General features: G+C 30.2%; 48 protein-coding genes, 5 tRNA genes and 1 rRNA gene (1 of these 54 running past the window's edge). 14 read left to right on the forward strand and 40 right to left on the reverse strand.

The window, feature by feature from the left end; all coding sequences use genetic code 11:
- The 4 genes from htrA to CLOTH_RS07335 all read right to left on the reverse strand — a co-directional run.
- Positions 1-92, reverse strand: partial view of a serine protease HtrA gene (gene htrA / locus CLOTH_RS07320; protein WP_079412642.1) — the 5' portion only. Its footprint begins 994 nt before the window's first position; only the first 92 of its 1,086 coding nucleotides appear in the window; it begins with the start codon at positions 90-92; its stop codon lies off the left edge, out of view.
- A gap of 16 nt (positions 93-108) precedes the next feature.
- Positions 109-903: an MBL fold metallo-hydrolase gene (locus CLOTH_RS07325; RefSeq protein ID WP_079412644.1), complete on the reverse strand. Its 795-nt coding sequence runs from the start codon at positions 901-903 to the stop codon at positions 109-111.
- Positions 904-982: 79 nt separating this feature from the next.
- On the reverse strand, positions 983-2,338 hold the full coding sequence (locus tag CLOTH_RS07330; RefSeq protein WP_079412646.1) for a peptidoglycan DD-metalloendopeptidase family protein: 1,356 nt from the start codon (positions 2,336-2,338) through the stop codon (positions 983-985).
- A 64-nt stretch (positions 2,339-2,402) separates the two neighbouring features.
- Positions 2,403-3,863, reverse strand: a complete 1,461-nt coding sequence (locus CLOTH_RS07335; RefSeq protein ID WP_079412648.1) for a M1 family metallopeptidase — start codon at positions 3,861-3,863, stop codon at positions 2,403-2,405.
- A gap of 86 nt (positions 3,864-3,949) precedes the next feature.
- Between CLOTH_RS07335 and CLOTH_RS07340 the strand changes: the two genes are divergently transcribed.
- Positions 3,950-4,993 carry a DnaD domain protein gene (locus tag CLOTH_RS07340; protein ID WP_079412650.1) on the forward strand — a complete coding sequence of 348 codons (1,044 nt, stop codon included), beginning with the start codon at positions 3,950-3,952 and terminating at the stop codon, positions 4,991-4,993.
- 8 nt (positions 4,994-5,001) lie between these two features.
- A complete protein-coding gene (locus CLOTH_RS07345; RefSeq protein WP_079412652.1) occupies positions 5,002-5,991 on the forward strand; it encodes an ATP-binding protein in 990 nt (329 codons plus the stop codon).
- 61 nt (positions 5,992-6,052) lie between these two features.
- Here CLOTH_RS07345 and CLOTH_RS07350 read toward each other — a convergent pair.
- The 36 genes from CLOTH_RS07350 to rpmH all read right to left on the reverse strand — a co-directional run bounded on the left by CLOTH_RS07350 (position 6,053) and on the right by rpmH (position 32,143).
- Positions 6,053-6,128 (reverse strand) — tRNA-Thr (locus tag CLOTH_RS07350).
- Between the two features lie 10 nt (positions 6,129-6,138).
- Positions 6,139-6,215 (reverse strand) — tRNA-Asp (locus tag CLOTH_RS07355).
- 5 nt (positions 6,216-6,220) lie between these two features.
- Positions 6,221-6,296 (reverse strand) — tRNA-Val (locus CLOTH_RS07360).
- A gap of 5 nt (positions 6,297-6,301) precedes the next feature.
- Positions 6,302-6,376: transfer RNA gene (locus tag CLOTH_RS07365), tRNA-Glu, on the reverse strand.
- An 11-nt stretch (positions 6,377-6,387) separates the two neighbouring features.
- Positions 6,388-6,463: transfer RNA gene (locus CLOTH_RS07370), tRNA-Lys, on the reverse strand.
- A 70-nt stretch (positions 6,464-6,533) separates the two neighbouring features.
- On the reverse strand, positions 6,534-7,817 hold the full coding sequence (locus CLOTH_RS07375; RefSeq protein WP_079412654.1) for an adenylosuccinate synthase: 1,284 nt from the start codon (positions 7,815-7,817) through the stop codon (positions 6,534-6,536).
- A 113-nt stretch (positions 7,818-7,930) separates the two neighbouring features.
- Positions 7,931-8,140 carry a DUF1858 domain-containing protein gene (locus CLOTH_RS07380; RefSeq protein WP_079412656.1) on the reverse strand — a complete coding sequence of 70 codons (210 nt, stop codon included), beginning with the start codon at positions 8,138-8,140 and terminating at the stop codon, positions 7,931-7,933.
- 108 nt (positions 8,141-8,248) lie between these two features.
- Positions 8,249-9,445, reverse strand: coding sequence for an HD-GYP domain-containing protein (locus tag CLOTH_RS07385; protein ID WP_158080486.1), 1,197 nt, complete (start codon positions 9,443-9,445; stop codon positions 8,249-8,251).
- A 138-nt stretch (positions 9,446-9,583) separates the two neighbouring features.
- Positions 9,584-10,072 carry a ferritin family protein gene (locus tag CLOTH_RS07390; RefSeq protein WP_079412660.1) on the reverse strand — a complete coding sequence of 163 codons (489 nt, stop codon included), beginning with the start codon at positions 10,070-10,072 and terminating at the stop codon, positions 9,584-9,586.
- A 25-nt stretch (positions 10,073-10,097) separates the two neighbouring features.
- A complete protein-coding gene (gene dnaB, locus CLOTH_RS07395; protein ID WP_079412662.1) occupies positions 10,098-11,429 on the reverse strand; it encodes a replicative DNA helicase in 1,332 nt (443 codons plus the stop codon).
- A gap of 19 nt (positions 11,430-11,448) precedes the next feature.
- Positions 11,449-11,898, reverse strand: coding sequence for a 50S ribosomal protein L9 (rplI, locus tag CLOTH_RS07400; RefSeq protein WP_079412664.1), 450 nt, complete (start codon positions 11,896-11,898; stop codon positions 11,449-11,451).
- A gap of 2 nt (positions 11,899-11,900) precedes the next feature.
- Positions 11,901-13,898, reverse strand: coding sequence for a DHH family phosphoesterase (locus CLOTH_RS07405; protein ID WP_079412666.1), 1,998 nt, complete (start codon positions 13,896-13,898; stop codon positions 11,901-11,903).
- 14 nt (positions 13,899-13,912) lie between these two features.
- Positions 13,913-14,845 (reverse strand): YybS family protein, encoded by a 933-nt coding sequence (locus CLOTH_RS07410; RefSeq protein WP_079412669.1) that lies wholly within the window; start codon positions 14,843-14,845, stop codon positions 13,913-13,915.
- Between the two features lie 5 nt (positions 14,846-14,850).
- Entirely contained in the window at positions 14,851-15,171 is a 321-nt protein-coding gene (locus CLOTH_RS07415; RefSeq protein WP_079412671.1) for a MazG-like family protein, read from the reverse strand.
- Positions 15,172-15,258: 87 nt separating this feature from the next.
- The gene (gene rpsR / locus CLOTH_RS07420; protein WP_079412673.1) at positions 15,259-15,486 is read right to left on the reverse strand and encodes a 30S ribosomal protein S18; all 228 of its coding nucleotides are present in this window, start codon (positions 15,484-15,486) and stop codon (positions 15,259-15,261) included.
- A gap of 18 nt (positions 15,487-15,504) precedes the next feature.
- On the reverse strand, positions 15,505-15,933 hold the full coding sequence (locus CLOTH_RS07425) for a single-stranded DNA-binding protein (RefSeq protein WP_079412675.1): 429 nt from the start codon (positions 15,931-15,933) through the stop codon (positions 15,505-15,507).
- Positions 15,934-15,951: 18 nt separating this feature from the next.
- On the reverse strand, positions 15,952-16,236 hold the full coding sequence (gene rpsF, locus CLOTH_RS07430; RefSeq protein WP_079412677.1) for a 30S ribosomal protein S6: 285 nt from the start codon (positions 16,234-16,236) through the stop codon (positions 15,952-15,954).
- 263 nt (positions 16,237-16,499) lie between these two features.
- Complete coding sequence (locus CLOTH_RS07435) at positions 16,500-17,684, reverse strand: aminotransferase-like domain-containing protein (protein ID WP_079412679.1); 1,185 nt, start codon at positions 17,682-17,684, stop codon at positions 16,500-16,502.
- A gap of 107 nt (positions 17,685-17,791) precedes the next feature.
- Positions 17,792-17,989, reverse strand: a complete 198-nt coding sequence (locus tag CLOTH_RS07440; RefSeq protein WP_079412681.1) for a DUF951 domain-containing protein — start codon at positions 17,987-17,989, stop codon at positions 17,792-17,794.
- Between the two features lie 11 nt (positions 17,990-18,000).
- Positions 18,001-18,264 (reverse strand): DUF3343 domain-containing protein, encoded by a 264-nt coding sequence (locus tag CLOTH_RS07445; RefSeq protein WP_079412683.1) that lies wholly within the window; start codon positions 18,262-18,264, stop codon positions 18,001-18,003.
- Positions 18,265-18,309: 45 nt separating this feature from the next.
- On the reverse strand, positions 18,310-18,894 hold the full coding sequence (yedF, locus tag CLOTH_RS07450) for a sulfurtransferase-like selenium metabolism protein YedF (protein ID WP_079412685.1): 585 nt from the start codon (positions 18,892-18,894) through the stop codon (positions 18,310-18,312).
- A gap of 25 nt (positions 18,895-18,919) precedes the next feature.
- Positions 18,920-19,510, reverse strand: a complete 591-nt coding sequence (locus tag CLOTH_RS07455) for a CvpA family protein (protein ID WP_079412687.1) — start codon at positions 19,508-19,510, stop codon at positions 18,920-18,922.
- 9 nt (positions 19,511-19,519) lie between these two features.
- A complete protein-coding gene (locus CLOTH_RS07460) occupies positions 19,520-20,572 on the reverse strand; it encodes a DUF5711 family protein (RefSeq protein WP_079412690.1) in 1,053 nt (350 codons plus the stop codon).
- A gap of 47 nt (positions 20,573-20,619) precedes the next feature.
- Positions 20,620-21,921, reverse strand: a complete 1,302-nt coding sequence (locus tag CLOTH_RS07465; protein ID WP_079412692.1) for a tetratricopeptide repeat protein — start codon at positions 21,919-21,921, stop codon at positions 20,620-20,622.
- 103 nt (positions 21,922-22,024) lie between these two features.
- Positions 22,025-23,170 carry an aminotransferase class V-fold PLP-dependent enzyme gene (locus tag CLOTH_RS07470; protein WP_079412694.1) on the reverse strand — a complete coding sequence of 382 codons (1,146 nt, stop codon included), beginning with the start codon at positions 23,168-23,170 and terminating at the stop codon, positions 22,025-22,027.
- A gap of 15 nt (positions 23,171-23,185) precedes the next feature.
- Positions 23,186-24,049: a ParB/RepB/Spo0J family partition protein gene (locus CLOTH_RS07475; protein WP_079412696.1), complete on the reverse strand. Its 864-nt coding sequence runs from the start codon at positions 24,047-24,049 to the stop codon at positions 23,186-23,188.
- The gene (locus CLOTH_RS07480) at positions 24,050-24,823 is read right to left on the reverse strand and encodes a ParA family protein (RefSeq protein WP_079412698.1); all 774 of its coding nucleotides are present in this window, start codon (positions 24,821-24,823) and stop codon (positions 24,050-24,052) included.
- Between the two features lie 65 nt (positions 24,824-24,888).
- On the reverse strand, positions 24,889-25,674 hold the full coding sequence (gene noc, locus CLOTH_RS07485) for a nucleoid occlusion protein (protein WP_079412700.1): 786 nt from the start codon (positions 25,672-25,674) through the stop codon (positions 24,889-24,891).
- Positions 25,675-25,846: 172 nt separating this feature from the next.
- A complete protein-coding gene (gene rsmG, locus CLOTH_RS07490; RefSeq protein WP_079412702.1) occupies positions 25,847-26,566 on the reverse strand; it encodes a 16S rRNA (guanine(527)-N(7))-methyltransferase RsmG in 720 nt (239 codons plus the stop codon).
- A complete protein-coding gene (mnmG, locus tag CLOTH_RS07495; RefSeq protein WP_079412704.1) occupies positions 26,559-28,451 on the reverse strand; it encodes a tRNA uridine-5-carboxymethylaminomethyl(34) synthesis enzyme MnmG in 1,893 nt (630 codons plus the stop codon). Before mnmG ends, rsmG begins: the two co-directional genes overlap by 8 nt.
- A 41-nt stretch (positions 28,452-28,492) precedes the next feature.
- Positions 28,493-29,875, reverse strand: a complete 1,383-nt coding sequence (gene mnmE, locus CLOTH_RS07500) for a tRNA uridine-5-carboxymethylaminomethyl(34) synthesis GTPase MnmE (RefSeq protein ID WP_079412706.1) — start codon at positions 29,873-29,875, stop codon at positions 28,493-28,495.
- A gap of 121 nt (positions 29,876-29,996) precedes the next feature.
- Positions 29,997-30,617, reverse strand: coding sequence for an RNA-binding cell elongation regulator Jag/EloR (gene jag / locus CLOTH_RS07505; RefSeq protein WP_079412708.1), 621 nt, complete (start codon positions 30,615-30,617; stop codon positions 29,997-29,999).
- Between the two features lie 4 nt (positions 30,618-30,621).
- A complete protein-coding gene (locus CLOTH_RS07510; RefSeq protein ID WP_079412710.1) occupies positions 30,622-31,305 on the reverse strand; it encodes a YidC/Oxa1 family membrane protein insertase in 684 nt (227 codons plus the stop codon).
- 55 nt (positions 31,306-31,360) lie between these two features.
- The gene (yidD, locus tag CLOTH_RS07515) at positions 31,361-31,582 is read right to left on the reverse strand and encodes a membrane protein insertion efficiency factor YidD (RefSeq protein ID WP_079412712.1); all 222 of its coding nucleotides are present in this window, start codon (positions 31,580-31,582) and stop codon (positions 31,361-31,363) included.
- An 11-nt stretch (positions 31,583-31,593) separates the two neighbouring features.
- Positions 31,594-31,935, reverse strand: a complete 342-nt coding sequence (gene rnpA, locus CLOTH_RS07520; RefSeq protein ID WP_079412714.1) for a ribonuclease P protein component — start codon at positions 31,933-31,935, stop codon at positions 31,594-31,596.
- Between the two features lie 73 nt (positions 31,936-32,008).
- The gene (rpmH, locus tag CLOTH_RS07525) at positions 32,009-32,143 is read right to left on the reverse strand and encodes a 50S ribosomal protein L34 (protein WP_066072151.1); all 135 of its coding nucleotides are present in this window, start codon (positions 32,141-32,143) and stop codon (positions 32,009-32,011) included.
- 617 nt (positions 32,144-32,760) lie between these two features.
- Here rpmH and dnaA point away from each other — a divergent pair.
- The 12 genes from dnaA to CLOTH_RS07585 all read left to right on the forward strand — a co-directional run.
- Complete coding sequence (gene dnaA, locus CLOTH_RS07530; protein ID WP_079412715.1) at positions 32,761-34,077, forward strand: chromosomal replication initiator protein DnaA; 1,317 nt, start codon at positions 32,761-32,763, stop codon at positions 34,075-34,077.
- 237 nt (positions 34,078-34,314) lie between these two features.
- Positions 34,315-35,427, forward strand: coding sequence for a DNA polymerase III subunit beta (gene dnaN, locus CLOTH_RS07535; RefSeq protein ID WP_079412717.1), 1,113 nt, complete (start codon positions 34,315-34,317; stop codon positions 35,425-35,427).
- Positions 35,428-35,506: 79 nt separating this feature from the next.
- Positions 35,507-35,713: an RNA-binding S4 domain-containing protein gene (locus CLOTH_RS07540; RefSeq protein ID WP_079412719.1), complete on the forward strand. Its 207-nt coding sequence runs from the start codon at positions 35,507-35,509 to the stop codon at positions 35,711-35,713.
- 15 nt (positions 35,714-35,728) lie between these two features.
- Positions 35,729-36,826: a DNA replication/repair protein RecF gene (gene recF / locus CLOTH_RS07545; protein WP_079412721.1), complete on the forward strand. Its 1,098-nt coding sequence runs from the start codon at positions 35,729-35,731 to the stop codon at positions 36,824-36,826.
- Between the two features lie 33 nt (positions 36,827-36,859).
- Entirely contained in the window at positions 36,860-38,761 is a 1,902-nt protein-coding gene (gyrB, locus tag CLOTH_RS07550; RefSeq protein WP_079412723.1) for a DNA topoisomerase (ATP-hydrolyzing) subunit B, read from the forward strand.
- A 47-nt stretch (positions 38,762-38,808) separates the two neighbouring features.
- Positions 38,809-41,232: a DNA gyrase subunit A gene (gyrA, locus tag CLOTH_RS07555; RefSeq protein ID WP_079412738.1), complete on the forward strand. Its 2,424-nt coding sequence runs from the start codon at positions 38,809-38,811 to the stop codon at positions 41,230-41,232.
- 90 nt (positions 41,233-41,322) lie between these two features.
- A complete protein-coding gene (locus tag CLOTH_RS07560) occupies positions 41,323-41,589 on the forward strand; it encodes a YtxH domain-containing protein (RefSeq protein WP_158080487.1) in 267 nt (88 codons plus the stop codon).
- Positions 41,590-41,591: 2 nt separating this feature from the next.
- On the forward strand, positions 41,592-41,903 hold the full coding sequence (locus tag CLOTH_RS07565; RefSeq protein WP_079412727.1) for a hypothetical protein: 312 nt from the start codon (positions 41,592-41,594) through the stop codon (positions 41,901-41,903).
- Positions 41,884-42,201, forward strand: coding sequence for an STAS domain-containing protein (locus tag CLOTH_RS07570; protein WP_079412729.1), 318 nt, complete (start codon positions 41,884-41,886; stop codon positions 42,199-42,201). The genes CLOTH_RS07565 and CLOTH_RS07570 overlap by 20 nt, the downstream gene beginning before the upstream one ends.
- 11 nt (positions 42,202-42,212) lie before the next feature.
- Positions 42,213-42,644 carry an ATP-binding protein gene (locus tag CLOTH_RS07575; protein WP_079412740.1) on the forward strand — a complete coding sequence of 144 codons (432 nt, stop codon included), beginning with the start codon at positions 42,213-42,215 and terminating at the stop codon, positions 42,642-42,644.
- Entirely contained in the window at positions 42,644-43,426 is a 783-nt protein-coding gene (locus CLOTH_RS07580) for a SigB/SigF/SigG family RNA polymerase sigma factor (RefSeq protein WP_079412731.1), read from the forward strand. The genes CLOTH_RS07575 and CLOTH_RS07580 overlap by 1 nt, the downstream gene beginning before the upstream one ends.
- A 136-nt stretch (positions 43,427-43,562) precedes the next feature.
- Positions 43,563-43,867 (forward strand): 16S ribosomal RNA (locus tag CLOTH_RS07585); the annotation flags it as partial.

The following is a 43,867-nucleotide window of genomic DNA, read 5'->3' on the forward strand; positions in this document are numbered from 1 at the left end:
ATTAAAAGATTTGGAGCTAAATACAATGTAAGCATACTTCCTATTATAGCCCCGATAATACCCATGAAAAAACTACTATATCCTCTTTTCATAAAAATTCCTCCTAACCTATACTATGCATAAATTTGAAGCTTCATTTCTATCTAGGACCTTAAGTTCTACATGTTTTCTTATATCTATATTCTTGCTCTTTAGTATTCCTTTTACTGTTTCGAATGCAAGTTCTGGAAAATTATTCTCTCTACTTAAATGAGCTAAAAATATTTTTTGTGTTCCTTTCTCTACTAACTCTAATGCGAATTTACCTGCATCTTCATTAGATAAATGTCCATTTTTAGATAATACTCTCCTTTTTAGATAATATGGATATGGTCCCATCTTAAGCATTTCAACATCATGATTTGATTCTAAAACAACTAATTTAGAGTTATATATATTTTTTCTAATATTATCACATATATAACCTAAATCTGTAGCTATACTTATTTTTGTTTTTTCATCATCAAAGCTAAACGCTACTGGATCTACTGCGTCATGATGTATTGAAAAAGGAGTTATCTGAATATCATTTAATGAAAACTTAGTATTATTCTTGAATATGACTATGTTTTTTTCCTTAACATCTCCTATTTTATCTTTCATAGCTTGAAACGTTTTTTCATTTGCGTATATTGGTATATCATATTTTCTCGATAGTATTCCTGCTCCTTTTATGTGATCACTATGCTCATGAGTTATTAGTATTCCAGATACATTTTCTAAATTAACATCAAATTTCTCTAAATTTTCTTTTATTTTTTTTCCACTTAATCCAGCATCTACTAAAACTCCTGTATTTTTATATCCTACATAATGACAATTTCCCGAGCTTCCACTAGCAACTGATATATACTTAAAGTTCATATATTTTCCTTCTTTCTTTTATTATAAAACAAAAGACCCTAATTAAAGAATATAAAGGGTCTTGTTTATAAAATATATTTTAGTATCTGACATGTTTTAGAGGATTTACAGGAGTTCCATTTTTTCTTACCTCAAAATGTAAATGTGGTCCTGTTGATCTACCTGTGTTACCTATAGTTGCAATAACTTGTCCTCTAGAAACTCTTTGTCCAACTCTAACATTTATAGTATTGCAATGTGCATAATATGTTGTATATCCATTTTCATGATTTATTATTACTAACTTACCATAAGATCCTTGAACTCCAGCAAATGTTACTACTCCACCATCCGCTGCAGCTATAGGAGTTCCTATAGGCCCTGCAACATCTATACCTTCATGCATTCTACCCCATCTTGGTCCAAATCTTGAAGTAAGCCTTCCCCTTGTTGGATTTATGAATGCTCCAAAAGCCATAGTTGATGGTCTTTGCTTTGTTCCTGTTAGTATTATTTGATCCTGAGGTTTATCTATAATCTTTTCACTTAGTATATTCTTAGTTTCTACTACTCCGTTTACTTTAATAATTTCAGCTTCTACTTTTCTTCTACCTTCTTTACCAACTACCTTTACTTTCTTTTCTCCTTTGAAAAGAGCGTTAGTTTCTTCTTGAGTAACTTTGTAAGGTAATCTCTCCTCGTAAGATGCTATTTCTACAGTTTTAAAGCTTATGTACGGCTTCAATGTAGATATAGTAATTTCCTGTCCTATTTTAAGTCTTTCTACATTTATATCTGGATTTGCCTTTTCTATGTCCTCTACGCTTATATTAAGCTTTCTAGATATAGTCCAAGCACTATCTCCTTCTTGTACTTCGTACGTCTCTACACTATCACTACCTAGCAATATATAGTTATACGCTGATTCTATATTTTTTATATCTGTAATTTTTGTTTCAACTTGTACTATCTCAACTTCCTCTAAGAAAGAAGCTTCTTTTACGTCTTCACCTTCTATAGTTTCCATATAATAGTCTTTAATTTTATTTATGACAGTTTCAGCTTCACTTTCATTTTTTAGAAATGCTACGTGCTTTCCATTTACACTAATAGCAGCTGCGTGTGCTTTAAGGTCAATTTTACTATCAAGTCTTTCTTTTATCATTCCGATAGATGTTATTTTATCTTTTGGTACTCTAACTGAATTAAATGTTATATCTTGATCTATCGTTATATCGTTCTTAAATTCTTCAGATATAGAATCTTTTATTTCTTTAATTAAATCGTACACAACTCTTTTATTTTGAACTATTCCTATTTTTTCTCCATCTATCTTCACTTCATAGGATATTCCTGTTGAATATATAGCTGCTCCTGTAAATATAGTTATAAATAAAACTAGAATATATATTAAGTTTTTCTTCTTTAGTTCCTTTATACTTTTTATATTAATCATAAGTTTGTTCCTCCCTTAAAGACTCACCTTTGTATTATAACAAATAATTCTTGTTATTTTCAAGTTAAATATTGGTATTGGTTATGTTCTTCCTACTTATTCCATGATTTTTCCAGATTTCGAAAAAGTCCTCTGACGTTACATTTTTATATTTATTTTTTTCGTAATAGTCTCTTAAAGTATTGAAAAATACTTCATCTCCCACTTCTTTTCTAAGAGTATCAATAAGTAGTGCTCCTTTACTATAAACATGTAAACTGTATTCAAGAGAGTTATTAAATTCAAGTGTACTTTTGAATATATTTTTCATACTTTTGCCGTATGTTCTTAATTTTATTTCGTCTAACAATTTTTGTTTTGTTTCGTGTCCATATTTCTTTTCGAAATATAGTAAAGTTGAATATTCTGTCAATGCTTCATCTAGCCAAGGTTCAGTTATTTCATTATTTCCTACAACTGAATACCACCACTGATGAGCTGTTTCATGAGCTATCACATACTCTAAAAAAAACATTTCACTTTCATTGTATAATGTTTTGTCTATCATAACTAGATTTGGATACTCCATACCCCCTATGAAAAAGTCACAAGCAACTACCGAATATGTTTCATACGGATATTCTCCAAATAATTCATTAAATATTTTTAGTGAATCTACTGCCATCATTAATGATTCTTTACCCATTTTATTAAAATAGTAGCTATAAACAGTTGTATTCCCTACTTTTTGCTCTAGAATATTAAATTTATCACTAGCTATAATAGCAAAACTTCTAACCTTATCAGCTTTTATATTGTATTCTTTAATATCAGATTTTATGATTTTGTCTTTTATTAATCCAGTTGTTGCTATTTCATATTTTGAAGGAATCTGTATATTTACTTCAAAGTTACTTACATCACTATAGAATGGATCTCCTATTGCTTCATAGCTTTTAATATTCCAGCCATTGTTATCATACACACAAGCTATAGGATAAAAATTTGTTATATTAAGTGTATTCTCTCCATACCCGAATCTTCCTAAAGAGTTTGGAAGCTTTACTTCATACTCAAGTATAATAGTAGTTTCTTCTAAGGGGTTTAGCTTATACCCTAAGTCTATTTCTAATATATCTTTCTTAGATCCCATTATTTTGTGTTTTAAATTATAGTTTTTCCCTAATATTCTATTAATATTTATGTATCCTTCATCAAATCCATTTGGATAAGCATATTTAAACTCTTCCTTCTCGAATGGAGCATACTTTTCTTTTGAAAAAGCATTTGGATATATGTGAAAATATATTTTATCTATGCTTTTATCTGAGTTGTTAACATATGTAACTTTTTGATTTGCTATTATAGTTTTTTCTTCATCATTTAGTTTAAGATTTATTACATAGTTATTAAGTTTTTTTGTTTCTTCCAATTTAATTGTTCCTATATTAGAATTAAATACATTGAAAGAAAGTAATATTAATGAAATCAAACATAATACTGATAATGAAATTATCATCTTTTTCTTATTAAGTAATATTATCAAACCTATATCCCCCTTTATTATTTAATACTATTTTTTACAGAACTTATACTTTCATCATTGTGATATAATGATATTGAGGTGATTTTATGTTCTTTAGAGAAATAAATGAAATAGACTTAGGTGAAACACCTATTGATAATATATTTATAGATATATTTATGCCAATGGCAAATGGAGCATACGTAAAAGTTTATATTTTGGGATATAGATATACTTTAGATCCTTCTTCTAACTGTAGTGTAACAAATCAAACGCTAGCTAAAAATTTAAACATACCTCTTATAGATGTATTAGCTGCATGGGATTTCTGGGAGGAAAAAGGTCTAATAAAAAAACATATAGATCCTTCAAAAGATGATTGGAATTATTCTGTTGAATTTCTAAATCTTAAGAGATTATACGTAGAAAATATGTTCAAAGATAGTGAGCCTAAAAAAAATAAGGCTACTGCAGATGAGCTATTTTCTATTAATGAAAATCCTAACATCAGTAAAATGTTTAATAGATTAAATGAAATAATAAGTAGACCCTTAGTTCCTAACGAAAAAATACAAATACTAGATATAATGGAGAAATATAATATGTCTTCTGATATGATTATTACAGCATACTCGTACGCAAAGGAAAAAAAGGGTGTCAAAAGCGTAAAGTTTGTTGAAGGTATAATCAGGAACTGGTATGATGCAAAAATATACACTCCAAAAGACCTTGAAGAATACTTTGCTAGACGCTCTGAGAGGTTTGGACTTTATAAAATGGTATTTAAGGAACTAGGATTTTCTAGAGAGCCATCCGTTGAAGAAAAAAGGGTCATGAGTTCTTGGATAGATGAGCTAAAATTTGATGATGAAATTATACTCAAAGCTTGTTCTAAATCAAAAAATACTTCAACTCCATCAATTGCATTTATAGATGGAATTTTGAAAAGTTGGTATAGAAAAGGCTTTAAATCACTAAGTGATATTGAGAGTGAAGCTTTAGAAAGAAATAAAAATATCCCTAAACAAGAAGTAAGTAAAAATGTTCAAGTAAAGACTAAGTTTCATAATTTTGAACAAAGAACTTCTAATTATACACCTGAGGAACTAGAAAAAATAATTTTAGAAAATCAGAAGAAGAAATTTAAGTAGGTGATTAAATGAATACGGATATACTAAAACAAATTCTTTTAGACTATGAAAAGCTTCGTGATAAGCATAAAATAGAATTAGATAGAAGAAAAAAGGAAGTATATGATAAAATTCCAAAAATAAAAGAGATAGATGATGAAATCTTTAAAATAGGTTTAAAACTTGCTAAATCTGTACTTCAATTTCCAGATGAAAGAGATCTTGTAGTAGAAAATTGTAAAACTCAAATGAATACACTAAGCAAACATAAAAGTGAGCTTATGGAAGCTAATGGTTATCCTATCAATTATTTAGATATTGAGTATGTATGCAATAATTGCAAAGATACAGCTTTCCTAGATGATGGAAGTAAGTGTGCTTGTCTTAATCAAAAGCTTATAACTTTAGCATATAAAACTTCTAATCTCTCTAAGGTTTTAGAAAAGGAAAATTTTAATACATTTAATGAAGATTTATTCTCAGACCAAAAAACACCTGGAGAGGATGTATCCCCTAGAGAAAACATATGGAATATATACTCTATATGCGAAAGCTTTATACTTAATTTTGATAAAGATAATGGAGAGAATCTTCTCTTTTATGGAACTACTGGTCTTGGTAAAACTTTTATGTGTAACTGTATAGCAAAAGAACTTTTAGATAAAGGCAAGATAGTTATATACCAAACTGCATTTAGAATACTTGAAATAATAGAAGAATACAAGTTTAGAAAAGAAAATAGTCCTTTAAGCAGAGAAAATTACAAACTTTTGTTTGATTGTGACCTTCTAGTTATAGATGATTTAGGTACAGAAGTTACTAACTCATTTACTAATAGCGAGATATTCAATATTGTTAATACAAGGCTTATACAAGGAAAGAAAACAATAATTTCAACAAATCTATCTCCTATGGAGATTGCAAATACGTATACTGATAGAATTTTTTCTAGGATATTTTCTAGTTTTAGAATTCTAAAATTCTATGGACAAGATTTAAGGTGGGAAAAAAGAGCTTAAGTTTAAACTTAGGCTCTTTTTATGCAGAAAAAACCTTAAGACTAAAGTCTTAAGGTTTGATTGGAGCTGGTGATGGGACTCGAACCCGCAACCTGCTGATTACAAGTCAGCTGCTCTGCCAATTGAGCTACACCAGCATATTAAATTTGGCGACCTGGAAGGGACTCGAACCCTCGACCTCCAGCGTGACAGGCTGGCATTCTAACCAACTGAACTACCAGGCCAATTTTGGTGGGATCAACAGGGATCGAACCTGTGACCCCCTGCTTGTAAGGCAGGTGCTCTCCCAGCTGAGCTATGATCCCAAAATTGGTGACCCATAGGGGATTCGAACCCCTGTTACCGCCGTGAAAGGGCGGTGTCTTAACCGCTTGACCAATGGGCCGATTAAATTGTTGGTGACCCATCCGCGACTCGAACGCGGGACACCCTGATTAAAAGTCAGGTGCTCTACCGACTGAGCTAATGGGTCAAGTGCACCTCACAAGTATATATAATACTATGGAAGGTATCACTTGTCAACATTTTTCTACAATTTTTTATTAAAATATTTCTTCTCTTACTATAGTCTGATTTCTCTTTGGTCCTACAGATACGATTTTAACCTTTACTCCAACTAATTCCTCTATTCTTTGTATATACTTTTGTGCATTAACAGGAAGATCTTCATATTTAGTAACATTTCCTATATCTTCCTTCCATCCGTCTAATTCTTCGTATATCGGTTCACACTTTTCAAGTACTTCTAAAGATGATGGGAATTCACTTATTACTTTATCTTTATATTTATATCCTGTGCATATCTTAACTTTATCAAATCCAGTTAATACATCAAGTAGCATCAAAGATATTCCTGTAAATCCATTTACTCTGCATGAGTATCTTATTATTACACTATCAAACCATCCACATCTTCTTGCTCTGCCTGTTGTAGTACCAAATTCATTTCCTTGAACTCTTATTCTTTCTCCAACTTCATTTTCAAGTTCTGTTACAAATGGTCCTTTACCAACTCTTGTTGTATATGCTTTTACTATTCCAAGTACGTCTTTTATCATATTTGGTCCTATTCCACTTCCTGTACAGAACCCTCCAGAAGTTGGGTGAGACGAAGTTACATAAGGATATGTTCCTGAATCTAAGTCTAATAAAGTTCCTTGAGCACCTTCAAATAAAACTTTCTTTCCTTCTTTTATTGCATTATATACTATAACCGATGTGTCAGCTACGTATTTTTCTATCTTAGATGCATACTGAGAGTATTCATTGTATATATCATCGAAATTAAGAGGACTTTCATTATATATTTTCTGTATTATATTGTTCTTCGTTTCTACCTGTTGTCTTAATTTCTCTTTAAATATATCTTTATCTAATAAGTCACATACTCTTATTCCAGACCTTTCTGTTTTATCCATATAGCAAGGTCCTATACCTTTTTTAGTTGTTCCTATTTTATTTTCTCCTCTTGCATTTTCTGCAAGCTCATCTATTTTTTTATGATATGGGAATATAACATGTGCCCTATCGCTTATTTTTATTCCATCTGTAGATATTCCATCTTTTTCTAAAGTCTCTATTTCTTCTAAAAAGCCCTTCGGGTCAAATACTACTCCATTTCCTATTACATTTATACTGTTTGGATTTAATATTCCTGATGGTATTAAATGAAGTGCATACTTTTTATCTCCAACCACTAGAGTATGTCCTGCATTATTTCCACCTTGCGCTCTAACTACAACATCTGCTTTTCTTGCTAAATAATCTATTACTTTACCTTTTCCTTCATCTCCCCATTGAGCTCCTATGATAGCTATTGTTGACATAAAAATTCACCTCTTAATTCATATTGTGACGAACACTACATCACTAATTTTATCAAATATACGTATTTAAATCAATTAAAAAAAGTAAGCATTAATGCTTACTTTCTAACAAACTACTTAGATTTTTCTTCAAAGAAGTTATTAAGATCATTTAGTAATGTCTCTAGATTTATGCCATGAACATTAGCAGCATCCCCTATGCTTTCCATAGTAGCACCTGGACACCCTAAACAGTGTAACCCATGTTTCATAAACACGTGAGCAACTTCTCTGTCTTGATTTAGTACTTGCATTATAGTCATATCTTTAGTAACTTTGAACATAAAATAATCCTCCTATGTGTTATTTTCGAATCACAAAATATATGATTCCCACTTATAGTTAAATATAAAACAACCTGATTAAATAATACCAAAAAATTCTATATTTTTCTATAATATTTCTTCTAATAATTTATAGACATCTGTATCAAATCCTCCAGATATCACTATATTGTTTATTATTTTTAGTGCTTCATTCTTACTTAATCCATTTCTATATGGTCTATTTTCTGTCAGGCTTTGATATATATCGCAAATTGCTACAATCTGATCTTCTGTGCTTAATTCATCTCCTTTTAATCTTTCTGGATATCCATTTCCATTTAATCTTTCGTGATGGTTTCCAGCCCATCTAGCTATATCTTCCCTAAAGCTGCCTACTTGGGATAATATTAGTTTTGTGTAATATGGATGTATTTTTATTGTATTAAATTCTTCTTCTGTTAGGTTCGATGGTTTATTCAGTATTTCTTCAGGTACTGCAAGCTTTCCTATATCATGTAGATATCCTGATATTTTCATTTTTGTACATTTTTCTATTGAATATCCTAAATTTTTTGAAACTCTATAAAGCATATCCCCTAGCTCCTTTGAATGTGTGCCAGTATGCTTTATTTTTCCATCTATTATAGCTGAAAAAACTTCCGCTATCTTAACAAGCTCATCTAATGTTATATTCTTTATACTTTCTTTTGGAACAAGATTCAGTATTTCATATTGCAAATTCACAGCTAAATCAAGCCAAAATTTATCTTGTTTCATTATATCTAATAAACAGTCTGCAACTTCAGGTCTAAATTGCTTATTTCTTCTTTCATTTATTATTTTGTTCATTCTTACTTTCTCTAGTTTGCTTATATTGTTGCTTACATGGTTTATATCAAAGAAGTCTGCTATGGATATTATCTGTGCTCCTAGGGGTATATCATCCTTTTGTAATTTATTAGGTCCTGACCCATCATAATTTTCATGATGGTATAATACGTAGTTGTTTATTTCTTCATTAAACGGTAAATTCTTTGCTATTTCGTATCCAATATCAGAGTGTGATTTTTTGTACTCCATACTTGAATGTATTTTTTCTATATCAATCTGTGCTGGCATATTGCAAATTCCTATATCGTGTAAAAAAGAAGCGTAAAATATATTTTCTTTTTCTTTATCAGTAAGATTTAGGTTCTTTGCTATGGCGTAAGCTATGTATGCAGTTCTCCTTGAATGTTCTAAACTCCTATTTCTTGATAAATCAACAGATAATGATAAAGCTGACAAAAGCTCATCCATTCTAACCTTTACTTTATTCTCCATATAGGCCTCCCCTAAAGTAGTTATCAACATTTACCTTGTGGATATTGTGGATATGTGTTTATGTTCATATCTACTTAATATTATACATCATATTTATCCACATAAAAAAATAAAACTCCGAAACGGAGTTTTATTTTTTTATAAATTTTTGTATAATTCCATAAGCTTACTTAAATGTTCACTTTCTTCTTGTATCAACTTTTTAAGATATTCCTTAGTAGTTTCAAATTTTGAAACCTCATAAATTTTTGTGTAGAAAAGCATTGCATCTTTTTCTGCTTGTATTCCTATTAAAAGTGCATCTTTTGTATCTACAACTTCTATAAGCCTAGAGTTTGTTATTCCATTAGTGTTAAATACAGCAGTATCACTTAAAGCCCTTAGATATGCACTAGTAGCTTCATCAAATATATATTCATCATCTTTTACTGATGCTTCTCTTGCCTCTTTATACATATTTGAGAATAGCTCTGCATGCATCTTTTCTTCATCTGCAAGCATTTTGAATATTTCTTTTAGTTGTGGATTATTCTCTCTTTTCATAGCTTCTGTATAAAATCTTAATCCTTCTTCTTCTATACCTTGAGCTATTTTTAGAACTTCTAATTCATTTAGATTATTAATCATCTATATCCCTCTCCTCTTTGAAATATTATTCTTTTATTCTTGCTAGGTCGTGAAACTTCTGGAACTCTCCAAACCAAGTAAGTTCTACTGTTCCTGTTTCTCCATGACGATGCTTTGCTATTATAACTTCACCTATGTTTTTCTTTTCTGAATCTGGATGATAATATTCATCTCTATATAAAAACATAACTATATCAGCATCCTGTTCTATCGCTCCCGACTCTCTAAGGTCAGATAATATAGGCCTATGATCTGATCTAAGCTCAGGTGCACGTGATAGCTGAGATAAAGCTATTACAGGACAATCTAATTCCTTTGCAAGTATCTTTAGGGATCTAGATATTTTTGATATTTCTTGTTGTCTACTTTCTGATTTATTATCTCCTTCCATAAGTTGTAGATAATCTATCATTACAAGATCTAGTCCTTTTTCTATTTTTAGCTTTCTACACTTTGATCTAACTTCTGTTATTGTTATACCAGGAGTATCATCTATATATACATTTAATTTAGATAGAACTCCCATAGCTTCTATAAGCTTTGGCCACTCTTTTTCACTTAGATTTCCATTCTTTAGTTTGCTAAGTTCTACATGTGATTGAGCAGAAAGGACACGCTGTATAAGCTGTTCTTTAGACATCTCTAAACTAAAAATTGCAACAGAAGCATTAGCCCTTAATGCTGCATTTTGGGCTATATTAAGAGCAAATGCCGTCTTACCCATAGCAGGACGAGCTGCTATAAGTATTAAGTCTGTTCTTTGAAGCCCATTAGTTTTTCTATCTAAATCAGTAAGTCCAGTTGTAATTCCTGTTATACTTCCTTTATTTCTTGATATTTCTTCTAACATATCATATGTGTTCATAAGAACTTCATTGATGGGTTTAAAGTTATCGCTAGTTTTTTCCTGAGATATATTGAATATAGATTTTTCAGCTTGTTCTAGTATATTTTCAACATTTTCACTTCCACTATATCCAAGTTCTAAAATATCATGAGATGATTTAATAAGTTTTCTTAATATAGATTTTTCTTTTACTATATCTGCATAATACTTAACATTAGAACTTGTAGGAACTGCAGTAGATAAGCTAGTTAAATAAGCTATTCCACCAACTATATCTAGTGTGTTTCTTTTTTTTAACTCCTCTGTTAGAGTTATTAAGTCTATAGGCTCACTTTTACTATACAAACTCATTATAGATTCATATATCTCTTTATGTGCATCTTTATAAAAATCTTCTGCAGTTATTATTTCAGATACTACTATTATTGCATCTTTGTCTAAAAGTATTGCTCCTAGCACTGACTGTTCTGCATCTACACTATGCGGGGGAATTCTTCCCTTATCCTCCACTTTTACACCCCCTAAAAACTTACTCCTTCTCTTTAACTTCTACTTTCACTTTTGTTACTACTTTAGGATGTATCTTAATTTCAACATACATGCTTCCTAATGACTTTATAGGATCATTTAGTAATATTTTTCTCTTGTCAACGCTTATGTTATGCTTTTTCTTTAGATTATCTGCTATATCTTTAGAAGTTATAGATCCAAATAATCTTCCACCTTCTCCTGCTTTAGAGTAAAGAGTTACAACAAGCTTCTCCATTAGTACTCCTAACTCTTTAGCTTCTTGAAATTCTCTATCTTCTCTTATCTTCTCTGCTTTTACTTGTTCATTCAAAACTTTTAAGTTAGAATCAGTAGCTTCTTTCACAAGACCTTTCGGTATAAGATAGTTTCTTGCATATCCATCACTTACATTAACAACTTGACCTTTCTTTCCTGTTCCTTTTATATCTTGTAACAAAATAACTTTCATACCTAGTCTTCCTCCTTTAAGTATTCCATTATAATTTCTTCTACTCTTTCTAGGGCTTCTTCAATCGAAATATCCGTTAGCTGTGCCCCGGCTACATCTATATGTCCCCCTCCACCTAACTTCTCCATAATTACATGTACATTTATATCTCCTAGAGATCTTCCACTTACAAATATCCTATTATCATCTGATTTCCCAAGCACAAAAGATGCTTTAACACCTTTGATATTCAAAAGCTCATCTGCGCCTTGAGCAATAACTAATGGAGAGCTTAAAGTCATATCAGAACATATTGATATAGCTATTTTGTTATCTATTATCTTTGCATTTTTTATTATTTCAGCTTTTCCTATAAACTCATCTAAATCACCTTGGAATAGCTTCTTTACAGAAACTGTATCTGCCCCTAACTTTCTAAGAATAGCTGCAGCTTCAAAAGTTCTAACTCCAGTTTTAAAGGTAAAATTCTTAGTATCAAGGGTTATTCCACTTAGTAATGCTTCTGCTCCAATTTGATCTATGCTAGCTTTTTCATCTATGTATTGTAGCAATTCTGTTACCATTTCACAAGTAGATGATGCATATGTTTCATGATACATAAGTACAGCATTATCTATAAAATCTATTCCCCTTCTATGGTGATCTATAACAACTATTTTTTCAGATACCTTTAGTATTTCTTCACATTCTGTAAAATTTGGTCTATGAGTATCAACCACTATAACTAGTGTATTCTTGTCGCAATATCTTATAGCTTCTTCTCTTGAAATGAATGACTCTTTGTAGTTTTCAAATTGATTTAATCTATCCATCAACGAATCTATAGACGAATTAGAAGATTGCATAATTATGCTAGATTCTTTATTTAAAGACTTACATATATTATAAATCCCAACAGCAGCTCCTAAAGCATCTAAGTCAGGATACTTATGTCCCATTATGAATATCTGTGATGAGTCTAATATAAGATCCTTAAGTGCGTGTGAAATTATTCTTGCTTTAACCTTTGTTTTTTTCTCTACAGCTTTTGACTTTCCACCGTAGAATATAGACTTATCTTTTCTTTTTATTACAGCTTGATCTCCACCTCTTCCTAATGCTAGGTCTAGTGCCCCACTTGCATATTTTAAGGTTTCGTTTAGATTCTCTCCCATAACTCCTACACCTATACTAAGTGTTATAGGTAGTGTATTTCCATAATCAATTTTTCTTATCTCATCTAATATAGAGAACTTATCTTTTTCTAAATTATTTAAGTCTGCATTGTTTATTAATATAGTATACTTGTCCTTTGCATTTTTTCTGAATGCTCCCTTTAAATTAGATGCCCAAGAATTTAGTGTTCTTTCTATTTCAGCTGCAATTAAAGGCCTTTTATCTTCTTTTGCACTTTGTATAACTTCATCGTAGCTATCAACTTGAATTATAGCTACTACTGGTTTTTCGTCTTCATATTTTTTAAGTAAATTTACGTAATCAGTTTTGTCAAACCAATATACCATTATTAAGTATTTAACTTTTCCTTCTGATTCACTTTTTATAATGTTATATACTACATTATACTTTCTATCATTAAATTCAACTTCTGTATATAATTCTTTATCTTCATTTAAAACTTTCCTTAGGTTTAAATCAGGTACTAAATCTTCAATATTTTTTTCTAATATATCTCCCTTTTTGATCATATTAAGAAATTTATTGTTGTACCAGTTTACTCTACCATCAAATTCTAAAATGCAAAGAGGTATGGGAGTGTTTAAAATAACATTTTTGACAGCTTCATCTATGTCTAGTGATAAATTTTCTATGTATTTTGTCCACTCTTTACGTCTAATATCGGATACCTTCCAGTTATGGTATGTTAGATAAGAAAAAGCAATCAAACAAAGTATCCCTATATATAAATTATACGTAAGTAAAACTATACTAAGTATTGCTATTATCAGCATATACATATTAGTTTCTGGCAAATGAACTTTAAGTCCAAATTTATCTTTCATAAGGGGCCTCCCCATTATCTTCTAATCTTTCTAAAATTAAGTATAGAATCTAAAAGGCCTATTAAAGAAATCATATTAAGAATCATAGGTCCTATAAGTATACCTAAAATTATAAGTAGATTTTTGAATGCTCTTTTAGTCTTTACTTTATCAATAAAATAGCTAAATACAGCTATTCCTTGAAGCAAAAACAGAAAAAAGAATATTATTGTTATATTTGTTACTAAAGTTTGATAATATATCCATTTTAGATTTCTAGAGATTATAGTCAGCAAAAATATAATACTAATTCCAAGTGATACATTACCTGGAAGAGTGAATTCTTTTAATGTAGGAAGTTCTCTATTAAATGATTTTATTTTTTTGAGCACAAAAATAGATAGATAGTAATTAATGAAAGACATAATTATAGATGAAATTGCTATCATTGAAGGTATTACTGTAGATATAAATTCTACTATATCTATATTGCTTATCTGATTTTCTAAGTTCAGATCCTCTAACATCTTGTTTTGAATTTCAGATGCTTCTTTTATCATCTCTATAGTGCTTTCTATAAGATCTACTCCAAACAAAACAGATGCTGCCCTTGTGTATATAATAGTTACTACTATAGATACTATAAATCCAAGTGATATAGCATAAAAGGGTTTTTCACTTTTATAAAGTCCATATCCAATAGCCACACCCGGCAAGAAAAATATAAGACCTAAAGTGAGTGAATATATTGGGTCTACAATTAATGAGATTATAAAAGATGATATTACTACTGATAAAATTCCATACTTAACTCCATTTCTAAATGTAATTACCACATATACTAAACCTGTTAAGGATGTTAGTAAATTTAAAACAGGGAGATATGTACACATTAATGCAAATACAATCCCTATAACTGATACAATAGCTGATTCAGTTAATCTTTGTCTGTTAGTTTTATCTGTCAAAAAAATCACTCCCTAGCCTTTATATGCTCTTTTAAAGTGGTTAGATCGCCATACCACTTCTCTACCTTATGATCTTCTCTTATAGCCACTCTTATCTTCTCTTTTATTTTATTGTCTATATCGCTATATTTTAATCCTAATCTTTTAGATAGTAAGTATGTAACCATAATTATATTAGCAAGAACATCTTGAACTGTTTCATCTGTAGATCTAGCTCCCTTAAACATAAGGTCATACAAAGCTGACACACTACTTAATATTTCCGTTTTTAACCATTCTATTATTTTTATATTTCTCGTAACCTCAAGGCCTCTATCTATTTTCAAGATTTCCCCCTCCCTTAATATATCATTATACCATATAAAAAACATAAAAGATAAGAAAAAAAACGAGCCTAAAGGCTCGTCTTCTTTTTACTCAACTGTATATGGAAGTAACGCTATGTTTCTAGCTCTCTTTATAGCAGTTGTTATATCTCTTTGATGTTTAGCACATACTCCAGAGATTCTTCTAGGTAATATTTTACCTCTTTCAGTTACATATTTTTTTAATCTATTTGTATCTTTGTAATCTATACGAATGTTTTTATCAGCACAGAAAGTACAAACTTTTTTTCTACGACGTCTTTTTTTGTTTATCATCATTTTCCCTCCTTCACTTTAGAATGGAACATCATCATCGTCTAAAGCTTGGAAACCATTAGGATCTATTCCTGCAGGTTCAAAGCTTGTTTCGAAACCGTCTATTTTATTTGAATTATTCGATCTATTTTTAGTATCTAGGAATTGAACTCTGCTAGCTCTTATCTTTGTGGCAGTTCTTTTTTCTCCATTTTGAGTTTCATAACTGTCTACTCTTATAGAACCTTGAATTCCTACTAAGCTTCCTTTTGAAAGGTAGTTAGCACAGTTTTCTGCAGGCTTATTCCATACTTCAATATTTAAAAAGTCAGCTTCTCTTTTTCCTTCTTTGTTAGCAAACTCTCTATCAACCGCTATAGAAAAGGTGGCAACTGCTGTTCCTGATCCTGGGATGTATCTAAGCTCTGGGTCTTTTGTTAACCTTCCCACCAAAACAACGTTATTCATTTTAGCACCACCTTAATATTATTCTTCTATATTAACGATCATATGTCTTATTACATCTTCAGAAATCTTTAAGTTTCTATCGATTTCTTTTGGTTGCTCTACGTCAGATGTAAAGTTTACTAATACATAGTATCCTTCAGTTAACTTAGCGATTGGGTAAGCTAATTTTCTTGTTCCCCACTCGTCTACTTTATCAACTTGTCCATTTACTGCTACTATGCTTTTAACCTTTTCTAATACAGAGTTTCTTTTTTCTTCTTCTGTATTTGGCTTTAATACGTAAACTAGTTCATATTTTCTCATTATATTCACCTCCCTTTGGACTTAAACGGCCCTATATTTATAGGGCAGAGAAATGAGATTAATCTCATACCTATATATATTATCACTTTGATGCTCAAAAATCAAATGATTTTTATGAGAAAAATTTTGATAAATTATGTATATTAAATGGTACAAATGGCAATTATATAGTTAGATAGCCCCCACAACTTAATATTTTTCATCCCAATCTCCCCCTTATAGTAAAAAAATAAGAGTAGCTAAGCTACTCTTATTTTTTTATCTTAAACAAACTCTCTTAAAACTTTTCCTAATCTCTTAACACCTTCAACTATTTTGTCTTCAGGCATATTAGAGTAATTTAATCTAAATGTATTTTCTTTTCCACCATTAGGGAAGAATGATCCTCCTGGAACAAATGCTACATTGTTTTCTAAGCATTTTACAAGTACATCTCTAGCATTTATATTGCTTGGAAGCTCTACCCAAGTGAATAACCCGCCAACTGGGTAAGTGTACTTTAATCCTTCTGGGAATTCTTCTTTCATTGTGTTAAGCATTAAATCTCTACGTTTTCTGTATATGTCTTTTATTTTTTCTACATGAGCATCTAAATCATATATTTCCATGAATTTAGCAACTTCTCTTTGTGCGATTGAAGATGTTTGAAGGTCTGCACTTTGCTTTATCATTATATATTTTTCTAGTATTTCAGTTTCTGCAGCTACCCAGCCAACTCTAAGTCCTGGACAGAATGTCTTAGAGAATGTTCCAAGGAATACAACAAGACCTTTTTCATCCATTGATTTTAAAGAAGGTAATATATCTCCTTCAAATCTTAACTCCCCGTAAGGATTGTCTTCTATTACTGGAATTTCATGTTTTGATATGATTTCCATAAATTTTTTGCGTCTTTCAAAAGGCCACGTTCTTCCTGTAGGGTTTTGGAAGTCTGGAATTACATATATCATCTTAACATTTTCAGTAGTTTCTAATATTTTTTCAAGTTCTTCCATTATCATTCCATTTTCATCTGTAGGAACTTCTATAAATTTAGGTCCGTACGCTTTAAATGCATTTAATGCTCCTAAATATGAAGGACTTTCACAAAGAACTACATCTCCTTCATTTAAGAATATCTTTCCTGAAAAATCTAGTCCTTGCTGTGATCCACTTGTTATTAATATATTTGATTCATTTAAATTAGTCTGTAATTTAGTGTTCATTCTTTCAGCAATCATTTTTCTTAAAGGTATATATCCTTCTGTTGCTGCATATTGAAGCGCTTGTCTTCCGCCTTCTTCAAGAACTTTAACAGCTACTTCTTTCATTTCTTCAACTGGGAATAGCTCTGGAGCTGGAAGTCCTCCTGCAAATGATATTACTTCAGGCTTTTCTGTAAGCTTTAGAAGCTCACGAATTTCAGATGCTTTTAAACTTCCCATTCTGTTAGCAAACTTAATAGCCAAAATAAACACCCCCAATAATTTTTTGTAAGGAAAACATTTTCACTTTTATATTATAACACTTTTGTCTATAGTTGCCTATAATATTGTATTTTTATGTAATTTTCAGACTATTCTGTACCTGTACTTTCGATTATTTTTTTCAATCTTTTCTCTAATGTTACTCTTTCTAACCAAACTTGTTTGTCACACTTTACACATCTTATCCTGAAATCCATACCTACCCTCATTATTTCAAATACGTTGTTTCCGCATGGATGAGATTTTCTCAGTTCTACTATATCTCCTATATTCAGCTTAATCGGCATAAAATCACCTCCTAACAAAGCTTTGTAAGTATTCTTTTTCCATCATTGTTTTTCTCTATTTTAAATATTCCAAAGTAATCTATTCCAAACTCTTTTATCTTTTCTTTTACTATTTCCATATCTTCTTCCTTGAATACTATTGAAAGACCACAGCTTGAAGTTACTTCTCTTGGAGTTGGAATTGTCCTTAAATATATATTACATTCATTTAGTATTTTTTCAAGCCTTATAGTATGATGAGTCGAATTAAAAGAAATAAAATATATAGTTTCCATGTTTTTTCCTCCCATTAAAAATTGAAGACTACACTATATGTAGTCTTATATTATTATACTATTTGATGATTTATTTATATTCTCTACAATATCATACATATTAGATATATTTCCTACTTGTAACTTATCTTTAAGATTATAATAGTCAAGGCAAGTTCCACAAGATAATATACTAACTCCAGAATTTTGTAGTTTTTTTAGGTTTTCTATTGTATCTTCATTTTCTGTTGTTAACTTAACTCCACTGTTTATAAATAGTATAGCTTTAGGATAAGGCTTTGATTCAGTAATGGTATATATAAATCCTTTCATGAGGACTTTACCTAGCTCATCAGATCCTTTTCCCATAAATTCTGAAGAAATCATTATTATTTTATCGTCTGTTTTGTTTTCACATATTTCTATTGATACATTTCCTTTTTTTATCTCTATATAAAATTCTTCATTATCTTTGTAATATTGAGCCTCGCAATTCATAGATTTACTTAGTTTTAGAACATTTTCTTTAGCTATTTCGTTATCTACAATAACCACTACTATACCTTCATTTATATTCTCTAACTCTTTCTTTGCATTTATTACAGGTTTTGGGCAATCAAGACCTCTTGCATCTACTTGTATTTTTTTCATATTTTATCCCCCTTTAATGAATCTATTATATCATATTAGTTATGCTGTATTTATTAAATATTTCTATAAAGCTATCAAGATACATAAATACAAAGTTATACATATATAAGTATTTTACAAGTATAGACTCATTAAGTACTGTTATTATTTCATCTGATTTAAATATACTTAAAAATGGATCTGCTAAAAGTAGTATTAAGGATATAACTATAAATCCCTTTAAAATTCCAAAAAATAACCCCATAAGTCTGTTTATAAGGTTTAAATATTTCAACTTAAATACTCTATCTATGCTACTTACAATCATCTCAAGCAGTATACTAAAACCTACAAATAAAAGTATTGCAACTACGGTTTGTATTACTATTTTAGATATTGTAATTGTAGGTATAGTTTCATTTGATAAATTATTTATGATTCTTTGAATTAAGTTTACTAGATATTCATTATTTATAGCGTATTGTGCAATCTGTCTGTAGTATAACTTAAATAGAAATATAGATAGTATATACTTAACTACATTCAAAAAAGACCTTACAAACCCTGTATAAAAACCACTTATTCCAAATACCAAAAACGTAGCTATTATACATATATCTATATAATTAAAATTCATATATCCCTCCTACATTAATTTAAAAAACTTTATACTTCCTCTAAATATAACTATTAAATGGTCATTATCTAAACTTATAGCCTTTATTATATCCTTTGTAAAGTCATACTTTTGATTTAACGAATCAAAATATATACTTCTATCAGAGTAAACTGCTACTCCTTTACTCATATACTCAAATCCTTTTATTTTATCTATAGGATATGTCATAATTTTTTCTTGACCATTTTTGTCTATATGTATTAGTTTTCCACTATCATCTATTATACCTATTCCATTTTCCATATTATTTATGTATCTTATGTTATCTCTTAAAGGCACTATTCTAAGACTTTGCAATTCCCTGTTTCTAACTTCTACACTGTTAGGCTCAATTAAAAACATTTCTCTAGGCAAAATCTCTGATCCTATAAATACTCTACTTTCACTTTTGTCTGCAACAACAAGATCTCCTTTTCTATCATAAAAAAACAAATTATTAAATAAGCTATCATTTTCTATATTTATAGCACTAACTAAAAAGCCTTGTGTATTATTATCTATTTGAACAAAATTAATTACAGCTTTAGGTATAGATATATCTTTTATAGTGTCTCCTTTACTATTAAATAACTTAACTCCTTCAAGTTCTATGTCTGTTTCATAGTGTATGAGAAAGTTTCCATTTCTAAAACATTTAATGTAAACAGCATTGTCATTTACTTTTAACCTATTACTTATACTTCCTCTTCTATCTATTATGTATACTTCTTTACTTGTTTTGTCTAATATATATATATCATTGTCATTTGTATCTAGTGAGTAATCATTTATTCTTAAACTTAAATTAAATATTCTTTCTCCTTTGTTATCTATATGAACTAAATTTCTTCCGTCATACATTAAGAGACCTTCTCTATATTTTGTAAACACCATATTAGCTCCATAAGAGAATGATATTTCCTTTATATTTTCAAATCTTCCATTTGATAATGGGTTCATATTTTTTACAAAACTCAGCGTCTTTGGATTGAAAAGTAGTATTAATATAATAAAAATTGTTATAAGTATATTTCTCTTCATATACATCTCTCCATTTGTATCAAATAATTAGACCCTTAATTAAGGGTCTAATTGTTTATTATTCCTAATTCTTTATATAACTTTATTCCTTTAGAATAATATTTAAGTTCTTCTTCTTTTGATATATTAGAGTATACATCTGCTAGTTCAAAATATATGTTTGCTAGTTTCTTTTTATCGTTCATTTGTGAGGCTATATCTAGACACTTTTTCATAATTTCTATAGCAGCTTCCATGTTTCCTTCTTGTTTATGAACTTTTGAATAATATTTTAAAGATTTATATTCTAAAGTTTTATCTTTAAGCTTTATAGATATTGATAGCGCTCTTTTGCTGTATCTTTTAGCATTTTCAAAATCGCCAAAGTGAATTAGCTTTTTTATATACTCAAATAAAATTTCCACTACTTCTTCATCTTCGTATTCTCTTTTTATTATATATGCTTTTTTTATATATTCTAAAGCTTCTTCATCTTTTTGCAATTTACTATATATCTTAGATACTTTAAGATATGTCAAGGCTTGTTCATTTTTCTTATTTTCTTCTTCAAATATTTTTACAGCTTCGTTTAGATATTCTTTTGCTTTGTCATAATCTCCTACATCTAAAAAGTTGCTTCCTATCAATAGCAAGTTATTTCCTTTATTTATTATGTTCTTAACTTTTTCATCTATTACTTCTACCTCTTTTGCATACTGTAAAGATTTTGAATTATCTCCTAGTTTCATATAGCAATATGCAATATTTGTGTATAATTCTTTTTCTATTTCATAATTTTTTATATCGTGTTCTTTGAAAATGTTTTCCACTTGTACAAATTTACTTAGTGAAACCTTGTAAAGTTTCTCTTTCATATATATTTTTCCTAGTTCTATATAACATCTTATCATTCCATCTATATTTGATATTTTAACATTAGAAAGTAGGCTTTGTTGTAACATATCTATCGCAACTTCATAGTTTTTCTCAGCAAAATAGACAACCCCTAGCAAATACTTAGCCTTTGCAAAGTTTTCATTTAGTTCATATTCTTTTGATATGTCTATTGCTTTATATATTTCTTCTTTGGCCTTTTCAAAATCCTTAGATTTTATGTATATTTCTCCTTTTAAAATCAAATTAATTGCAAGCTTTCTAGCCTGCATTTCTTTGCTTTCTACTAGATAGTCTACTGTAACTCCAAGTTTATTAGAGAAATATTCTAAAAGATCCTGACTAGGATACGATTTATCTCTTTCTATATGACTTATTTGAGCTGCTGTTATTCTACTCCCAGCTAACTCTTTTAGTGTAAGATCTTTTTGTTTTCTAAGTTTTTTTATCTTCTGACCTAAACTAAGAATATCCATTTGTTGTCCTCCAAGTTTTAATGTGTCATACTTAATTATAACTTATGAATATAAGTAAACACAATATTATTATATATAACAAAAATAGATGCAATAATTGCATCTATTTTATCTGAGAAACTATGATTTTTAGAGCTTCCAAAACCTTATCAATATCGTTTTTTGTATTAAAGTATCCTATCCCAAATCTAACTGTTCCTTGCTCAAATGTTCCTAGAGTTTTGTGAGCTAAAGGTGCACAGTGTAGACCAGACCTTGTAGCTATATTAAATACAGAGTCTAAAATATAGCTTATCTCAGAAGAATCTTCATTCGATATATTTATAGATACAACTGCACATTGTTTTTTTATATCTTTAGGTCCATATATTTTTATCATATCTATTTCTTTAAGTCCATTGATTAAATAATCTGTAAGTTCTTCTTCATGCTTTCTTATTTTATCTATTCCTTCTTTAAGTATAAATTTTATACCTTCATTTAGTCCTGCAATTCCAGGTGTATTTGGAGTTCCTGATTCATATCTATCTGGAAGAATTTCTGGTTGAGTAAGTTCCTCTGACTTACTTCCTGTTCCACCTTCTTTTAGATGTTTTACATTCAGTCCTTCTCTTATATATAAAATACCTGTTCCTTGAGGTCCCATAAGCCCTTTATGACCAGGAGCTGCTAGCATATCTATATTCATCTTTTGTACATCTATATCGTATACGCCTGCTGTTTGTGCTCCATCTACTAAATATGCTATCCCCATTTCCCTGGCAATTTTGCCTATAGATTCTATATCTACTATAGCCCCACATACATTTGATGCATGAGTTGTAACTATTAATTTTGTATTAGGCTTTATTGCCTTTTTTATATCATCTACATTCAAAATTCCATTTTCATCACACTTTACAATAGTATTTTCTACTCCTATTTTTTCTAAAGACTTTATAGGTCTTATTACAGAGTTGTGCTCTATACTAGTTGTTATTACATGATCTCCACTATTCAAAAATCCTTTTATAACTAGATTCAGTGAGTCTGTTGCATTATATGTGAATATTATATTCATAGGGTTAGGTATATTAAAAAGCTTACATAGATTTTCTCTTGTTTCGTATATAACTCTTCCAGCAGCTAAAGCTAATTTGTGTCCTGATCTGCCTGGATTTGCTCCGTAGTTTTTCATGCAATTTAAAGCTTCGCTGTATACACTTTCTGGCTTTGGAAAAGTTGTAGCTGCATTATCTAAATATATCATATCAACCCCCCTTTACTACCCTTCTAAAATGTGTGCTAATATATTTTCTAGTTCTTGTTCATCATAGTACTCAATTTCTATCTTTCCTTTTTTCTTCCCTTTTAATATATTAACTTTAGTACCAAATATGTTCCTTAACTTTTCTTCTATACTAACAACAAATGGATCTTTCTCTTTATCTCTTTTCTCAACTTTTACTTCTTTCTTTTCTAAAATATTCTTTGCTATATTTTCTGTTTCTCTTACAGATAGACAATTATCTATTACTTTGTTTGCAATTTCAAACTGTAAGTCTTTATCATTTATTCTAAGTAGAGCTTTACCATGTCCAGGAGAAATTTCACCTGATTCTACAAGTTTCAAAACTCTTTCATCTAGATTTAATAGTCTTATAGTATTTGTTATATGTGGTCTACTTTTTCCTACAGCTTGAGATATTTCTTCTTGAGTTACATCATAGTTTTCTATAAGACTTTTATAAGCTAATGCTTCTTCTATAGCATTTAAATCTTCTCTTTGCAAGTTCTCAATTAGTGCTATCTCAGCCACATCTCTTGGTGATAACTCTTTTATAACACATGGAATTTCTTTCAAACCAGCCATCTTAGATGCCCTGAACCTTCTTTCTCCTGCTACTATCATATATCCATTTTCTTCTTTTTTCACAAGAATTGGTTGAAGAACTCCATAGCTTTTTATAGATTGAGATAACATCTCTATTTTTTCTTTATCAAATAGTTTTCTAGGTTGGTTTTCATTTGGATATATCTTGTTTATGCTTATATTTACAATATCTCTTTTTACATCTTCACTTTCAAGCTTACTCTCTATTTTAGGGATAAGTGCACTTAATCCTTTTCCAAGTCTATTCTTTGCCATTTATATCACGTCCTCTTCTAAATCTATAAACTCTTGAGCAAGCTCTGTATAAGCTTCTGCTCCCTTGCATCTTGGATCATAGTATACTATAGGCTTTCCATGGCTAGGGGCTTCGGCAAGTCTAACATTTCTAGGTACAATTGTAGTGTATACGCTTCCTTTGAAGAACCTCTTTACTTCTTCTACAACCTGTATTGAAAGATTTGCTCTTCCATCGAACATGCTAAGAACTACACCTTGTATTTCAAGATTAGGATTTAGACTATTCTTTATAAGTCCTATAGTTTCCATTAGTTGACTTACACCTTCAAGTGCATAGTATTCACACTGTATAGGTATTAACACACTATCAACTGCTGTTAGAGAGTTTATTGTAAGAAGCCCTAATGAAGGAGGACAATCTATAAATATATAATCATAGTCATCTTTTACATCTTTTAGTGCTTTTTTTAGTATGAGCTCTCTATTTTCTATTCCTGTAAGCTCTATTTCTGCACCTGCAAGTTCTGTTGATGATGTAACTATGTGTATATTTTCAAATTCAGTTTCAAGGGTGACTTCTTTTATTCTTTTTTCTCCTAGTAATACATCATATATTGTGTATTCTACTTCGTTTTTGTCAATTCCGAATCCACTTGTTGTATTTCCTTGAGGATCTAAATCTATAACCAAAATTTTCTTTCCTTCTTTTCCTATGCAAGCACTTAAATTTACATTTGTAGTTGTTTTACCAACTCCACCTTTCTGATTGAACACTGCTACTATCTTGCCCATAAATCTTCCCCCTTAATTTTTCATGAACAACTTTTTAAAAAAAGATTACTGATACACCAGTAATCTTATCCTTTTGGAATCTTAACTACAACTTCCACATGATCCCCTTTATCTACTTCCTTATAATTTGCTTTTATGCCAGTGTCAATTATAGCTTTGTATGCGTTTTTTAAGGTATTCAAATATATCTTAAGATTGAGTGATGCCTTTATAGTTTGTTTTTTCTCTGGCTCTTTAGGATTTAGAATTTCATCTAATATATCCTTTATTAGTTTTTCTGTCTTTTTAACTGTTAAGTCATTTTTTATTATAGTATCAAGTACATTCATTCTCAAATTATCATCTGGTAATTTAAGAAGTGCCCTTGCATGTCTTTCAGTAAGATTATTCTCTAAGAGTTTTGACTTAACTTCATCCGAAAGTCTAAGTATTCTAAGTTTATTAGCTATAGTTGATTGATTTTTTCCAAGTTTCTCTGCAAGTTGCTGTTGCGTAAATCCATAATCTTTTATTAGATTATTGTAGCCTTCTGATTCTTCTATAAAATTAAGATCTTCTCTTTGAAGATTCTCAATTAACGCAAGAACAGCAGATGCTTCATCAGTCATATTGTTAACAATTGCAGGTATCGTTTTAAGGCCTGCCATTTTAGAAGCTCTAAATCTTCTTTCTCCTGCAACAAGCTCGTATCTATCGCCTATTTTTCTAACAGTTATTGGCTGAAGTATTCCATATGTCTTTATAGAATCACTCAATTCCTGTAAGCTTGATTGAACGAATGTTCTTCTAGGCTGATATGGATTTGGAATTATATTATCTATGTCTATCTCTAGTATCTTTTTAGGTTCCATATTATCCCCTCTCCAAAAGCAAAGTAGAAAGAACAGAGTCTTCCCTTAAATATTATTTCCCAAGTAATAGTTTCTTCAAAAACACCAATATTCCTTCTATTTTTTTGATATTTTTATAATACATTTTATACTATTTCTCGGGAAATATTATGTTTTTTTGACAAAACACACCTTATTTTATAGGTTCTTTTGATGGTTTTCCAGCTTTTCTAGGATATTTTTTTGGTGTATTTTTTATTTTCTTGAAAACAAGAATAACGTGATTTATGTCTGTATATGGAAGTTTTATATTTATTTTTTCTACAAATTCCATGCCCAAAGTTTGAATAGCTTTTTGACTATCTTTCATTTCCTCATCTGCTGAAGGGCCTTTTAAGCAAATGAAGTGTCCTCCTACTTTGATAAATGGAACGCAGTACTCTAGCAAAACAGCTAAATTAGCTACTGCTCTAGCTGTTGCTATATCATACTTTTCCCTATAATCTGGGTTTTGACCAAAATCTTCTGCTCTTCCATGAACAAATTCAACATCTTTTAATTTAAGATTTGTGCATACTTCTTTTAGGAAGTTAATTCTTTTGTTTAATGAATCTAATAAAGTTAATTTCAAATCTTCTTTATATATCTTAAATGGTACACCAGGAAAACCAGCTCCTGTACCAACATCTATTACTGAATCTCCATTTTTTATATATTGTGTAGTAAAGCAAGATAAAGAATCTATAAAATGCTTTATATATATTTCTTTTTCATCTTCTATAGCTGTTAAATTTATTTTTTTGTTCCATTCTAAAAGCAGTTCTTTGTATGTTTCAAATTTATAAAATAAACTTTCATCAGCGTCAATATTTAACTCTTTAAGTCCATTTATTAGAATCTCTTTATTATTCAACACTCTCACCCCTATTTCTCTTTACTTGTTCAAGATATATTAATAAAACAGATATATCTGCTGGAGAAACTCCTGAAATACGAGAAGCTTGTCCTATAGAAATAGGTTTTATTTCGTTTAGCTTTTGCCTTGCCTCAAGTCTAAGTCCATCTATTTTTGAATAATCCAAATCCTCGCTAAGCTTTTTATTTTCAAGTTTCTTGAACTGCTCTATTTGTTTTAGCTGTTTATCTATATATCCTTCATACTTTATCATTACTTCACACTGCTGCTTTACACTATCTGATAAATTCTTATCTGAGCCTTTTCCTAAATCCTCTATTATTTTATAATTGATTTCCGGCCTTTTTAGTGCATCATGTAGAGAAATTCCTACATTAATAGGAGATGCTCCTAAACTTTCTAAAATTGGATTTAACTCCTTTGGACTTAATCTTTCTTCTTTTAGCCTTTGTATCTCGTTTTCTATATCTTCCTTTTTCTTTTTGAATTTTTCATATCTTTCTTCAGTCACTAGACCAATTTCATACCCTTTTTCTGTAAGCCTTAAATCTGCATTATCTTGTCTTAAATATAATCTATATTCAGATCTTGATGTCATTATTCTGTAAGGCTCTTTAGTACCTTTAGTAACAAGATCATCTATCAAAACTCCTATATAAGCTTCTGATCTATCTAGTATAAATGGTTCTTTTCCTTGTACTCTCAGTGCTGCATTTATACCTGCTATAATTCCCTGAGCTGCTGCTTCTGCATATCCTGATGTTCCATTAAATTGTCCTGCACTAAATAAGTTGTGTACTCCTTTAATTTCTAAAGAAGGTTTAAGTTGTGTTGGATCTATACAGTCATACTCAATAGCGTATGCAGGTCTCATTATTTTGCAATTTTCAAGCCCTGGTACTGATCTATACATTTCTAACTGAACTTCATAAGGAAGTGATGTAGATACTCCTTGTATATACATTTCCTTGGTGTCTAATCCTTCTGGTTCTATAAATATTTGATGAGATGGCTTTTCATTGAATCTAACTACTTTATCTTCTATAGATGGACAATATCTTGGTCCAACACTTTCCATATCTCCTCTATACATTGCTGATCTATTTAAGTTGCTCATTATTATTTCATGTGTCTTTAGAGTTGTTCTAGTTAAATAACATGGTTCATTTCTAGTTTCTAACTCTTCATTGATGAATGAAAATGGAGTTACCTTTATATCTCCTTCTTGAATTTCCATCTTATTTATATCTACGCTATCTCTGTGAACTCTAGCTGGAGTACCAGTTTTGAACCTTCTCATTCTAAGTCCTAGCTTTTCTAAGCTTTGAGTTAGATCTTTAGCATATCCAAGACCATTAGGTCCTTCATTGAAATTTACTTCTCCCATATATATCTTAGACCTTAGGTATACTCCTGTAGCGAGTATAACAGCTTTTGAATGATATACAGCTCCTAACTTTGTAACTACACCTTTTACTACATTATCTTCCGATATTATCTCTACTATCTCATCCATTATTAAGTCTAAGTTTGGCTGATTTTCTAATGTGTTTTTCATTTCTTTATGATATTTATATTTATCTGTTTGAACTCTTAAAGAGTGAACTGCAGCTCCCTTTGCAGTATTTAGCATCTTACTTTGTATAAATGTCTTATCAGCATTTACAGCCATCTCTCCCCCAAGAGCATCTACTTCTCTAACTAGTTGAGATTTTCCTGTTCCTCCTATAGATGGATTGCAAGGCATTAACGCTATAGCATCTAAAGACATTGTTAAAACAAGAGTTTTACATCCCATTCTCGCACTAGCTAATGCTGCTTCACATCCTGCATGGCCTGCTCCAATTACAATTACATCGTAGTTACCTGCATTAAACTTCATAATTTTCCTCCTACGTTTTACAATGTTTCACGAAAAACATACTATTTTCCTATACAGAAATCTCTAAATATTACATCTATCAGATCTTCCGATACTGTATCTCCTGTAACTTCTCCTAAATAGCTCCATACGTTCTTAAAGTCTACGCTAATAAAATCTAAAAACATTTTATCTTTTATAGCAACCATCGCATCATCTAATGATTGTATTGCTTTTTCAAGTGCATTTTTATGTCTAACATTAGTAATCATTAGACTATTGTTTTGTCTTACGTCTCCTTTATAAACCATATTGACTATCTGTTCTTCTAGCTCTTGAATTCCAATTCTTTCTTTAATAGATGTTTTTATTATTCTTTTATTTTCTATATATTCTTTTATCTTTTCTTCGTCTATTTTTGATGGTAAATCCGTTTTATTTATAATAATTATTGCTTTCTTATCTTTTATTTTCTCAATTATATCCATATCTTCTTTTGAAAGCTCTCTTGAAGCATCAAGCATCAATATAACTAAGTCAGCTATTTCGAAGAATTCTTTGGATTTTTCTACTCCTATTTTTTCTACTATATCTTCTGTTTCTCTTATTCCTGCAGTATCTATTATTTTAAGAGGTATGCCTTTTATGTTTACAAACTCCTCTATTATATCTCTAGTTGTACCAGGAATATCAGTAACTATAGCTCTAGATTCTTTAAGTATTGCATTTAAAAGAGATGATTTCCCTACATTTGGTTTACCTATTATAACTGTTTTTAATCCATCTCTCATTATTTTGCCTGTTTCAGCAGTTTCATATAGACTCATCATATCTTTTTTCAGTTCTTGTGCCTTACTATATAAAGTATCGTAAGTTACACTTTCAACTTCTTCTTCCTCAGAAAAGTCAAGAGTAACTTCTATATGTGCAAGTAATTCCGTAACTTTAGTTCTAAATTTTTGAATTTCATAAGAAAGACTTCCTTCTAACTGCCTTTGAGCCATATCATAACTTAAATCTGTTTTGGATCTTATTACATCTATTACAGCTTCAGCTTGAGAAAGATCTATTCTACCATTTAAGAACGCCCTTTTGGTAAATTCTCCAGGTTCTGCTATTCTAGCTCCCTTTCTTAAAACAAGCTCTAGTATTTTCTTTACTGATAAAAATCCTCCATGACAATTAATCTCTATTATATCTTCTCTTGTATAACTATAAGGCCCTTTCATATATGCAACTAAAACCTCATCAATTATCTTATCACCTTCAAATATATGTCCATATACTAATGTTCTTGTGTTGTATTCTTCTATTTTCTTTCCAGATATTGATTTGAATATTTCATTAGATATTTCTAATGACTTATCTCCACTTATCCTAACTATTCCTATACCACCTTCTCCAGGAGATGTTGCAATAGCAGCAATAGTATCATCTATATACAAGTTAATCACCTCTTTAACGGTTGTTGTTTATATAATTATTAGTCTCCAATTTGTATCAATATTATATACACAATAAAAGCAAAAATAAACCCCTACAATGCGTAGGGGATATTTATACAATTTATCTTTTAACAGATATAACTACTCTTCTATTTGGTTCTTCACCTTCACTAATAGTTCTTATAAATCTATCATTTTGAAGAGCTGAGTGAACGATTCTTCTTTCGTACGGATTCATAGGTTCAAGTTTTATATCTTTTCTAGTTTTTACAGCCTGTCTAGCCATCTTATTTGCATATCTAATTAAAGATTCTTCTCTTCTTTGTCTATAGTTTTCTATATCTAGTAGAACTTTTATATGTTTTTCACTACTTTTGTTAACAGCTAAATTTGTTAGAAGTTGAAGAGAGTCTAGGGTTTCTCCTCTTCTTCCTATTAAAATTCCTGTATCTTCTCCATTTAAATCTATCTTGAGTATATCTTCTTCTTGAGTTATATTTATTTTTCCTTCTATACTCATACTTTCTAGTATTTCAGTTAAAAACTTATTGGCTATATCCTTAGGAGTATCTTTAAGTATAACCCTAACTTTAGCTAACTTTCCTCCTATTATACCTAAAAAGCCTTTAGTAGGTTCTTCTAATATCTGAATATCTACATCTTCTTTTTTTGCATTAAGCTCTGATAAGGCCTTATCTACAGCTTCTTCAATAGTTTTCCCTGTCACCTGCAAATCTCTCATTACCCTATTCCTCCTTAACAGCTCCAGGCTTCATTATAAAATATTGTTGAGCAATTTGGAATATATTACTTACAACCCAGTATAAAGTTAAACCTGCTGGAAAACTCTTACCCCACCAAAGTATCATTATAGGGAAAAGGTAAGTCATCATCGCTTGAGTTGGGTCTTTTTTAGATTGACCAGTAGTCATCATAACAGATGATATATATGTTGTTGCACCTGCTAATATAGGCAATATCCATGGAAGCTGTATCCCACCTAACATAATAACGTCTGGATCTGCTAAGTTTGAAAGCCATAAAAATGTAGTATCTATAGCTCTATAAGCTTCCTCTGATCCAAATACATAAACTTCAGGACTTCTAAGTGAACTAAAAAGCCCTATTAGTATAGGAAACTGTATAAGAAGTGGCAAGCAACCTGCCATAGGATTTATCTTATTTTCTTGATAAACTTCCATTACTTTTTGGTTCATCATTTGTTGATCATTTCTATATTTTTCTTTTATTTCATTTATTTTAGGTTGTATCTCCTGCATTACTTTCATAGATTTGCTTTGAGTTAAAGTAAGCGGAAGAAGTGCTAGCTTTACTATCACAGTAAATATTATTATAGCTAGTCCATAATTTCCTACTATATCAAATACTAACTTTAGTAGTGCTCCTAGTGTTTGTGGAATTATATTCAAACTAAAACCCTCCTAGTTATTCATATTTATTAGGTAGAAATCGTTTTTATATGTTTTAATCTAATGGATCATATCCACCTTTATGAAGTGGATTACACTTTAGTATTCTTATACAAGAAATATAAAGCCCCTTAAGGATTCCATACTTTTGTACTGCTTGTATAGAGTACTCAGAGCAAGTAGGATAGAACCTACAAGTTCTCCCTTTTAACGGAGATATGAATTTTTGATAAAACCTCACTATAAATACGTAAAATATTTGTATGTATTTTATCATTAAGTTATCTCCTACTTTAATATTTTAGACTTTTTAAATAAATTGTACATTGAACTTTCTATGCCCTTGTAGTCTAAGTCTTTTGCTCCTACTCTGGATATGAATATAATGTCATAACCTTCTTTTATTTTATCATTATTTAATCTAAAGCTTTCTCTTATAAGCCTTTTTACTCTATTTCTTACAACGCTATTACCAACTTTTTTAGAAACAGAAAAACCTACTCTATTTTGATTTAAATTGTTTTCTAATATATATATCACTAAAGATCTATTAGCAAATGATTTTCCAAGCTTATATACTTTAGTAAAATCAGAAGTCTTTTTCAGGATTCCACTATTATTTAAATTCATCAATGTTTCCTCCACGGCATCTCTTCAAAAAAATTATATAAAAAGGCCACTTAAGAAAGCGACCTTTATATAATTAAGCAGTTAATCTTTTTCTGCCTTTTGCTCTTCTAGCTTTTAATACGTTTCTACCGTTTTTGTTTTTCATTCTTTTTCTGAATCCATGCTCTTTCTTTCTTTGTCTTTTCTTTGGTTGATAAGTTCTTTTCATTGCTAAGACACCACCTTTCTGCTAATGTTTCTATTTTATTATACATTATTTTAATGTTACTTCACTAAAAGTGAGCATACCACAAATAGATTATAAAGGTATTCAAAAGCGTTGTCAATTAGAATTTATAAAGATATCTGTGAATAAATACTCTTACACCTCTATATTTATCTTGTGGATATATTTATATACATCTGTTTATATTGTGGATAATTTTTGATAATCTATTGAAGTTTGAAGGAATATTTGATATTATATTTTTTGCCTGTTGATAAGTTGTATAACTGCATTAATTTTATCTTACTTATCCACAACCTGTTGATAATTCTGTGTATAACTCTATGGTTTTTATGGATATTTTGCTTATTTTCCTATTTTATCATTGTTTATATTTACTATAAAGTTATCAACAACCAAAAAATTATTTTATTTTTTTTCTCATTTTTACATTTTTATACACACATACCCACATGAATTATTTTTTTTTCCACAATTAGTGCTATTATATTCATATTTCTGCATTTATACTCTAAATTTGTTGATAATTCTGTGTATATGTAATAGTAAAAATAGAAAATTAAACTATATAAAATATTTATTAGATCGGAGGATATTCTATGGATTTACTTACCTTATGGGAACATGCCCTTAAACTTATTAAAACTGAACTAACTCCAGCCAGTTTTAATGCTTTTTTTAAACCCATAGAACCAGTCAAAAAAACAGATAATACAATAATTCTATCTGTACCTAATGATTTTGCACGGGGTATTTTAGAAGCTAGATATATGAACCTTATAGAAAATTCTATAAATCAAATATCCTCTTGTAAGTATAAGGTTAAATTTATTTTATATTCTGAGGATATAAAGGTAGAGTCAGTAGAAAGTTCAAAGAGTGAAGCCCCTAAATACTCAAATCTTAATCCTAAATATGTTTTTGATACATTCGTTATAGGAAATAGTAACAGATTTGCTCATGCTGCATGTGTTGCTGTAGCTGAAGCCCCTGCTAGAGCGTACAATCCTTTGTTTATATACGGTGGTGTTGGTCTTGGTAAAACTCACTTGATGCATGCTATCGGTCATCACATATTGAAATTCAATAAAAATGCAAATGTTGTATACGTTTCATCTGAAAAGTTTACAAATGAACTTATTAACTCAATTAAAGATGATAGAAATGAAGAATTTAGAAATAAATACAGAAATGTAGATGTCCTACTAGTTGATGATATTCAGTTTATAGCTGGAAAAGAACGAACTCAGGAAGAATTTTTCCATACATTCAATGCACTTCATGAGGCAAATAAACAAATAATTATTTCTAGCGATAGAACACCAAAAGAAATACCTACACTAGAGGATAGGCTAAGATCTAGATTTGAGATGGGGCTTATAACAGATATACAACCTCCTGATTTTGAGACTAGAATAGCTATTTTAAGAAAAAAAGCTCAAGATGAAAACTTAGATATACCAAATGAAGTTACAGTTCATATAGCAAAAAATATCAAATCCAACATAAGAGAGCTAGAAGGAGCTTTAACAAGAGTAGTTGCTTATTCATCTCTTACAAATAGAGCTATTACTTTTGATCTTGCAATTGAAGCATTGAAAGATATCATGTCTTTATCTAGACCTAGAGAAATAACAGTAAAGTTTATAAAAGAAAAAGTATCAGAGCATCTTAATATAAAAATGGAAGACTTTGATTCTAAAAAAAGAACAAGGGCAATAGCATTTCCTAGACAGATTGCTATGTACTTATGTAGAGAACTTACAGACCTATCTTTACCTAAAATAGGTGAAGAGTTTGGGGGAAGAGATCATACGACTGTAATTCATGCTCACGAAAAAATATCTCAAGACATGGAAACAAGTACAGAGCTAAAGGAAAAAATCGAAAAGATAATAAGAGATCTGAAGGGATAATTATTCACATAAATACGTTGATAACATCTTAATAGATTGTGGACATATTTTTATTGTTTTTTTCATATACTAATATGTTAATAATTCTTATTGTATTATTCACAATGTGTTCACACGCGAACATATTGATATTGGGCTTGTTTATTTACTTATTCACAAATTAACAGGCCCTATTACTATTACTACTATCTTTTTTATATTATTTGTTTATTTTTATGACAAAGGAGGTTATCCACAATGAAGCTTATATCTAGCCAAAGAAAGTTATCCACTGCTATAAATACTGTTCAAAAAGCTGTTTCAAGTAAAAGTACATTACCACTACTAAAAGGAATTCTTATTCAAGCAGTAGATGATAAAATTCAACTAGTTGGAAATGACTTAGAGTTAGGAATTGAATCTTATATAGATGGACAAGTAATAGAAGAAGGATCTATAGTTATAGATTCTAAGCTGTTTGGAGATATTATAAGAAAGCTACCAGATTCATCAGTTGTTATAGAAGTAGATAGCGACAATATGATTCATATAAAATGCGAATCTTCAGATTTTAAAATAAAAGGGCATTGTTCAGATGAATATCCTAAACTACCAGATCTTGATGAAGATAGATTTTATGAAATTCCTGAAGATTTGTTCAAAAATATGATTAAACAAACAGTGTTTGCTATATCTCAAGACGAAACCAAACCTATACTGATGGGAGAACTTCTAGAAATAGAAAACAATAATATTAGTTTGATTGCTATTGATGGATACAGATTAGCTATAAGAAGTGGTCAAATAATTAACAATATTGGAGATATAAAGGTAATAATACCTGGCAAAGCTTTGAATGAAATAAATAGAATTCTTTCAGGAGATGAAGGAAAAAATATAAAAGTTGCATTTACAGACAAACATGCATTATTTTTGATAGATGAAACAAAAATAATTACTAGACTTTTAGAAGGGGAGTTCATAAATTACAAACAGTTGTTACCAAAGGAGTACAACTTAAGAGTTAAAGTACCTACAAAAACACTTTTAAACTGTATTGAAAGAACTTCTCTTCTTGCAAAAGAAGGAAAGAATAATTTAGTCAAATTCTCGATAAGAGATGATATTATGATAGCCACATCTAATTCAGAAATAGGAAATGTTCAAGAAGAAATATTTATAACTCTAGAGGGAGAGGATCTTGATATAGCATTTAATTCAAGATATCTTATAGAGGGATTAAAAGTTATAGAAAGTGAAGAAATATATATAGAATTTACTACGAATGTAAGCCCTTGCATCGTAAAGCCTGAAGATGGCATAAAATATATATACTTATTACTTCCAGTTAGAATATCATCAAGTAGATAAACCCAACAATATTGTTGGGTTTTATATTATTGTTTATGGTATAATATCAGTTATGATAAAATATAGGAGGAATTTGTTGATGATTGAAATTAAGATAACGTCTGAGTTTATAAAGCTAGACCAACTTCTGAAATTAGCAGATATTGCATCAACTGGCGGAGAAGCTAAGATATTGATACAAGAAGAATTAGTATCTGTAAACGGAAATGTAGAAACTCAAAGAGGAAAAAAAATAAAATCTGGGGATATTGTAAAAGTTGAAGGTAGAACCATAAAAGTTATTTAGATAGGAGCTTTATTTGTGTATATAGAAAATTTAAGAATAATAAATTTTAGAAACTACGATGAAGCTTATTTAAAATTCAACAAGCACATAAATTTATTGCTTGGAAGAAATGGACAAGGAAAAACTAATATACTTGAAGCTATTTATATGCTGTCAATAGGAAAATCTTTTAGAACTAATAAAGATGGTGAAATTGTAAAATTTGGAAAGGAAAACTCATATATTGGCGGATCATATGTAAAATATTCTAGGAACAACACTATAGAGATAGGATTAAGGAAAAATAACAAAAAAGGTATAAAGATAAATAAAGTTTCAATAGATAAAATAGGACATATACTAGGAAAGTTTAATGTTGTTGTTTTTTCTCCAGAAGACCTTAGGCTTGTTAAAGAGGGACCATCTGAAAGAAGAAAATTTATAGATAGAGAGATAAGCCAAATAATTCCAAAGTATTACAATCATTTATATAACTACAATAAAATATTAGGGCAAAGAAACAAAGTTTTGAAAAATGTAAATGTAGATGCAGCTTTGCTAGATGTTTTTGATGATTCACTTTCAAATGAAGGTGCTTGGATATATATTTACAGAAGAAGATTTGTAGATAAAATAAAAATGTTGTCAAAACAAATACATGATAAGTTAACTGATGGTGTTGAAAATCTAGATATAAAATATATATCTCAGATAGATATTCAAAGAGATGATAGTCACGAGAGTATTAAGTCTAGATTTTATGAAAAACTAAAAAACAATATTCAAAGTGACATAATGAATAAAGTTACAAAAATTGGGCCACATAGAGATGACATTCAAATAATAATAAATGATCTTGATGTAAAATTATATGGATCTCAAGGACAGCAAAGAACTGCAGCTATTTCACTCAAGCTTTCACAAATAGAGCTTATAAACGAGGAAGTAAAAGAATATCCAGTTGTTTTACTGGATGATATTTTCAGTGAATTAGATGAGAAAAGACAAAAACTCCTAATAGATAGCTTAGGTGAAATTCAGATTTTTATAACTAGTGCAGAAGAAGGACATAAAAAGATTTTTGAAGATAAACAATACGATATTTTTAGAGTGGAAAATGGACAAATTTCTTAAAATATATATTTCCTTAGAAAGGAAGGTTAGTAAATGAGTCAAGAATATGGAGCAAGTCAGATACAGGTACTAGAAGGTCTAGATCCTGTAAGAAAAAGACCAGGAATGTATATAGGCTCAACAGGGCCTAGAGGACTTCATCATTTAGTTTATGAAGTTGTAGATAATAGTATAGATGAGGCTTTAGCGGGATACTGTACAGACATAAATGTATGTCTTGAATCTGATGGGTCTGTGTCTGTATCAGATAATGGTAGAGGTATACCTACAGAAGTTCATCCTCAAACAGGAAAATCTACAGTTGAGACTGTACTTACTGTACTTCATGCAGGAGGAAAGTTTGGAGCTGGAGGTTATAAGGTTTCGGGAGGACTTCATGGTGTTGGGGTTTCAGTTGTTAATGCACTTTCAAATTGGCTTGAAGTTACAGTAAAAAGAGATGGGAAAATTCATTTCCAAAGGTATGAAAAAGGAAATCCTATGACAAATATTGAGGTTATAGGAGAAACTGATGAAAGAGGAACTACGGTAAGATTCAAGCCAGATGAAACTATATTTGAAGAAGTTGAATTCAAATATGAAACACTAGAACATAGGCTTAGAGAGTTAGCATTCCTTAACAAAGGAATAAAGATAACTTTAGAAGACAAAAGAGAAGGATTAGAAAAGAAAAAAGAATTTCTTTATGACGGTGGAATAATAGAGTTTGTAAAACACCTCAATAAAAATAGAGATTCAATACAAGATGAGGTTATTTACTTTGAAAAGAAAGTAGATGATTATCATGTCGAGATATCTATGCAGTATACAGATGGATATACAGAAAATATATATTCATTTGCAAATAATATCAACACTCATGAAGGTGGAAGCCACTTAAGTGGATTTAAGTCTGCCTTAACTAGAGTAGTAAATGACTATGCTAGAAAAAATAATTATATAAAAGAAAAAGATAACAACCTAAGTGGTGAAGATATAAGAGAAGGATTAACTGCCATAATATCAGTAAAACTTCCAGACCCTCAATTTGAAGGGCAAACAAAGACTAAGCTTGGAAATACTGAAGCTAGAAGTATAGTAGAAGGTATAACGTTTGAAGAATTTGGATCATTCCTTGAAGAGAATCCTCAAAGTTCTAGAATAATAGTTGACAAGGGTCTAAGGGCTCAAAGGGCTAGAGAAGCTGCTAAAAAGGCGAGAGAATTAACAAGAAGAAAAGGGGTTTTAGAAAGTACTTCACTGCCAGGAAAACTTGCAGATTGTTCTGAAAAAGATCCTGCTAAAAGTGAGGTTTATTTAGTCGAAGGGGATTCAGCGGGAGGTTCTGCTAAACAAGGAAGAGATAGAAAAACTCAAGCAATACTTCCACTAAGGGGTAAAATTCTTAATGTTGAAAAATCTAGACTGGACAAAATACTAACCTCAGAAGAAATAAGAAATATGATAACTGCATTTGGCTGTGGAATTGGAGATGAGTTTGACCACGATAAGCTTAGATATCATAAAATAGTGATAATGACAGATGCAGATGTTGATGGTGCTCACATAAGAACATTATTACTTACGTTCTTCTTTAGGTATATGAGACCGCTTGTAGACAATGGATATGTATATATAGCCCAGCCACCGTTATACAAGGTCAAAAAAGGTAAATCTGAACACTATGTTTATTCAGATAAAGAGCTTAACAAACTATTATCTGAAATTGGAAGAGATGGTATAACTCTTCAAAGATATAAAGGTCTTGGAGAGATGAACCCAGAACAATTATGGGAAACTACTATGAACCCTGAAACTAGAACATTACTTCAAGTTTCTATAGAGGATGCAGCAATAGCAGATGAAATATTCACTATGCTTATGGGAGATAAGGTAGAACCTAGAAGAAACTTTATTCAGGAAAATGCAAAATATGCGAAAAATCTAGACGTATAGTTATTAGTTATATTGAAAAATATTCATAGAAAGGGGATATTTGAGTGATTGAAGAAAATGAAAAGATAGTCCCTATCGAAATAGAAGACGAGATGAGAAAGTCCTACATAGACTATGCTATGAGTGTAATTGTAGGACGTGCACTCCCGGATGTAAGAGATGGACTTAAGCCTGTACACAGAAGAATACTTTATGCTATGAATGAACTTAACATGACTCCAGATAAGCCTTACAGAAAATCTGCTCGTCTTGTTGGGGACGTTTTAGGTAAGTATCACCCACATGGAGATACAGCCGTTTATGATGCTATGGTTAGAATGGCACAAGATTTTTCAACTAGATATCTTTTAGTAGATGGTCACGGAAACTTCGGATCTATAGACGGCGATGGAGCAGCAGCTATGCGTTATACTGAGGCTAGAATGTCAAAGCTTGCACTTGAGCTTTTGAGAGATATAGATAAAGAAACAGTAGATTTTGCTCCTAACTTTGACGAAACTTTAAAAGAGCCATCTGTACTTCCATCTAAATATCCTAACTTATTAGTGAACGGATCAAATGGTATAGCTGTAGGTATGGCAACGTCAATACCACCTCACAACCTAGGAGAAGTTATAGATGGAGTTGTTCACCTTATAGACAATCCGGACTGTGAAGTAGAAGATTTAATGAGGCATATAAAAGGCCCTGATTTCCCTACTGGTGCTACTATTATGGGTAAAGAGAATATAGTATCTGCATATAAAACAGGTAGAGGAAAAGTAAAAATAAGAGCAAAGGCATATATTGAAGAATTAGGAAAAGGCAAAAGTCAGATTGTAATTACAGAAATACCTTATCAAGTAAATAAGTCTAAACTTATAGAGAAGATAGCAGACTTAGTTAGAGACAAAAAGGTAGAAGGTATATCAGATATAAGAGATGAAAGTGATAGAACAGGAATGAGGATAGTTATAGAGCTTAAAAGAGATGCTAACTCAAACATAGTTCTCAATAAGCTATATAAGCACTCTCAGCTAGAAGATACATTTAGTATAATAATGCTTGCTTTAGTTGATGGAGAACCTAAGGTTCTTAACCTAAAGAAAATGCTTTACCACTATCTAGAGCATCAAAAGGATGTTGTAACTAGAAGAACTAAATTTGAATTAAAGAAAGCTGAGGAAAGAGCCCATATATTAGAAGGATTTAAAATAGCTTTAGATAACATAGATGAAGTTATAAGCTTAATTAGAAGCTCTCAAAATTCTCAAGAAGCTAAGTTAGGGCTTATGAATAAGTTCAAACTGAGTGAAGTTCAATCACAAGCAATACTTGATATGAGGCTTCATAGACTTACAGGTTTAGAAAGAGAAAAAATAGAGTCAGAGTATAGAGAAATAATAGAAAAGATAAAAGAATTAAAAGAAATACTTGCAGATGAAAGCTTGCTGCTTTCTGTAATAAAAAATGAAATACTAAGTGTTAAGCAAAAGTATAGTGATGAAAGAAGAACTGATATAAAAGCTTCAGAAGGTGAAATAGATATAAAAGATCTTATAGAAGATGAGGAAATAGCTATAACTTTGACACACCTAGGATATATAAAAAGGCTTCCAGCAGACACTTACAAAACTCAAAACAGAGGCGGAAAAGGAATTTCTGCATTAACAACTAGAGAAGAAGATTTTGTAAAACACCTTATAATAACATCTACACATAGCAGTATACTATTCTTCACTAACAAAGGAAGAGTATACAAAATAAATGCGTATGAAATAGGTGAAGGAAAAAGACAAGCTAAAGGAACAGCTATTGTAAATCTAATTCCTCTAGATAAAGAGGAAAAGATAACAGCTTTAATACCTGTAAAAGAAAACCAAAATGATAAATACCTAGTTTTATGCACTAAAAACGGAACTATAAAGAAAACAGACCTTGAAGAATTTGGAAAGATGAAGAAAAATGGATTGATAGCAATAAACTTAAGAGAAGAAGATGAACTTATAGGAGTAAAACTTACTAATGGAAAAGAGGAAATAGTATTAGTTACTAGAAATGGACTAGCTATAAGATTTGATGAAAAAGACATAAGAGACATGGGAAGAAATGCTATGGGTGTTAAAGGTATTAACCTAAATAGTAAAGACCATGTAGTTGCTATGGATTTATGTAGAGAAGGAAATGAACTTTTAATAGTAAGCGAAAAAGGATATGGAAAGAGAACTGACATATCTGAGTATAAGCTACAAAATAGAGGTGGAAAAGGTCTAAAAACTTATAATGTTACAGATAAAACTGGACTTTTAGTTGGAGCTAAGATGGTAAAACAAGATGATGAAATTATGCTTTTAAATACTGATGGAGTTTTAATAAGACTTAAAGTTCAAGATATATCAGTTTTAGGAAGAGTTACAAGTGGAGTTAAGTTAATGAGAACTCAAGAAGAAACATATATTGTATCTGTAGCTAAAATAGTCACTGAAGAATAGGGTATATATCCTATTCTTTTTTTTGTTACTATTATGAAAAAATTAGTATTTATGATAAAATATTATAAAACAAATAAAGAGGTGAAAATTATGTCCAGAAGATGTAGATATTTTTTATTTGGTGGAATAGTAGGATCATTGATAGCATTGCTACTCACACCTAAAACTGGAAAAGAAACAAGAGAAGTTATAATGGAAAAAACAAGAGATATTGTAAATAATCCTGAAGATTTCAAGATGAATTTAAAGTACAAACTAAAAAACATAATAAGAAGCATCTATTTTGAAAATGAAATAGTTAGTTCTGAGAATGAAATAATAATAAGCAAAGAATTCAAAGAAGAGGAAGTTGAATAGATATGATACTGAATATATGGGAAATAGGAGTGCTTCTTATAGGAATAGGATTTTTGATAGTATCTATAAAATTTGCAATGACTTTGAAAAGTGCAGACATTGTAATAAAAAGAATTGATAAAATACTACAAAGTAGTGAAGGAAATATAGAAAATATATTAGATGGAATAGAAAGTATAACAGGAATAATAACTACTATTATGAGGATAGTTCCTGGTACTGTAAATGTTATATCAGGAGTTAGATTATTTGCTGGATTTATAGACAAAACCAAAAAGAATAGGGGTGGAAAGAATGTCTCTTATAATAAATAAAAGTTTCGATAATAACAATAATGTCTGGAATGTATCTTTGATAGGAGAAGTTGATATATATACTTCTTCAGAATTTAAATCCTCACTTATCGAAATGATTCAAGATAAACAAGTAGATATAAGAATAGATGCATCTAGTCTTGATTATATAGATTCAACAGGATTAGGAATATTAATTGGAATACTAAAAAGATTAAAAGAAGAAGAAAAGGATATATATATAATTAGTCCTAAGAAGAATATAGAGAAATTACTTTCTATAACAGGATTAGATAAAATATTTAGGCTGGAGGGATAATTCAAATGTTAATGACTACCGATGAATTTAAATGTAACACATTAGATTCATTAACTATAATATCGCCTAGCAAGGGTGAATATGTTGGAGTTATAAGACTTACTGTTTCTGGGATAGCAAATAGAATGGGGTTTGATATTGAGCAAATAGAGGATATAAAAGTTGCTGTAGCTGAAGCCTGTACAAATGTAATAACTCATAGCAGATCTAACGAATTTAAAGTTGTATTTGGAATATATGAAGATAAATTAGAAATACAAGTAAAAGACAATGGGAAGGGATATGAAGTAGAAAAAATAAAGGAACCTAACTTATCTGATCCAAAAGAGAGTGGACTAGGTATATTTATAATTAAAAGTCTTATGGACGAGGTAGAGATTATATCTAATGTTGATAGTGGAACTGAAGTTAAAATGATTAAATATTTAGGGGTTGATATTTGATGAGAGATGTAGCAGGGGCTACAAAAGGTAATTTACCACTTGAGAGCTTGAGTGATAAAGAATTATTTCTACTTTATAGGCAAGAAAATGATAAAAATATAAGAAATATATTGGTGGAGAGATATTTATATATAGTAGATATACTCGCAAAAAAATATATAAATAAGGGTGTTGAATATGAAGATATACACCAAGTTGGATCCTTAGGACTAATTTATGCCATAGAAAGATTCGATATAGATAAGGGATTTGAATTCTCAAGTTTTGCAACACCCACAATAATTGGAGAGATAAAGAAATATTTCAGAGATAAAGGGTGGGCTATAAGAGTACCAAGAAGAATACAAGAATTATCAAGAAAAGTAACCCAAGCAAAAAACCACCTTGAACAAGAAAATCAAAAAACTCCTAAGATTATAGATATAGCTAACTTTTTAGGGTGTACTGAAGAGGAAGTTTTAGAAGCTATGGATGCATCTTATGTATATTCTCTAAAATCACTAGATGCTAACTATGAATCTGAAAAAGATGGAAAAGAAGTTCAAATAGTAGACTCTATAGGATATGAAGATAGAAATTTTGACTTTATAGAAAACAAGGATTTCTTAGAAAAAGTAATGCAAAAACTAAATGATACTGAGAAAAAAATGATAGTAAGTAGATTTGTGGAGAATAAGACACAGATGACAATAGCATCTGAAATGGGGGTATCACAAATGACTGTTTCGAGAATGGAAAAGAAGATACTTTCTAAAATTAAAAAAGAATATGAAAAAACCTAAAAAAGTGTTGACGATAGTTTAAAATGATGATATAGTATTACTTGTCCTTGAGAAAAGGACAAAAGAACATTGAAAATTAAACAGCAGACGAATAGTAATTCAATTAACCATAAAGTCAGCTCATATGAGCCAAATTATTTTTGAGAGTTTGATCCTGGCTCAGGATGAACGCTGGCGGCGTGCCTAACACATGCAAGTCGAGCGGAGAAAAATTAGCTTGCTAATTTTTCTCAGCGGCGGACGGGTGAGTAACGCGTGGGTAACCTGCCCTGTACACTTGGATAACACACCGAAAGGTGTGCTAATACAAGATAATATCAAAGGAAGGCATCTTCTTTTGATCAAAGCTTTTGCGGTACAGGATGGACCCGCGTCCCATTAGCTAGTTGGTGGGGTAATGGCCTACCAAGGCGACGATGGGTAGCCGACCTGAGAGGGTGA

This window comes from Alkalithermobacter paradoxus (assembly GCA_002029295.1).
In the GTDB taxonomy this organism is placed as follows: Bacteria; Bacillota; Clostridia; order Peptostreptococcales; family Peptostreptococcaceae; genus Alkalithermobacter; species Alkalithermobacter paradoxus.

Bases quoted from the DNA above. Each gene is read 5' to 3' on its own strand.
- CLOTH_RS07325 (WP_079412644.1), bottom strand. From the start codon at position 903: ATGAACTTTAAGTATATATCAGTTGCTAGTGGAAGCTCGGGAAATTGT.
- CLOTH_RS07330 (WP_079412646.1), bottom strand. From the start codon at position 2,338: ATGATTAATATAAAAAGTATAAAGGAACTAAAGAAGAAAAACTTAATA.
- CLOTH_RS07340 (WP_079412650.1), top strand. From the start codon at position 3,950: ATGTTCTTTAGAGAAATAAATGAAATAGACTTAGGTGAAACACCTATT.
- CLOTH_RS07345 (WP_079412652.1), top strand. From the start codon at position 5,002: ATGAATACGGATATACTAAAACAAATTCTTTTAGACTATGAAAAGCTT.
- CLOTH_RS07375 (WP_079412654.1), bottom strand. From the start codon at position 7,817: ATGTCAACAATAGCTATCATAGGAGCTCAATGGGGAGATGAAGGAAAA.
- CLOTH_RS07380 (WP_079412656.1), bottom strand. From the start codon at position 8,140: ATGTTCAAAGTTACTAAAGATATGACTATAATGCAAGTACTAAATCAA.
- CLOTH_RS07385 (WP_158080486.1), bottom strand. From the start codon at position 9,445: ATGGAGAATAAAGTAAAGGTTAGAATGGATGAGCTTTTGTCAGCTTTA.
- CLOTH_RS07390 (WP_079412660.1), bottom strand. From the start codon at position 10,072: ATGATTAATAATCTAAATGAATTAGAAGTTCTAAAAATAGCTCAAGGT.
- rplI (WP_079412664.1), bottom strand. From the start codon at position 11,898: ATGAAAGTTATTTTGTTACAAGATATAAAAGGAACAGGAAAGAAAGGT.
- CLOTH_RS07405 (WP_079412666.1), bottom strand. From the start codon at position 13,898: ATGAAAGATAAATTTGGACTTAAAGTTCATTTGCCAGAAACTAATATG.
- rpsR (WP_079412673.1), bottom strand. From the start codon at position 15,486: ATGATAAACAAAAAAAGACGTCGTAGAAAAAAAGTTTGTACTTTCTGT.
- CLOTH_RS07425 (WP_079412675.1), bottom strand. From the start codon at position 15,933: ATGAATAACGTTGTTTTGGTGGGAAGGTTAACAAAAGACCCAGAGCTT.
- rpsF (WP_079412677.1), bottom strand. From the start codon at position 16,236: ATGAGAAAATATGAACTAGTTTACGTATTAAAGCCAAATACAGAAGAA.
- CLOTH_RS07440 (WP_079412681.1), bottom strand. From the start codon at position 17,989: ATGCCGATTAAGCTGAATATAGGAGATATAGTAGAACTGAGAAAATCT.
- CLOTH_RS07445 (WP_079412683.1), bottom strand. From the start codon at position 18,264: ATGGAAACTATATATTTTATTTCTTTTAATTCGACTCATCATACTATA.
- yedF (WP_079412685.1), bottom strand. From the start codon at position 18,894: ATGAAAAAAATACAAGTAGATGCAAGAGGTCTTGATTGCCCAAAACCT.
- CLOTH_RS07455 (WP_079412687.1), bottom strand. From the start codon at position 19,510: ATGAATTTTAATTATATAGATATATGTATAATAGCTACGTTTTTGGTA.
- CLOTH_RS07460 (WP_079412690.1), bottom strand. From the start codon at position 20,572: ATGAAGAGAAATATACTTATAACAATTTTTATTATATTAATACTACTT.
- CLOTH_RS07465 (WP_079412692.1), bottom strand. From the start codon at position 21,921: ATGGATATTCTTAGTTTAGGTCAGAAGATAAAAAAACTTAGAAAACAA.
- CLOTH_RS07470 (WP_079412694.1), bottom strand. From the start codon at position 23,170: ATGATATATTTAGATAATGCAGCTACAACTTTTCCAAAGCCAGAAAGT.
- CLOTH_RS07475 (WP_079412696.1), bottom strand. From the start codon at position 24,049: ATGGCAAAGAATAGACTTGGAAAAGGATTAAGTGCACTTATCCCTAAA.
- CLOTH_RS07480 (WP_079412698.1), bottom strand. From the start codon at position 24,823: ATGGGCAAGATAGTAGCAGTGTTCAATCAGAAAGGTGGAGTTGGTAAA.
- noc (WP_079412700.1), bottom strand. From the start codon at position 25,674: ATGGAACCTAAAAAGATACTAGAGATAGACATAGATAATATAATTCCA.
- mnmG (WP_079412704.1), bottom strand. From the start codon at position 28,451: ATGAAGTTTAATGCAGGTAACTACGATGTAATTGTAATTGGAGCAGGC.
- jag (WP_079412708.1), bottom strand. From the start codon at position 30,617: ATGAGAGATTTGCAGGTGACAGGGAAAACTATTGAAGAAGCTGTAGAT.
- yidD (WP_079412712.1), bottom strand. From the start codon at position 31,582: ATGATAAAATACATACAAATATTTTACGTATTTATAGTGAGGTTTTAT.
- rnpA (WP_079412714.1), bottom strand. From the start codon at position 31,935: ATGAATTTAAATAATAGTGGAATCCTGAAAAAGACTTCTGATTTTACT.
- rpmH (WP_066072151.1), bottom strand. From the start codon at position 32,143: ATGAAAAGAACTTATCAACCAAAGAAAAGACAAAGAAAGAAAGAGCAT.
- dnaA (WP_079412715.1), top strand. From the start codon at position 32,761: ATGGATTTACTTACCTTATGGGAACATGCCCTTAAACTTATTAAAACT.
- dnaN (WP_079412717.1), top strand. From the start codon at position 34,315: ATGAAGCTTATATCTAGCCAAAGAAAGTTATCCACTGCTATAAATACT.
- CLOTH_RS07540 (WP_079412719.1), top strand. From the start codon at position 35,507: ATGATTGAAATTAAGATAACGTCTGAGTTTATAAAGCTAGACCAACTT.
- gyrB (WP_079412723.1), top strand. From the start codon at position 36,860: ATGAGTCAAGAATATGGAGCAAGTCAGATACAGGTACTAGAAGGTCTA.
- CLOTH_RS07560 (WP_158080487.1), top strand. From the start codon at position 41,323: ATGTCCAGAAGATGTAGATATTTTTTATTTGGTGGAATAGTAGGATCA.
- CLOTH_RS07565 (WP_079412727.1), top strand. From the start codon at position 41,592: ATGATACTGAATATATGGGAAATAGGAGTGCTTCTTATAGGAATAGGA.
- CLOTH_RS07570 (WP_079412729.1), top strand. From the start codon at position 41,884: ATGTCTCTTATAATAAATAAAAGTTTCGATAATAACAATAATGTCTGG.
- CLOTH_RS07575 (WP_079412740.1), top strand. From the start codon at position 42,213: ATGACTACCGATGAATTTAAATGTAACACATTAGATTCATTAACTATA.
- CLOTH_RS07580 (WP_079412731.1), top strand. From the start codon at position 42,644: ATGAGAGATGTAGCAGGGGCTACAAAAGGTAATTTACCACTTGAGAGC.